The organism is Hydrogenophilus thermoluteolus (assembly GCF_003574215.1).
Classification (GTDB): domain Bacteria; phylum Pseudomonadota; class Gammaproteobacteria; order Burkholderiales; family Rhodocyclaceae; genus Hydrogenophilus; species Hydrogenophilus thermoluteolus.
On sequence record NZ_AP018558.1, the window covers coordinates 335,344 to 390,916 of the forward strand.

Annotated in this window: 54 protein-coding genes, 1 tRNA gene, 1 other RNA gene and 1 pseudogene (2 of these 57 running past the window's edge); 31 read left to right on the top strand and 26 right to left on the bottom strand. The window is 63.0% G+C overall.

Translation table 11 applies throughout. The annotated features are described in order from the left end of the window. From HPTL_RS01515 to HPTL_RS01565, 11 genes are all read left to right on the top strand, one after another. Positions 1-1,388, top strand: the 3' portion of a protein-coding gene (locus tag HPTL_RS01515; protein WP_170141238.1) for a uroporphyrinogen-III C-methyltransferase. The gene continues 31 nt to the left of window position 1, outside the view; only the last 1,388 of its 1,419 coding nucleotides appear in the window; its start codon lies beyond the left edge, outside the window; it ends in the stop codon at positions 1,386-1,388. Positions 1,389-1,392: 4 nt separating this feature from the next. Beyond that, entirely contained in the window at positions 1,393-2,688 is a 1,296-nt protein-coding gene (locus tag HPTL_RS01520) for a heme biosynthesis protein HemY (RefSeq protein ID WP_170141239.1), read from the top strand. A gap of 15 nt (positions 2,689-2,703) precedes the next feature. Continuing rightward, positions 2,704-2,801: signal recognition particle sRNA small type (ffs, locus tag HPTL_RS01525), an RNA gene on the top strand. A 17-nt stretch (positions 2,802-2,818) separates the two neighbouring features. Continuing rightward, positions 2,819-4,525: a DNA polymerase III subunit gamma/tau gene (gene dnaX / locus HPTL_RS01530; protein ID WP_119334394.1), complete on the top strand. Its 1,707-nt coding sequence runs from the start codon at positions 2,819-2,821 to the stop codon at positions 4,523-4,525. A 30-nt stretch (positions 4,526-4,555) separates the two neighbouring features. Further along, positions 4,556-4,882 (top strand): YbaB/EbfC family nucleoid-associated protein, encoded by a 327-nt coding sequence (locus HPTL_RS01535; RefSeq protein ID WP_119334395.1) that lies wholly within the window; start codon positions 4,556-4,558, stop codon positions 4,880-4,882. Positions 4,883-4,911: 29 nt separating this feature from the next. Continuing rightward, positions 4,912-5,523 carry a recombination mediator RecR gene (gene recR, locus HPTL_RS01540; protein ID WP_119334396.1) on the top strand — a complete coding sequence of 204 codons (612 nt, stop codon included), beginning with the start codon at positions 4,912-4,914 and terminating at the stop codon, positions 5,521-5,523. A gap of 88 nt (positions 5,524-5,611) precedes the next feature. Further along, positions 5,612-6,205, top strand: a complete 594-nt coding sequence (petA, locus tag HPTL_RS01545) for a ubiquinol-cytochrome c reductase iron-sulfur subunit (RefSeq protein WP_119334397.1) — start codon at positions 5,612-5,614, stop codon at positions 6,203-6,205. A 14-nt stretch (positions 6,206-6,219) separates the two neighbouring features. Next, positions 6,220-7,485, top strand: a complete 1,266-nt coding sequence (locus tag HPTL_RS01550; protein ID WP_119334398.1) for a cytochrome b — start codon at positions 6,220-6,222, stop codon at positions 7,483-7,485. Beyond that, positions 7,482-8,237 carry a cytochrome c1 gene (locus tag HPTL_RS01555; protein WP_119334399.1) on the top strand — a complete coding sequence of 252 codons (756 nt, stop codon included), beginning with the start codon at positions 7,482-7,484 and terminating at the stop codon, positions 8,235-8,237. The genes HPTL_RS01550 and HPTL_RS01555 overlap by 4 nt, the downstream gene beginning before the upstream one ends. 102 nt (positions 8,238-8,339) lie before the next feature. Then, entirely contained in the window at positions 8,340-8,942 is a 603-nt protein-coding gene (locus HPTL_RS01560) for a glutathione S-transferase family protein (protein WP_119334400.1), read from the top strand. 4 nt (positions 8,943-8,946) lie between these two features. Further along, complete coding sequence (locus HPTL_RS01565; RefSeq protein WP_119334401.1) at positions 8,947-9,345, top strand: stringent starvation protein B; 399 nt, start codon at positions 8,947-8,949, stop codon at positions 9,343-9,345. 37 nt (positions 9,346-9,382) lie between these two features. Here the strand turns inward: HPTL_RS01565 and HPTL_RS01570 are convergent, their stop codons facing one another. Further along, positions 9,383-10,645 carry an FAD-dependent oxidoreductase gene (locus HPTL_RS01570; RefSeq protein WP_119334402.1) on the bottom strand — a complete coding sequence of 421 codons (1,263 nt, stop codon included), beginning with the start codon at positions 10,643-10,645 and terminating at the stop codon, positions 9,383-9,385. A gap of 52 nt (positions 10,646-10,697) precedes the next feature. On the opposite strand from HPTL_RS01570, the gene HPTL_RS01575 reads away from it, so the two are divergent. From HPTL_RS01575 to HPTL_RS01590, 4 genes are all read left to right on the top strand, one after another. After that, positions 10,698-11,708, top strand: coding sequence for a class 1 fructose-bisphosphatase (locus tag HPTL_RS01575; protein WP_119334403.1), 1,011 nt, complete (start codon positions 10,698-10,700; stop codon positions 11,706-11,708). Positions 11,709-11,905: 197 nt separating this feature from the next. Beyond that, positions 11,906-12,196, top strand: a complete 291-nt coding sequence (gene groES, locus HPTL_RS01580; protein WP_119334404.1) for a co-chaperone GroES — start codon at positions 11,906-11,908, stop codon at positions 12,194-12,196. A 57-nt stretch (positions 12,197-12,253) separates the two neighbouring features. Next, entirely contained in the window at positions 12,254-13,894 is a 1,641-nt protein-coding gene (gene groL, locus HPTL_RS01585) for a chaperonin GroEL (RefSeq protein WP_119334405.1), read from the top strand. A gap of 156 nt (positions 13,895-14,050) precedes the next feature. Then, positions 14,051-14,239: a YjfB family protein gene (locus HPTL_RS01590; protein WP_119334406.1), complete on the top strand. Its 189-nt coding sequence runs from the start codon at positions 14,051-14,053 to the stop codon at positions 14,237-14,239. Positions 14,240-14,347: 108 nt separating this feature from the next. Here HPTL_RS01590 and tgt read toward each other — a convergent pair whose 3' ends face one another. Both tgt and queA read right to left on the bottom strand, forming a co-directional pair. Beyond that, positions 14,348-15,610 (bottom strand): tRNA guanosine(34) transglycosylase Tgt, encoded by a 1,263-nt coding sequence (gene tgt, locus HPTL_RS01595; RefSeq protein WP_119334407.1) that lies wholly within the window; start codon positions 15,608-15,610, stop codon positions 14,348-14,350. 75 nt (positions 15,611-15,685) lie between these two features. Continuing rightward, the gene (gene queA / locus HPTL_RS01600) at positions 15,686-16,762 is read right to left on the bottom strand and encodes a tRNA preQ1(34) S-adenosylmethionine ribosyltransferase-isomerase QueA (RefSeq protein WP_119334408.1); all 1,077 of its coding nucleotides are present in this window, start codon (positions 16,760-16,762) and stop codon (positions 15,686-15,688) included. 26 nt (positions 16,763-16,788) lie between these two features. Between queA and HPTL_RS01605 the strand changes: the two genes are divergently transcribed. Beyond that, positions 16,789-16,875, top strand: a tRNA-Leu gene (locus HPTL_RS01605). A 72-nt stretch (positions 16,876-16,947) separates the two neighbouring features. Here the strand turns inward: HPTL_RS01605 and HPTL_RS01610 are convergent. Next, the gene (locus HPTL_RS01610) at positions 16,948-17,985 is read right to left on the bottom strand and encodes a cation diffusion facilitator family transporter (RefSeq protein ID WP_119334409.1); all 1,038 of its coding nucleotides are present in this window, start codon (positions 17,983-17,985) and stop codon (positions 16,948-16,950) included. Continuing rightward, on the bottom strand, positions 17,985-18,896 hold the full coding sequence (locus HPTL_RS01615) for a LysR substrate-binding domain-containing protein (protein WP_170141240.1): 912 nt from the start codon (positions 18,894-18,896) through the stop codon (positions 17,985-17,987). Before HPTL_RS01615 ends, HPTL_RS01610 begins: the two co-directional genes overlap by 1 nt. Positions 18,897-19,007: 111 nt before the next feature. Between HPTL_RS01615 and HPTL_RS11245 the strand changes: the two genes are divergently transcribed. Together HPTL_RS11245 and HPTL_RS01620 are read left to right on the top strand one after the other, a co-directional pair. Beyond that, the gene (locus tag HPTL_RS11245) at positions 19,008-19,382 is read left to right on the top strand and encodes an HPF/RaiA family ribosome-associated protein (protein ID WP_170141241.1); all 375 of its coding nucleotides are present in this window, start codon (positions 19,008-19,010) and stop codon (positions 19,380-19,382) included. Between the two features lie 38 nt (positions 19,383-19,420). Continuing rightward, the gene (locus tag HPTL_RS01620; protein WP_231999999.1) at positions 19,421-20,188 is read left to right on the top strand and encodes a Bax inhibitor-1/YccA family protein; all 768 of its coding nucleotides are present in this window, start codon (positions 19,421-19,423) and stop codon (positions 20,186-20,188) included. A 118-nt stretch (positions 20,189-20,306) separates the two neighbouring features. On the opposite strand, the gene folE2 is transcribed toward HPTL_RS01620, so the two are convergent. From folE2 to tsaE, 11 genes are all read right to left on the bottom strand, one after another. Continuing rightward, entirely contained in the window at positions 20,307-21,125 is an 819-nt protein-coding gene (gene folE2, locus HPTL_RS01625) for a GTP cyclohydrolase FolE2 (protein ID WP_119334412.1), read from the bottom strand. A 69-nt stretch (positions 21,126-21,194) separates the two neighbouring features. Next, positions 21,195-23,087: a 1-deoxy-D-xylulose-5-phosphate synthase gene (gene dxs, locus HPTL_RS01630; protein WP_119334413.1), complete on the bottom strand. Its 1,893-nt coding sequence runs from the start codon at positions 23,085-23,087 to the stop codon at positions 21,195-21,197. Positions 23,088-23,098: 11 nt separating this feature from the next. Further along, entirely contained in the window at positions 23,099-24,001 is a 903-nt protein-coding gene (locus HPTL_RS01635; RefSeq protein WP_119334414.1) for a polyprenyl synthetase family protein, read from the bottom strand. Continuing rightward, positions 23,976-24,278: an exodeoxyribonuclease VII small subunit gene (gene xseB / locus HPTL_RS01640; RefSeq protein ID WP_119334415.1), complete on the bottom strand. Its 303-nt coding sequence runs from the start codon at positions 24,276-24,278 to the stop codon at positions 23,976-23,978. The genes HPTL_RS01635 and xseB overlap by 26 nt, the downstream gene beginning before the upstream one ends. After that, positions 24,271-25,218 carry a 4-hydroxy-3-methylbut-2-enyl diphosphate reductase gene (gene ispH, locus HPTL_RS01645; protein ID WP_119334416.1) on the bottom strand — a complete coding sequence of 316 codons (948 nt, stop codon included), beginning with the start codon at positions 25,216-25,218 and terminating at the stop codon, positions 24,271-24,273. Before ispH ends, xseB begins: the two co-directional genes overlap by 8 nt. Position 25,219: 1 nt before the next feature. Next, a complete protein-coding gene (locus HPTL_RS01650; RefSeq protein ID WP_119334417.1) occupies positions 25,220-25,702 on the bottom strand; it encodes an FKBP-type peptidyl-prolyl cis-trans isomerase in 483 nt (160 codons plus the stop codon). Further along, complete coding sequence (gene lspA, locus HPTL_RS01655; RefSeq protein ID WP_170141242.1) at positions 25,699-26,211, bottom strand: signal peptidase II; 513 nt, start codon at positions 26,209-26,211, stop codon at positions 25,699-25,701. Before lspA ends, HPTL_RS01650 begins: the two co-directional genes overlap by 4 nt. Further along, on the bottom strand, positions 26,208-29,045 hold the full coding sequence (ileS, locus tag HPTL_RS01660; protein ID WP_119334418.1) for an isoleucine--tRNA ligase: 2,838 nt from the start codon (positions 29,043-29,045) through the stop codon (positions 26,208-26,210). Before ileS ends, lspA begins: the two co-directional genes overlap by 4 nt. 10 nt (positions 29,046-29,055) lie before the next feature. Further along, on the bottom strand, positions 29,056-30,027 hold the full coding sequence (locus tag HPTL_RS01665) for a bifunctional riboflavin kinase/FAD synthetase (RefSeq protein ID WP_119334419.1): 972 nt from the start codon (positions 30,025-30,027) through the stop codon (positions 29,056-29,058). A gap of 53 nt (positions 30,028-30,080) precedes the next feature. Further along, on the bottom strand, positions 30,081-31,454 hold the full coding sequence (locus tag HPTL_RS01670) for an N-acetylmuramoyl-L-alanine amidase (protein WP_170141218.1): 1,374 nt from the start codon (positions 31,452-31,454) through the stop codon (positions 30,081-30,083). Next, entirely contained in the window at positions 31,436-31,915 is a 480-nt protein-coding gene (tsaE, locus tag HPTL_RS01675) for a tRNA (adenosine(37)-N6)-threonylcarbamoyltransferase complex ATPase subunit type 1 TsaE (RefSeq protein WP_119334421.1), read from the bottom strand. The genes HPTL_RS01670 and tsaE overlap by 19 nt, the downstream gene beginning before the upstream one ends. A 17-nt stretch (positions 31,916-31,932) precedes the next feature. Between tsaE and queG the strand changes: the two genes are divergently transcribed. Beyond that, the gene (gene queG, locus HPTL_RS01680) at positions 31,933-33,024 is read left to right on the top strand and encodes a tRNA epoxyqueuosine(34) reductase QueG (RefSeq protein ID WP_119334422.1); all 1,092 of its coding nucleotides are present in this window, start codon (positions 31,933-31,935) and stop codon (positions 33,022-33,024) included. A gap of 12 nt (positions 33,025-33,036) precedes the next feature. Further along, complete coding sequence (gene murI / locus HPTL_RS01685) at positions 33,037-33,870, top strand: glutamate racemase (RefSeq protein WP_232000000.1); 834 nt, start codon at positions 33,037-33,039, stop codon at positions 33,868-33,870. A gap of 4 nt (positions 33,871-33,874) precedes the next feature. Here the strand turns inward: murI and HPTL_RS11610 are convergent. From HPTL_RS11610 to HPTL_RS01725, 8 genes and pseudogenes are all read right to left on the bottom strand, one after another. Next, positions 33,875-34,006 (bottom strand): annotated as a pseudogene (locus HPTL_RS11610) (sulfurtransferase); the annotation flags it as partial. A gap of 66 nt (positions 34,007-34,072) precedes the next feature. Next, positions 34,073-34,438, bottom strand: coding sequence for a SpoIIAA family protein (locus tag HPTL_RS01695; protein ID WP_119334423.1), 366 nt, complete (start codon positions 34,436-34,438; stop codon positions 34,073-34,075). Between the two features lie 190 nt (positions 34,439-34,628). Then, positions 34,629-35,924 (bottom strand): isocitrate lyase, encoded by a 1,296-nt coding sequence (gene aceA, locus HPTL_RS01700; RefSeq protein WP_232000001.1) that lies wholly within the window; start codon positions 35,922-35,924, stop codon positions 34,629-34,631. Positions 35,925-36,059: 135 nt separating this feature from the next. Further along, positions 36,060-37,679: a Na/Pi cotransporter family protein gene (locus HPTL_RS01705; protein ID WP_119334424.1), complete on the bottom strand. Its 1,620-nt coding sequence runs from the start codon at positions 37,677-37,679 to the stop codon at positions 36,060-36,062. 27 nt (positions 37,680-37,706) lie between these two features. Then, positions 37,707-38,186 carry a ribonuclease E activity regulator RraA gene (gene rraA, locus HPTL_RS01710; RefSeq protein WP_119334425.1) on the bottom strand — a complete coding sequence of 160 codons (480 nt, stop codon included), beginning with the start codon at positions 38,184-38,186 and terminating at the stop codon, positions 37,707-37,709. A 7-nt stretch (positions 38,187-38,193) separates the two neighbouring features. After that, entirely contained in the window at positions 38,194-40,518 is a 2,325-nt protein-coding gene (clpA, locus tag HPTL_RS01715) for an ATP-dependent Clp protease ATP-binding subunit ClpA (RefSeq protein ID WP_119334426.1), read from the bottom strand. 2 nt (positions 40,519-40,520) lie between these two features. Then, complete coding sequence (clpS, locus tag HPTL_RS01720; protein ID WP_119334427.1) at positions 40,521-40,829, bottom strand: ATP-dependent Clp protease adapter ClpS; 309 nt, start codon at positions 40,827-40,829, stop codon at positions 40,521-40,523. Between the two features lie 24 nt (positions 40,830-40,853). Next, on the bottom strand, positions 40,854-42,056 hold the full coding sequence (locus HPTL_RS01725; RefSeq protein WP_119334428.1) for an amino acid aminotransferase: 1,203 nt from the start codon (positions 42,054-42,056) through the stop codon (positions 40,854-40,856). Positions 42,057-42,139: 83 nt separating this feature from the next. Here HPTL_RS01725 and uvrB point away from each other — a divergent pair, with 83 nt between their 5' ends. Both uvrB and HPTL_RS01735 read left to right on the top strand, forming a co-directional pair. After that, entirely contained in the window at positions 42,140-44,239 is a 2,100-nt protein-coding gene (gene uvrB, locus HPTL_RS01730; RefSeq protein ID WP_408610107.1) for an excinuclease ABC subunit UvrB, read from the top strand. Positions 44,240-44,269: 30 nt separating this feature from the next. Further along, the gene (locus HPTL_RS01735) at positions 44,270-44,764 is read left to right on the top strand and encodes a low molecular weight protein-tyrosine-phosphatase (protein ID WP_119334430.1); all 495 of its coding nucleotides are present in this window, start codon (positions 44,270-44,272) and stop codon (positions 44,762-44,764) included. Here HPTL_RS01735 and HPTL_RS01740 read toward each other — a convergent pair. After that, entirely contained in the window at positions 44,761-47,985 is a 3,225-nt protein-coding gene (locus HPTL_RS01740; RefSeq protein ID WP_119334431.1) for an Rne/Rng family ribonuclease, read from the bottom strand. The two genes, HPTL_RS01735 and HPTL_RS01740, sit on opposite strands and share 4 nt — an antisense overlap. 394 nt (positions 47,986-48,379) lie before the next feature. Between HPTL_RS01740 and HPTL_RS01745 the strand changes: the two genes are divergently transcribed. Beyond that, the gene (locus tag HPTL_RS01745) at positions 48,380-49,447 is read left to right on the top strand and encodes an RluA family pseudouridine synthase (protein WP_119334432.1); all 1,068 of its coding nucleotides are present in this window, start codon (positions 48,380-48,382) and stop codon (positions 49,445-49,447) included. Here the strand turns inward: HPTL_RS01745 and HPTL_RS01750 are convergent. Continuing rightward, positions 49,391-49,990 carry a Maf family protein gene (locus tag HPTL_RS01750; protein WP_119334433.1) on the bottom strand — a complete coding sequence of 200 codons (600 nt, stop codon included), beginning with the start codon at positions 49,988-49,990 and terminating at the stop codon, positions 49,391-49,393. The two genes, HPTL_RS01745 and HPTL_RS01750, sit on opposite strands and share 57 nt — an antisense overlap. Before the next feature lie 52 nt (positions 49,991-50,042). Between HPTL_RS01750 and HPTL_RS01755 the strand changes: the two genes are divergently transcribed. The 8 genes from HPTL_RS01755 to fabF form a co-directional block, all read left to right on the top strand. Next, a complete protein-coding gene (locus HPTL_RS01755) occupies positions 50,043-50,543 on the top strand; it encodes a YceD family protein (protein WP_119334434.1) in 501 nt (166 codons plus the stop codon). Between the two features lie 3 nt (positions 50,544-50,546). After that, positions 50,547-50,726 (top strand): 50S ribosomal protein L32, encoded by a 180-nt coding sequence (gene rpmF, locus HPTL_RS01760; RefSeq protein ID WP_119334435.1) that lies wholly within the window; start codon positions 50,547-50,549, stop codon positions 50,724-50,726. Continuing rightward, a complete protein-coding gene (plsX, locus tag HPTL_RS01765) occupies positions 50,723-51,769 on the top strand; it encodes a phosphate acyltransferase PlsX (protein ID WP_119334436.1) in 1,047 nt (348 codons plus the stop codon). The genes rpmF and plsX overlap by 4 nt, the downstream gene beginning before the upstream one ends. 11 nt (positions 51,770-51,780) lie before the next feature. Beyond that, entirely contained in the window at positions 51,781-52,749 is a 969-nt protein-coding gene (locus tag HPTL_RS01770; RefSeq protein WP_119334437.1) for a beta-ketoacyl-ACP synthase III, read from the top strand. Positions 52,750-52,774: 25 nt separating this feature from the next. Next, positions 52,775-53,722, top strand: coding sequence for an ACP S-malonyltransferase (fabD, locus tag HPTL_RS01775; protein WP_119334438.1), 948 nt, complete (start codon positions 52,775-52,777; stop codon positions 53,720-53,722). Between the two features lies 1 nt (position 53,723). After that, positions 53,724-54,503 (top strand): 3-oxoacyl-ACP reductase FabG, encoded by a 780-nt coding sequence (fabG, locus tag HPTL_RS01780; RefSeq protein WP_119334439.1) that lies wholly within the window; start codon positions 53,724-53,726, stop codon positions 54,501-54,503. An 80-nt stretch (positions 54,504-54,583) separates the two neighbouring features. Then, positions 54,584-54,823, top strand: a complete 240-nt coding sequence (gene acpP / locus HPTL_RS01785; protein ID WP_119336026.1) for an acyl carrier protein — start codon at positions 54,584-54,586, stop codon at positions 54,821-54,823. A 26-nt stretch (positions 54,824-54,849) separates the two neighbouring features. Beyond that, positions 54,850-55,573, top strand: the 5' portion of a protein-coding gene (gene fabF / locus HPTL_RS01790; protein ID WP_119334440.1) for a beta-ketoacyl-ACP synthase II. It continues 512 nt past the right edge of the window; only the first 724 of its 1,236 coding nucleotides appear in the window; its start codon is at positions 54,850-54,852; its stop codon lies beyond the right edge, outside the window.

Sequence of the window (55,573 nt, forward strand, 5' to 3'; positions counted from 1 at the left end):
CCGATAAGCGCGCAAGGACGGACGAGGCGGAAACGCTCAAAGACAAGGACAGCAAGGACAGTAAGGACAGCCAGCAGGAGTCCGTCAGCGAAAACGCCGCGGAGACGAATCGCACGGAGGTTGTCGAAGAACAATCCGCGTCACCCGGGGCGGGTGCGGTAACGGAATCGTCTGCCCCCGCGGACACCGCGCGTGCAGCGGCGTCCGATGGCGCAGTGCAACCGGAGCAGACACCCGTACAACCCGAAACGCGTTCGCCTCAGGCCAACAACGCGTCTCGGGCAGGCGTGTGGCTCGGTGCGGTGGCGCTCCTCGTTGCGTTGGGTGGGTATGGATACACCCAGTATGTCGTCAAACGGGCGCTCGATCAGGCGCTCGCCGAACGTGCCGAATGGGCGGCGCAAATCACCGCGGTCACCGATCAAGTCAAGACCCAGCAGGCCGTTTTGCAAACCGTCCAGCAGCAGGTTGCCGGACTCGTCGGTGTCGACGCCCAAATCACCGCACTCAAAGAGCAATTGAGCCAACTGGAGACGGCGTTCATCGAGACGCGCGAGCGGCTGGCACGCAACGAAGCGGCGCTCGATCGCCTGCAAGGTATCGCGAAAAGTGCGGCCGAAATGACCGAGGCGTTGGCGAAACTCGGGGATCGGCGCTGGGTCGTCGAAGCCGGCGAGGCACTGGCTTTCGCGCAACGGCAACTGGCGTGGGATGGCAATCTCGACGCCGCGCAAGCGGCGCTCGCGGCGCTCGCTGCCCGACTCAAAGAGGCCGACCGGCCGCTTTTGCGTGAACTGCGCAAAGCCGTCGAAGCCGACCTCCTGGCCGTTCAATCGGCGCCGCGCGTCGATGTCGACGGCATTTTGGCCAAGCTCGACGCGCTCGACGACGCGATCGCGAATGCGCCGTTCGCCTATCTTGCCGAGGTCGATGCCAAGCACAAAGTGGCGGATACCGCAGACGCCTCCGCGCCGTGGTACCAGCGGGCGTGGGCGGCAGTGGTCGCATTCGGCCGTGCCGTTGGTCAAGAGTGGGCCGATTGGCTGCGGTTGGAACGGCTGGACGCCACCGCGCCGGAACTGCTTTCGCCCGAAGCGGCGACTACGCTGCAGCTCAACATCAGCACCTGGATCGCCGCGGCGCGCGTTGCCGCGCAAAGGGGAGACGAAACGGCGTACCAAACGGCGTTGGCGAAACTGGAAAAGACCCTGGCGCGTTACTTCGACCCGAACGCGCCGGCCACCCAGGCCGCAAACGCGGCGATCGCCGCGCTCAAAGCCGAGCGCGTCCATGCCGAACGGCCCACGTTGGCGCGTTCGCTCAAAGCGCTCTCGGAAATCGAGACGCGCCTGGCAGCGCCTGACCTGCAACCCATGGGCAAGGAGTGATGCCATGCGAACCGTCCTTGCTGTCTTGATCGCCGCGGTTGCAGCGGTGGCGTTTGCACTTTGGTTCCAGACGTTGGATGGCTACGTCGTCGCGGTGTTTCCGCCCTACCGTTTTCAGCTCTCGAGCCAGCTGCTTGTCTTGCTGGCACTGCTGTTCCTCTTCGTGGGGTACGGCGTGCTCAGACTGGTGGCGCGGATCGTCGGCACGCCTGGCGCGGTACGCCAATGGCGGGAGCGCCGTCGCTTGCAGCGCGCGCTCGATGCGCTGGAGATGGCGGTCGTGGGGTGGGAGCTCGGTAAACCCAAAATGAGCTTCAAAGCCCTCGACCGTGCGTACCGGCTCAAGCATGGCGCCGCGGCGGCAGCGGCGGCAGCGTGCGAAGCGGCGTTGGCCGTACGTGACGAAGCGCGCGCCGAAAATGCGTTGGCGCGGATTCCGGACGTCGGCGACTGGATGGCCGTACGGCAGGTGTTGGAAGCCCGTTTCGGTTTGGTTTTTCGCCGCATCGATCGGTTGGAGGCTGCGCTGACGGCGCTCGAACGGGGCGGTAAAGTTGCGCCCACCGTCCGCGAGCGGTTGCGCTTGGAAGCGGGCGTACAGCTCGAGCGTTGGGAAATGGCGCTTGAGGCCGCGCGCAAACTGCGCCGTCATGATGCGTTGCCCGCGCCGGAATTCTTGGCGGTGGCGGTGAAAGCCTATCCGGCGTTGCTCGCGGACGCGTTGCGCCGCGGCCGCTCTTTCGACGCGTGGTGGGAAGCGCAACCCAAAGACGAACGGCAATTGCCCGCGATCGTTGCTGCGGTGATCCGCACGTTACGCAGCGAAGGGGAAGCAGCACAGGCGCTGCGGCTAGCCGAAACCTTCCTGCGTCGGCGCTATGCCACCGAAGTCGTTGCCGAGCTTTTGCCGTCGCTTCCTGCGGAACCCGTTTGGCTCGATCGCCTGGAGCGCTGGCTTGGTGACAACGAAAACGATCCCGTCCTGCACGAGGCGCTGCTGCGTTTGACCTTGGGGCTGCAGCTCTGGGGCAAAGCCAAAGGGCACTATGCGCAGTTGTTGCAACTCGATCCGGTGCGGGCGCGGGTCGTCGCCGCGGAAACCCTCCTCCCGCCGGACCGTCTGGCGTTGCCGTGGGATCGTACGCCGAACGCGACCTTCCCCGTTCCGAACAGCACGGAAAACGCTGCGGGGGCGGACGCTTCGGCGTCCGAAGCAGAGCGGGCGGCATCCCAACCTCCTGCCGCGGAAGCAGCGGCGGATACCGAAAGCGAACCGAACCCAACCGCGCGCAAGGCGTGATATGATTCACCCTGCGGCGGGTCGCCCCGCATGGCAGCGTGGGAACCGGGTCAGGGCCGGGAGGCAGCAGCCCTAACCACATCCTGCCAGTGCCGGGGGTCCGGCTCGCCGTCTGACTCGATGATCGCCTATGACCCAATTGGCCCTGGCGCGTAAATGGCGCCCCCGTGATTTCTCCAACCTCGTCGGTCAAGATCACGTCGTCCGTGCGCTCACCCACGCGCTGACCACCGGGCGCTTACATCACGCCTATCTCTTTACCGGTACGCGCGGTGTCGGGAAAACCACGATCAGTCGGATCCTGGCCAAAGCGCTCAACTGCGAACAGGGCGTGCGTGCCGAGCCGTGTAACGCGTGCGCGGCGTGCCAAGCGATCGACGCCGACCGCTTTCCCGATTACGTCGAAATGGACGCCGCCTCCAACCGCGGCGTCGACGAAATGGCGGCGCTCCTCGAGCAAGCCACCTACGCACCCGTTGCCGGGCGGTACAAAGTCTATATGATCGACGAAGTGCACATGCTCACGGGGCATGCGTTCAACGCGATGCTGAAAACGCTCGAAGAGCCGCCCGAGCATGTGAAGTTCGTGTTGGCGACCACCGACCCGCAAAAAATCCCGGTCACGGTGCTCTCGCGCTGTCTGCAGTTCAACTTGCGCGCCCTTTCTGCGGCCCAGATCGCAAGCCGAGCGGCCACCATCCTCACCGAGGAGGCGATTCCGTTCGAACCGGCGGCGCTGCAACGGATCGGCCAAGCGGCGCGCGGTTCGATGCGCGACGCGCTGTCGCTCCTCGACCAGGCGATCGCCTATGGCGCCGGTACCGTGAGCGAAGCCGCGGTGAGCGAAATGCTCGGCTTGGTGAGTGAAACGGTGTTGATCGAACTCCTTGCGGCGTTGGCCGCGCGCGCGAACGACCGCTACCTCACGCTCGTAGCGCAGCTTGCGGAAACAAGCGTCGCGGTGGATGCGGTGCTGGCGTCGCTGGCGCAACTCATCCACCGCGTCGCCCGTCGGCAATTCGGCGGCGCGCCCCTCGAAGACGCGCGTCTGGAAGCGCTCGCGCACGAATGGGATCCGGAGTTCGTGCAGTTGGCGTACCAGATCGTCGTGCATGGGCGTCGTGACGTGCCGCTTGCGCCAGACGAACGAACGGGGCTCGAGATGGTGCTGCTGCGTCTCTTCGCGTTCGCACCGCAATCGCAGCCAGCGGCGCAGCCCGTGCGCACAGGGCCAGCGCCAGAGCCGGTCGCGTCGCAGCCACTGTCGCCACCATCACCATCAGCATCGGCACGCGTTGCGGCGCCTGCCGTAGCCCGACAGGACGAGGAGCGCAGCGAACCCCCAAAGCCGTTTCGCCCGGCGCCGCCACCGCAGAAGACGGCGCCGCGGCAACATGACGATGCCAAACCGACAGCGACAAGCAGCGCGGCAAACCGCGCGTGGCTCGACCTGTTTCCGCGCCTCGAACTGGACGGGTTGGCTCAAACGTTGGCGTCGCATTGTGCCGTGGTCGCCGACGACGGCACAACCTGGACGATGGCGGTCGACGCACTCGCACACCACTGGTTGAAGGCGAAGCCGGAATTGACCCAGCGCGTCGCAACTGCGGTTGCTGCCGCAGCGCCCTGCAAATGGCAGCGTCGTTTGCGGTTCGAGGCCGCTACTGACGTCGCCGGCACTCCGGCGAAAGAAGAAGCGGCGCACTGGGCGGAACGCAAACGGCGGATACTCGACAAAGCATCCCAGCACCCCGGCGTTCAGGTGCTCTGCGAACGGCTGGGGTTGAGAATCGACCCCGACGCGGTGCACTGGCCAGAACGCTCCGCTGAGGGATAATCGCAGTTGTTGTGAAGAGAGGAAAAGACGATGTTCAACAAAGCGGCCATTTCGGGTCTGATGCGCCAAGCGCAGAAGATGCAGGAAAAAATCCAAAAGATCCAAGAGGAGCTCGCGCAGACCGAGGTCGAAGGGCAGTCGGGCGCCGGGTTGGTCAAGGTGGTGATGACCTGTAAGCACGACGTGCGACGCGTCACCATCGACCCTTCGGTGCTCGATGATCGCGAGATGCTCGAAGACCTCATTGCGGCAGCGTTCAACGACGCGGTTCGCCGTGCCGAAGCCACGGTGCAGGAGAAAATGGGGGAAGCCACCGCTGGGCTGCCCCTGCCGCCGGGCATGAATCTACCGTTTTGACACCGTAACGCCGTCGAGGTCGGTTGCGGATGAGCCAAGCACTCAATGAATTGATCGACGCGCTGAAGCACCTGCCCGGTTTAGGGCCGCGCAGCGCACAGCGGCTCGCGCACTATCTCCTCAACCACGACCGTGCTGCCGCAAAACGCCTCGCGCGCGCGCTGGCGCGCGCGGCAGAGGTATTGGTGCACTGCGCCGAATGCAACACCTTTTCCGAAACACCGGTCTGCGCGCGTTGCGCAGACCCCGCGCGCGACCGCAGCGTCGTCTGCGTGGTCGAAACCCCGGCGGACCTCGAGGCGCTCGATGCGGCGCACGTGTTTCAGGGGTGCTATTACGTGTTGATGGGGCGGTTGTCACCGCTCGATGGCATCGGACCGAAGGCGTTGGGTATCGAGAAACTGCTGGCGCGCATTGCGCGACCGGAGGTGCAAGAGGTGGTGCTCGCGACCAATTTCACCGCGGAAGGAGAGGCAACCGCTCAATGGTTGGCTGAACGGATCGCGGCCGCGGTACCCACGTGCAAAATCACCCGTTTGGCGCGCGGGGTGCCCGTCGGCGGCGAGCTGGAATACGCCGATCCGGCAACGATCGCCTACGCTTGGCACGATCGGCGCGCGCTCATCGATCAACAGAGTTGATCTATATCATCATTTCGTTTGGCGCTGGTTGGTTTCCGTTTCGAGCAGCGCTATAATCGGTTAGATTTGGGCATCCGAGGAGAAAACGATGACACATACTGCCGAGCCGATGGACGACAATCGCCGGCAACTGCTGGTCGCAACGTCGGTTGTCGGAGGCGCAGGCGCGGTCGCGCTCGCAGCGCCGTTCGTCGCCAGTTTTGCCCCTTCCGAGCGCGCGAAAGCGGCGGGAGCGCCGGTTGAGGTCGACATTTCCAAAGTGCCGCCGGGCGAGATGATCGTCGTCGAGTGGCGCGGGAAACCCATCTGGGTGTTGCACCGCACCCCTGAAATGCTCGAGTCGCTCAAAGCGGTGCGCGAAAAGCTCGCGGATCCGGACTCCGAAAAATCGATCCAGCCACCTTATGCGAAGAACGAGCACCGCTCGATCAAACCGGAATTCCTGATCGTCGAAGGGGTGTGCACCCACCTCGGATGTTCCCCGTCGCCAAAATTCCAAGTGGGTGAGGCGAGCGGGATCAGCGCCGACTGGGTTGGCGGATACCTCTGTCCGTGCCACGGCTCGATGTTCGATCTTGCCGGTCGTGTTTTCAAGCACATGCCGGCGCCCACCAACTTGCCCGTGCCGCCCCACAAGTACCTCACGGAAACGAAGGTGCTGATCGGCGAAGACAAAGCGTGAGGCAGGAGTGAACCATGACGAGTAAATCCGGCTTGCTGCAGTGGATCGACGAGCGTTTCCCGCTCTCGTCCACGATTGAGGGGCACCTCACTGGTTATTACGCCCCGAAAAACCTCAACTTCTGGTATTTTTTCGGTTCGTTGGCGCTGCTGGTGTTCGTGATCCAGATCGTCACCGGAATTTTCTTGGTGATGAACTACAAGCCCGACGGCACCTTGAACGCTGCTGGGGTTCCGGTGGCGTTTGCCAGCGTCGAATACATCATGCGGGAAGTGCCCGGTGGTTGGTTCATCCGCTACATGCACTCCACCGGCGCGTCGGCGTTTTTCATCGTCGTCTATCTCCACATGTTCCGCGGGCTGCTCTACGGCTCGTACCGCAAACCGCGTGAGCTCCTCTGGATCATCGGCGTACTCATCTTCTTGGCGCTGATGGCCGAAGCGTTCATGGGCTACCTGTTGCCGTGGGGTCAGATGTCCTTCTGGGGCGCGCAGGTGATCATCAACCTGGTCTCCGCGATTCCCGTGATCGGTCCAGACCTGGCGGTCTTCGTTCGCGGTGACTACGTGATTTCGGACGCGACGCTCAACCGCTTCTTCTCGCTCCATGTGATCGCGGTGCCCTTGGTGCTGCTGCTTCTGGTTGCGGCGCACATCGTCGCGCTTCATGAAGTGGGTTCGAACAACCCGGACGGCATCGAGATCAAGAAGAAGAAGGACGCTACGGGCAAGCCGCTCGACGGGATCCCGTTCCACCCCTACTATACGGTCAAAGACATGGTCGGGGTGGCGGGCTTCTTCATCGTCTTCTTCGCAGTGGTCTTCTTCGCGCCGGAAGGGGGCGGTTACTTCCTCGAAGCGAACAACTTCATTCCGGCCGATCCCTTGAAGACGCCGCCGCATATCGCGCCGGTGTGGTATTTCACGCCGTTCTATTCGATCCTGCGCGCCGTCACCTACCCGCTCTTTGGGTTGGACGCGAAGTTTTGGGGCGTGGTCGCAATGTTCGCCGCGGTGCTGATCATCGCGTTCTTGCCGTGGCTCGACCGGTCACCGGTGAAATCGATCCGCTACAAAGGCCCGATCTTCAAGATCGCGCTCACCCTCTTCGTGATCGCGTTCCTCATCCTCGGCTATCTGGGCGTGTTGCCGCCGAACCCGACGCGGACCCTGGTCGCGCAGATCTGCGCGGTGATCTATTTCGCGTTCTTCCTGTTGATGCCGTGGTATAGCAAGATCGACCCGTGCAAACCCGAACCGGAAAGGGTGACCTGGAAATGAAGACGAACTGGATTTCATGGCTCAAAAAAACGGCGGCAGTGCTCGCTGCCGCGCCAACGTTGCTCTTTGCCGCCGAGGCAAACGTCCACATCGACAAGGCGCCGGTTTCCACCAATCCGGTCGACTTGCAACATGGGGCGAAGCTCTTCGTCAATTACTGTCTCAACTGCCATGCGGCGAGCATGATGCGCTACAACCGCCTCACCGAAATCGGGCTCACCGAACAGCAGATCAAGGACTATCTGCTCTTTACCGGTGAGAAGGTCGGGGACCTGATGACGATCGCGATGCGTCCTAAAGACGCGAAGAAGTGGTTTGGCGCGACGCCGCCGGACCTTACCCTCATCGCGCGTCAGAAGGAGACGCTTTCCTATTCGGGTGCCGACTGGCTCTACACCTACCTGCGCACGTTCTACCGCGACGACAGCCGTCCTACCGGATGGAACAACGTCGTCTTCCCCAACGTCGGGATGCCACACGTGCTCTGGGAGTTGCAAGGTATCCAGGTTGCGGAGAGGAGCAAGGACGAACACGGTAACGAGCACATCAAACTGTCGCTCGCCAAACCCGGATTGCTTTCGCCCGCGGAATACGACAAGGCCGTTGCCGATCTCGTCTCGTTCTTGCAGTGGATGGGCGAACCGGTTGCCGAGAAACGCAAAACGATCGGCATCTGGGTGATGCTCTACCTGGTGGTCTTCTTCGTCCTCACCTATCTCCTGAAGAAGGCGTACTGGAAAGACGTCCACTGATTTCCATGCCGGGGAACGTTCCCTGCGGAACTTCCTCGCCAAGTGTTGGTCGCACCGCCGAACCGTTTCGGCGGTGCGTTTTCTATTGGAGGAAAGCTGACGATGATGAACCTCTATTCGAGCGCAACCGATCCCTTCAGCCATCGTTGCCGCATCGTGCTCTTCGAAAAAGGCATGGACTTCGAGGTAACCGATGTCGATCTGCTCGACAAACGCGAAGAGGTGCAGCGCATCAACCCCTACGGTCGCGTCCCAGTCCTGGTCGACCGTGAATTGATCCTGTTCGAGCCCAATATCATCAACGAATACATCGACGAGCGTTTTCCGCACCCGCAATTGATGCCCGCAGACCCCGTTGGTCGCGCGCGCGCGCGGCAATTGTTGGCGACGCTGGAACACGAAATGTTCCGCCATATGCGGGTGCTGGAGGAGAGCGAAGACGAAAGCGAAAAAGAGCGGGTGCGCAAATACCTGGCGGAGCAGCTCGAACAGCTCGCGCCGCTCCTCGAGCGGCAAAAGTTCCTTTTCGGTGAAGAGTATTCGATGATCGACGTCGCGATGGCGCCACTCTTGTGGCGACTCGAACATTACCAGATCAGCCTGCCCAAAGGGGCTGCAGTGATCCACAAGTACGCGGAGCGGATTTTCAGCCGCCAGGGATTCATCGACGCGCTCTCGCCAGCCGAAAAATTGATGCGGAGTTGAGCCGATGCTGCCGCCCTCCAGTAAGCCCTATCTGGCGAAAGGGATGTGGTCGTGGTGTGTCGACCACGGGCTCACCCCGTACCTCAGTGCCAAAGTGGCGGGTGCAACCGTTCCCAAAGGGTACGACCGAGACGGTGAAATCGTCCTGAACCTCAGCCCGGAGGCGATCAACGGCCTCACGTTCGAACCCGAAGGGATCGGTTTTCAGGCCCGTTTTTCGGGTCAGATCTTCGACGTCTGGATTCCGGCGGAAAACATCATCGCGCTCTTTGCCAAAGAGACGGGGCACGGGATCGCGCTGCCCAACGAAATGTTTACCGCCGACGAGCCGGGTGGCGAGAAACACACGCCGCCCGAATCGCCCGGAAAAGGGGGCAGCCCCGGTTTCAAACGGGTCAAATGACCATCAACTGAGAGTGACACGCCTGAACATGCCGAGGTCAGGTGAGGAAAGGAAAGGCGACGCTGGGTGGGTCGCCCGCAATCAACCCGGCAATCGCTTCGGCGGAACCGCAGGCGAGCGTCCACCCAAGCGACCCGTGGCCGCTGTTGATCCAGACGTTGCGGTAACGCGTCTTACCGATCAGCGGCACACCGCTGGGCGTCATCGGCCGTAACCCAGCCCATTCTTCGGCTTGCGACCAATCGACGGCATCGCCGCCCCACTGTCGTCCCCAACGGTAGAGGGAAACAAGCCGCGCCGGATCGGGACGGTCGTCCATTCCCGCCAATTCGGCAGTCCCCGCGATGCGCCAACGATTCCCCAGGCGCGACGCGACGATGCGATGGGACTCATCGGTAAGTGAAACCGTTGGGATGCGCTCCGGGTCGCGGATCGGAAGGGTCAGCGAATACCCTTTCACGGGGTGGATCGGAACGTCGCCAAGCAGTGGACGGGCCAGGGCGCGGCTTCCGACACCCGCGCACAGGATATACTCGTCTGCTTCGAGTACCGTTTCGGATGCTGCGGCGGTAGCGTTTTCCCGAACCAGCAGTACTGCTCGGCCGTCGGCACGAAACTGCCAGCCGATCGCGGCGGTGTGGGTGCGGATCGTGACGCCCGCCGCCGCGCACCGTTCCGCGAGAGCGAGGGTAAAGGCGTGCGCGTCACCACTCTCGTCGTCTGGGGCGTGGAGCGCTCCGTACAGTCGATCCCGGTGGGGCGCGAGTGCCGGTTCGATTGCGATCGCTTCGTCTGGCGTGCAGGGCACCGCGCAAATACCAAGTTCGGCCAACTCGGCGGCGTGCGCTTGGCCGTGCTGCCACGCTTTTTCGTCGAAAAAGAGGTGGAGGATTCCGCGGGTCACCGCGTCGTACTGCAGATCCAGCTCGGAGCGCCAGCGGCGCAGTACCGACAGACTGAATGTGCCCAGCGCGGCGATCGCACGCGTATTGCGCCGGTGCCGCTCGGGGAGACACTCGCGCAAAAAGAGCGCGAGCCACCGTGCCTCGGCACAATCCCATTTGGGTTTCCAGTGAAACGGAGCGTCCGGGTTGAAGAGGGATTCCATTGCGATGCGCGGTGCTTGCGGGCTCGACCACGGGTGGGGGTGGCTCACCGAGATCTGCGCCCCGTTCGCGTAACAGGCGCCGCGCGCCAGCGTCTCGTTGGCTTCGATCACGGTGACGTCCCAGCCGCGCAGGCGACACGCCCATGCGGTCGTGATCCCGATCACGCCGCCGCCGATGATGACGAGGTGCATGGTTTGGCGTCCTCTGACGGATAATAACGTTTTACCCACGAAGGGGGGCAAAATGTTAGAGCGCATCAGTCTATCGCAGTTCCTGATCGAAGCGCAACGGGAAGGCAAGCTCGACGCGAACTTGCGCCTGTTGATCGAAGTGGTCGCACGCGCCGCGAAAGCGCTCGCGGTAACGATCGGCAAAGGGAGCTTTGCGGGAATCCACGGCGAAGCAGGAAGTCACAACATTCAAGGCGAAGCGCAGAAAAAGCTCGACGTGATCGCGAACGAGCTGCTGCTTCAGGCCAATGCCTGGGGCGGTCACCTTGCGGCGATGGCCTCTGAGGAAGAGGAGACCATCTGCCTGATACCGGAGCGTTACCCGCGCGGTGGCTATCTCCTGCTCTTCGACCCTCTGGATGGGTCGTCCAATATCGACGTCAATATCTCGGTGGGAACCATCTTCAGCGTGTTGCAGAATCCCCGTCCAGAAGGGTGCCCCACCGAAGCCGATTTCCTTCAGCCTGGCAAGCAACAGGTAGCGGCCGGGTACGCGATCTACGGGCCGACGGCGCAACTGGTGCTCTCTTTTGGGCACGGGGTGCACGAATTCACCCTGGATCGCGAGTTTGGCGCGTGGTTTTTGAGCAAACCAACGATCACGATCCCCGAAGAGACGGCCGAATTCGCGATCAACGCCAGCAACCGCCGTCACTGGTTTCCGCCGGTAACCCGCTATATCGACGAACTCCTCGCGGGTAAAGAGGGGCCGCGGGGGCGCGACTTCAACATGCGCTGGGTGGGTTCGATGGTGGCCGACATGCACCGCATCCTCACGCGCGGTGGCATCTTCCTCTACCCGGTGGATCGCAAGACCCAGGCGAAGGGGGGAAAATTGCGGCTGCTCTATGAGGCCAACCCCATGGCGTTTCTGGTCGAGCAGGCAGGGGGTATGGGTACCGACGGCGAACGGCGGTTGCTCGAGATCGTGCCTGAACGACTACATCAACGGGTCGGTGTCGTGCTCGGTTCCAAAGCCGAGGTCGAACGCGTCGCGCAATACCATCGCGAAATGCGTTCCTGAAAGCCGTCGCATGCGGCTGACGGGCCCGCTAGAGCAGGTCGTTGCGCCAGCCGATCCCGATCGATACGCAAAGGGGGCGATTGCCCCCTTGATTTTTTTGAGCACCTACCCTATCATTAGCACTCGTTAGGTGCGAGTGCTAACAACACTCCACCCGCTGGGAAAACTGTGTCACAAGGAAAAAGGAGAGGTCTGTCATGAAACTGCGTCCGTTGCATGACCGTGTCGTCGTCAAACGTATCGAAGCTGAACGCAAAACCGCCAGTGGGATCGTGATCCCCGATACCGCTGGGGAGAAACCGGATCAGGGCGAAGTGCTCGCCGTGGGGGACGGCAAGATTCTCGACGATGGCAGCAAACGCCCGATGGCGGTGAAAGTGGGCGACAAAGTGCTCTTCGGCAAATACGCGGGCCAGACCGTGAAGGTCGAGGGCGAAGAGCTCCTGGTGTTGCGTGAAGACGACATCATGGCAGTGATCGAAGCGTAATCCGTTGGGCAACGCATCAAAACGCGAAACCAACCCAATCACGAAGGAGCAGAAACAATGGCAGCCAAAGAAGTCAAATTCCACGACAGTGCGCGTGAACGCCTGGTTGCAGGGGTCAACCTCCTTGCCAATGCGGTGAAAACCACGTTGGGGCCGAAAGGGCGTAACGTCGTGATCGAGCGCAGCTTCGGCGCGCCGATCGTCACCAAGGACGGCGTCACCGTCGCCAAAGAGATCGAACTCAAAGACAAGTTCGAAAACATGGGCGCGCAGATGGTCAAAGAGGTGGCCTCGAAGACCGCTGACGTCGCCGGTGACGGGACGACCACCGCTACCGTGCTTGCACAAGCGATCGTGCGCGAAGGGATGAAGTACGTCGCCGCCGGGATGAACCCGATGGACCTCAAGCGCGGGATCGACAAGGCGGTGACCGCGATCGTCGAAGAGCTGAAAGCGATCTCCAAACCCTGCTCGACCACCAAAGAGATCGCGCAAGTGGGTACGATCTCGGCGAACGCCGACAGCTCGATCGGCGAGATCATCGCACAAGCGATGGACAAAGTGGGCAAAGAGGGGGTGATCACCGTCGAAGACGGCAAGAGCCTCGAAAACGAGCTCGAAGTGGTCGAAGGGATGCAGTTCGACCGCGGCTACCTCTCGCCCTACTTCATCAACAACCCCGACAAGCAAGTCGCGGTGCTCGACAACCCCTACATCCTCTTGCACGACAAGAAGATCAGCAACATCCGCGACCTCTTGCCGGTGCTCGAACAAGTGGCGAAAGCGGGCCGGCCGCTCCTGATCATCGCGGAAGACGTCGAAGGCGAAGCCCTTGCCACGCTCGTGGTGAACAACCTGCGCGGCATCCTCAAGACCTGCGCGGTCAAAGCGCCGGGCTTCGGTGATCGTCGCAAAGCGATGCTGCAAGACATCGCGATCCTCACCGGCGGTACCGTGATCTCCGAAGAGGTCGGTCTTTCGCTCGAAAAGGCGACCCTCGAAGATCTGGGTCAAGCCAAGCGTGTCGAAGTGGCGAAAGAGCACACCACGATCATCGACGGTGCGGGCGACCCGGCGAAGATCCAAGCGCGCGTCAAAGAGATCCGCGTGCAGATCGAAGAAGCCACGAGCGACTACGACCGCGAAAAACTGCAAGAGCGTGTCGCGAAGCTCGCGGGTGGCGTTGCGGTGATCAAAGTCGGTGCCGCCACCGAAGTCGAAATGAAAGAGAAAAAAGCGCGCGTCGAAGACGCGCTGCATGCAACCCGCGCCGCGGTCGAAGAAGGGATCGTGCCGGGTGGTGGCGTGGCGCTCCTGCGTGCCCGTGAAGCGGCGGTCGCGAAAGGGCTCAAGGGCGACAACCCCGACCAGGAAGCCGGGATCAAGATCGTGCTTCGCGCGGTCGAGCAGCCGCTGCGCGAGATCGTCGCGAACGCGGGTGAAGAGCCGAGCGTGATCGTCGCGAAGGTGCTCGAAGGCAAGGGCAACTATGGCTACAACGCCGCAACCGGCGAATTCGGTGACATGATCGAAATGGGTGTGCTCGACCCGACCAAAGTCACCCGCTCGGCGCTGCAAAACGCCGCGTCGGTCGCTGGCCTCATGCTCACCACCGAGTGCATGATCGCTGAAGCGCCGAAAGATGAAAAAGCCGCTGCGCCGGGCGCGGGCGCTGGTATGGGTGACATGGACTTCTGATCGGTTCCTGTTTCCTCAAAACAGCATCACGATCCCACCCCCAATGGGGGTGGGATTTTTTTGTTTTCGCGAGCATGTCTTCAAATAGCTCAAGTAATTGGCATTTCTGCCGTTAACCCAATAGAATGAAAAGCGCCAAGGGCGCCGGAGCAGACGATGGATACCATGGATGTAACCCAGATCGCGAACGTGCTGCAGCAGAATCAGGTGACCACGGCGATTCAAACCGCCGTCTTGAAGAAAATCAACGACGTACAAGAGCAGACGGCGCTATCGCTTTTGGCCGCGTTGCCGCAACCGAGCAACCCGCCCCATTTGGGCAACACCGTCGACGTGAAAGCGTAATCGGTGCGTTTCGGCGCGGTAACGGTCTGCGTTCGTGCGCTCCCGCCTGCAAACCGAAGCGGGCAGCGGTAAGCGGTACGCTCCGTAGCCCGATCGGCTGCGGAGCGTTCACGCGCGGTTTCCCTCCTGCCGGTCACGCAGCAAGCGCGCAGCGGTTTCGGCAAAGGTGTCGTGTTCGATCGCCGTGCGCAATTCCGCCATCAGATTCTGGTAGTAGCGGAGATTGTGGATGGTGTTGAGGATGCTACCCAAAATCTCGCCGGCGCGGAAGAGGTGGTGCAGGTAGGCGCGGCTGAAATGGCGGCAGGTGTAGCAGTCACAGGTTGGGTCGAGGGGTTCGGTGTCGTGGCGGTAGCGTGCCTGTTTGATCTTGATGTCCCCGTATCGGGTAAAGAGGTGGCCGTTGCGCGCGTTGCGGGTGGGCATCACGCAGTCGAAGAGGTCGATCCCATGCTGTACGCCCACGATGAGGTCTTCGGGCGTGCCCACGCCCATCAGATAGCGCGCCTGGTTTTCCGGTAGCTGCGGTGCCGTATGGGCCAGGATGCGGACCATCTCCGCTTTGGGTTCGCCCACCGAAAGACCGCCAATGGCGTAGCCGTGAAAGCCAATCTCCAGCAATCCGGCCAGTGACGCGTCGCGTAACGGCTCGTACATGCCCCCTTGCACGATCCCGAAAAGCGCATTGGGGTTTCCCTGCTGGTCGAACGCGGTTCGGCACCGCTGGGCCCAGCGTAGCGACCGCTGCATCGACGCCGCCGCTTCGTCGAAGGTCGCGGGGTAGGGCGTGCATTCGTCGAAGACCATCGCGATGTCCGAATCGAGCACCGTCTGAATTTCGATCGCGCCTTCAGGGGTGAGGAACCGCTTGCTGCCGTCGATCGGGGAGGCGAAACGAACCCCTTCTTCGCTGATTTTACGCAGCGCGCCCAAAGAAAAAACCTGAAAGCCGCCCGAATCGGTGAGGATGGGGCGGTTCCAACCGATGAAACGGTGGAGTCCCTGAAAGCGCTGGATCACCTCCAGACCCGGGCGCAACCAGAGGTGGAAAGTATTGCCCAGGATGATCTGCGCACCGATCGCTTCGAGCATCGCTGGGGTCATCGCTTTGACGGTGCCGTAGGTGCCCACCGGCATGAACGCGGGGGTTTCGACGGTTCCGCGCCGTAGGCGCAACCGCCCGCGCCGCGCCGCCCCCGAGCGGGCAAGCAGCGTGAAAGCGGCGCGCGGTGGCGGAGTTGGCGCGTCCGTTGCGTCTGGCGCATCCGGTAGGTCTTGGGGTTGCGCAGCGTTTGGGAGGGTGGGTACGCGTTGCAAGGGCACCGGTTCGCATGGTGTGCCAACGTCAGGGTAAGGGGGTCGATCGTTCATCGGTGCGCTTTCCAGTGTGTCTCGCGGCAGGGAACGCCAGCGATCGGACCGTGCTTCTGCTGTTTGCTTCTGGGGTCAATGGGTTTCATGCGGCGCCCAATCCGTGTCGTAGCGTTGCGGCAGGAACATCGCGTCGCCGTAGCTGAAGAAGCGGTAGTCGCCTGCGAGTGCGTGCCGGTACGCGGCCATCGTTCGCTGGTAGCCGGCAAACGCTGCGACCAGCATGATGAGGGTCGAACGCGGGAGGTGAAAGTTGGTGATGAGGGCGTCGACCACCTGAAAGCGGAAGCCCGGTCGGATGAAGAGGTCGGTTTCGCCCTGTCCAGCGCGCAGCCTGCCCCAGTGGTGTGCGGCGCCTTCCAGCGTGCGCATCGCGGTGGTGCCTACCGCGATCACCCGTTTGCCGGCAGCTTTCGTGCGCGCGATCGCTTCGACAGTGGCTTCGGGTATGACGAAGCGTTCGGCATGCATGCGGTGTTCGTTCACCCGCTCGGTGCGAACCGGTTGAAAAGTGCCCGCACCGACGTGCAAGGTGACCCACGCCAGCCCCACCCCCTGGTTTTGCAATTGCGCAAGAAGTGGCTCGGTGAAATGGAGCCCCGCGGTGGGGGCAGCCACCGAACCGGGGTGACGCGCAAAGACGGTTTGGTAGCGGGTTTCGTCGGTCTCTTCCGGCTGACGCTCGAGATAGGGGGGGATCGGCAGTTGCCCGAAGCGTTCGATCCAGTCGAACAAGGTGCCGTCGTCGCGCAGTCGCACGTGAAAGAGGTCGCCATGGCGATCGACCACTTCGACGGTAAAAGCCTTCGCCAGGTGTAACGTCGTTCCGGGTTTCGGCGACTTGCTGGCGCGCACCAGCGCGAGCGCCTCTTTTTCCCCGATCAGCCGCTCGAAGAGCACTTCGACTTCGCCCCCCGTCGCTTTGTGGCCAAAGAGGCGGGCATGGATCACGCGGCTGTCGTTGAGCACCAGGAGGTCGCCGGGTACGAGCAGCGCAGGAAGATCGCGGAACGTTCGGTCGTCGAAACGTTCTTCGCCGACGACGAGCAGACGGCTCGCGTCACGTTCGGGTTGTGGGTACCGGGCAATCCGCTCGGGCGGAAGCGGAAAATCGTAGGCATCGAGCCGATCGAGCTCTTGGCAAAGTCTCATTTCTTTCCTATAATAGTTGCTCTCAAGCCGAGATGGCGGAATAGGTAGACGCAGCGGACTCAAAATCCGCCGGTGGTGACACCGTGAGGGTTCGACTCCCTCTCTCGGCACCAATAGAAGCGCTATTTTAGCAGCGCAAACCGCTTGAGAGAGCCGCGCGCTCGTTTCCCTTCACGGTATCTTCCTCATTTCTGCGCCGTTTCCGTGCGATAGCTCTGGGTAACGCATGTGTTGCGGGTAGCGTCTGCCGCGCATGGGTCGCGTTCCGGTTGGAAAGTGGTGTGGTGGATTCCTGCCGAACGGGCTTTCGCTTCGAGTTGCGCCAGCGTTTCCGGCCACGCGGTGAGTGTCTCGACCGTGACGTGCGCGGTCAGCGCAAACCGTTCCCCCGAAAGGGACCAGACGTGCAGGTCGTGGATTTCGCGCACGTTGGGGGTTTCGGCAAGCGACTGCCCCAAGGTGGTGAGCGCCACCGTCGGCGGCACGCCGTCGAGTAGCCGGGTCAGCGCCTCTTTGAGCAGGCGCAAGCTGGCGTGCGCAACCAGCGCTGCAATGAGGAGCGACAGCAGTGGGTCGATCGGGGTCCAGCCGGTGGCCCAAACGACGATTCCTGAGAGAATCGCAGCAACCGAGCCGAGCAGATCGCCGATCACGTGCAACAGCGCTCCTTTGAGGTTGAGGTTTGCTTCGCCGAGTGCGGCGGAGTGCTCGGGTTCGTGGTCGGTTTTGCGTGCCGATTCAGGTTCGTGCTGGTGTTCCGGTGCGTGACTGTGGTCGTGACCGGGATCATGATCGTGATCATGGGAATGGGCGTGGCTATGTGCGTGCCCGCCGAGTAGCCAGACGACCAGACCATTGACCGCGAGCCCAATCACGGCAACACCCACTACCAACGGTCCGTCGATCGGCGTTGGGTTGCGCCAGCGCTGCCACGCTTCCCAGACGATTCCGGCAACGATTACCAGCATGGTGGCGGCATTCACGAGCGCGGTGAGGAGTTCGGCACGGCCCCATCCGTACGAAAAGCGCGGGCTGGCGGGACGGTTGGCAAGCCACGCGGCAAAGAGCGCGAGCGCAAGTGCCGCCCCGTCGGTCACCATGTGGCTCGCGTCGGCAAGGAGCGCGAGCGATCCGGCGAACCAGCCGCCGAGCGCTTCGATGAGGGCGAAACCGAAGGTGACGGTGACCGCAAGGGTGAGCCGTTGTTGTGTCGTCCGATTCATCAGGGGGTTTCCTTTGTCGGCTGGGCGGATGACGGCACGGATGCGGCGCGAAACGTCTGGCTCAATTGTACGACGGCCGGATGGTGGCGTTTGCGGCGGTGGCTGATCAGCCAGTAGCGCTCGTGCAGTTCGGCGATGTTGCCGAGCGGCACCAGCCGCCCATCTTGACAGAGTGCGTCGCTCAGGAGTTCCGGCGCGGTGAAGATGCCATCGCCCAACCGGGCCATTTCGACGAGAAGTGCCGTATCGGCGAATTCGCCCGCGATCGTCGGGGTGACGCCATGTGCCTGGAGTTGCGCAAGTAGGGTGACGCGCGCATGCGTCGGCGCGGCGGGCAGCAGCAGCGGGATGTGCGTGAGGTCCGACCACGTGATGGGGCCGGGGCCCCAACGCGGGGCGCCGTACCACGCGACCGGGGTATCGAGCAGGCACTGACTGAAGAGCGGCAATGCCGGGTCGGCCGTGGGCGGGATGTCGCTCAAGATCAGGTCGAGCGCTCCTGTTGCCAACGCCCCCAGGAGTTGCGCAAAGCGTTCTTCGCTCACGTGTAGGGTGACCGGCTGCTCGAGTGCGCGAAGTGGCGCCAACAGGTAGGCGGCGATGGCCTTGGGCACGCTGTCGAGCAGGCCCACTTTGAGCCGCAGGGTAGGACGGTCGCTGGCAAGCGCCTGTTCGAGTGCCTCGGTGAGGCGCAAGATTTCGTCGGCGTATTGCAGCGTGAGTTCTCCTGCGGGGGTGAGGACGAGGCGGCGTCCTTGGCGCTCGAAGAGCGGTCGTCCTAAATGGTTTTCCAGCGCAGCGATCTGCGCGCTGATGGTCTGTGGCGCCAGGCCACTTGCTTCGGCCGCGCGTTGGATGCCACCGCGGTGCGCGGTGAGCCAGAAGTGGTGGAGTTGTTTGAGACTGATCATCCGATTTTTTCGAACAAAAGGTCTAATAAAATCTGATTGTATCGGGTTTTGAGTGATGCTATAAAAGTAATGTGCCACAGAGCCGTGGCAGGACGGAAGGAGATACGCGTAATGGAACAACCCAAAGAGAAAAAAGGGTGGTTTGGTCTGCGGCGGACGAAAAGTGCGCTGAAACGGCTTCCGATAGAAGTCGTGTGCTCTGAGAGCAACGCGCCATTGCAGCCGGAGGTCGAGGGGCGTTTTCGCCGCTTGATCGCGCAGGTGAAAGGGCGCGTGGCGTGGACGCGGATCAAGCTCCTCGATGTGCGCGACGAAACCGGAGTGTTGATGAAACGGTGCGTCGTGCAGATGCGGTTGCGCCATTCGCCGCAAGTGGTGTTCGCGGTCACCGCCCATTCGGCACGTGAGGCGCTTGCCGAAGCCTCTGCGCGACTCGAGCGGGTGCTGGCGCGCCGATTGCAACAGAGTGTCCCGGTGGGTGTCTGAACCATAGTGGGTTTTGGGTTTGACCAATGAAAGGAGGTATGATGAACGTTCCTTCTGAGCAAAACCGTTCGGCAACGGGCCGGACGCTGACGTGGGAAGAGTTGGAAGCGCTGCGTCAAGCACGCGACGGGACGACGCCGAGCGAACCGACGTTTTCGTCGGAGGCGCCGACAGTCGATACCGTGCGGGCACAGAAGGTATTGCGCAACACCTTCATGTTGCTGGCGCTGACGCTGGGCTTTTCTGCGCTGACCGCCGGCGCGGCGATGATGCTGGGGTTGCCTCATCCCGGGATCATCGTGACGCTGATCGGCTATTTCGGGTTGCTCTTCCTGGTCCATAAACTGGCAAACCGCCCGGCCGGGATTGCTGCGGTCTTTGCGCTCACGGGCTTCATGGGGTACACCTTGGGGCCGATCCTTTCGGCCTACTTGAAGTTACCCAATGGACCGGAGATCATCTTCCAGGCGTTTGCGGCAACGGCGGTGATCTTCTTGGCGCTAGCGGCCTATGCGTCGACGACGAAGCGGGACCTTTCGTTCCTGGGCGGCTTTCTCTTCGTCGGGATCCTGGTCGCGTTCCTGGCCGGATTGGCGGCGATTTTCTTCGAAATCCCGGCGCTGTCGCTCACCGTTTCGGCCGCGTTCGTCCTGTTGATGGCGGGATTCATCCTCTTCGAGGTGAATCAGATCGTCCGCGGAGGAGAGACGAACTATATCTTGGCCACGGTCGCCCTCTTCGTCAGTATCTACAACCTCTTTACGAGCCTGCTGCACTTGTTGGGGGTGCTGAATAGCGACGAGTGACGAAACGACCACCGATTGCCAAAAAGCGAAAGGCCACCGGTTGGCGGTGGCCTTTTTCATGGGTTCATTCAGAAAAACCTGCCACGGCGGGTGTGGCTGGTCTTTGCCCCGCGGTGCGTTATTTCGGCCCTTCGATGAGCGCGTAGGCCGAGTGGTTGTGGATCGATTCGAAGTTTTCCGATTCGACCACGTAGCGGACGATTCGCGGATCACGATTGAGGCGCGCAGCGACGTCGCGCACCAGATCTTCGACGAATTTGGGGTGGTCGTACGCGTACTCGGTGACATATTTTTCGTCGGGCCGTTTGAGGAGTCCGTAGAGCTGGCAGCTGGCTTCGGTTTCGGCGATGTCGATCAGTTCTTCGATCCAGACATGATCCGCGAGCGTTGCGGTGATCGTGATGTGGCTGCGCTGGTTGTGGGCGCCGCGCTCTGAGATTCGCTTCGAGCAGGGGCAGAGTGAGGTGACCGGTACGACCACCGTCAGGGTGAAGCGGTACCGGTTGCTTTCGTCGATCTCGCCGATGAAGGTGACGTCGTAATCCATCAGACTTTCGACGCCGGAGACCGGCGCTTTTTTGAGGACGAAGTAGGGGAAGGTCATCTCGACGCGCCCGGTGGCGGCTTCGAGCCGTTCGACCATGTGGCGGAGCATCGGCTCGAACGATTCCACCGACAGTTCGCGCTCTTGCTGGTTGAGGATCTCGACGAAGCGCGACATGTGGGTGCCTTTGAAGTGGCGCGGCAACCCGACATACATGTTGAAGGTGGCCACGGTGTGTTGCACGCCGCCGCTGCGGTCGGAGACGCGTATCGGGTGGCGGATGCTTTTGATGCCAACCCGGTCGATGTCGAGGTTGCGGTGGTCGGCCGAACCTTGAACGTCCGGCATTTCGTGGGCGACGTCGGCAAGTGGCGGTTGGGCGATCTCTGTCATGGGCCGTTCCTTGTGGGTTGATTTGTTGACTGTTTTCGTAGGATTTTTTACCTGTTTCCGACCGCGAAGTCAAGGCGAAGTTCGATAGAAATCGTCAATCGCCCGGTGCAGGCTTTCGCTATCGAGTCCTGCGCATGCCAGCAGTTTCTGCGGGTCGCCGTGGGGGTAGAATCGGTCGGCAAGTCCCAAGCGCAAGAGGCGCGGGGGGGTGGGGCGCGATTCGAGCAGGCGCGCCACTTCGCTGCCAGCACCCCCGATCACCGCGTTCTCTTCGACGGTGACGAACAGATCGTGGGTTTCGCAGAGCGCATCGAGCAGTTCCGCGTCGAGCGGTTTGACGAAGCGCATATCGACGAGCGTCGCGTCGAGTGCTTCCGCAACGGGCCGCGCTGCGGCGAGCGGGGCGCCGAACGCGAGGATCGCCAGGCGCTTGCCTTCGCGGACCACCCGCGCTTTGCCGATGGGCAGCGGTTCGAGTGCGGTCGGTAGCGGCGCGCCGGGGCCGGTACCGCGTGGGTAACGCACCGCTGCGGGGCCCTCGTAGGTGTAGGCGGTGGTGAGCAGGCGCCAACACTCCGCTTCGTCGGAGGGGGCCATCACGATCAGGTTGGGGATGCAAGAGAGGTAGGAGAGGTCGAACGCGCCGTGGTGGGTGGGGCCGTCGGCACCCACCAGACCGCCACGGTCGATCGCGAAGGTGACGTTGAGGTTTTGTAACGCGACGTCGTGGATGAGTTGGTCGTAGGCGCGTTGCAGGAAGGTGGAGTAGATCGCGACCACGGGGTGGAAGCCTTCGCAGGCGAGCCCCGCGGCGAAGGTGACCGCATGCTGTTCGGCGATGCCGACGTCGAAATAGCGGTCGGGAAAGCGCTCGGAGAACGCGACCAGCCCGGAGCCCTCGCGCATCGCGGGGGTGATGCCGATGAGAAGGGGATCGCGTTCGGCCATCGCGCAGAGCCACTGGCCGAAGACTTCGGTGTAGGTAGGTGGCTTGGTGGGGGCTGGTTGGGGGGCAGGTTCGGGAAGCCCCGCTTTCGGGTCGAAGCGGCTGACACCGTGGTAGCGGATCGGGTCGGCTTCGGCCAGTTTGTAGCCTTGCCCTTTTTTGGTGACGACGTGGACGAACTGCAGTCCGCCCGTTTCCCGCAGGTTTTCGAGCGTCGGGACGAGCGTGGTGAGATCGTGGCCGTCGATCGGCCCGATGTAACGAAAGCCGAACTCTTCGAACAGGGTGCCCGGGGTGAGCATACCGATCATGTGCTCTTCGACCCGCCGCGCGAACGCTTTGAGAGGCGGGGCGGCAGAAAGGAGCGACGAGCCGATCTCGCGTGCGGTGCGGTACGGTTCGCCCGTGAGGAGCCGTGCCAAGATCTTGGTGAGTGCGCCAACCGGCGGCGAGATCGACATCTCGTTGTCGTTGAGGATCACGGTGAGGTCGATGCCTTCCATGTCCCCAGCGTTGTTGAGCGCTTCGAATGCCATGCCCGCCGACATCGCGCCGTCACCGATCACCGCGACTACGTGACGCGATTCACCGCGCGCTTTCGCAGCGACCGCCATGCCGAGCGCTGCGGAGATCGAGGTCGAGGAGTGGCCAACACCGAAGGTGTCGTACGGGCTTTCGTCCCGCTTGGGAAAGCCGGCGATCCCGCCCCATTGGCGAAGGGTATGAAAACGGTCGCGCCGTCCTGTGAGGATCTTGTGCGGGTAGCATTGGTGGCCGACGTCCCAGACCAGGCGGTCGAACGGCGTGTCATAGACGTAATGGAGCGCGATCGTGAGTTCGACCGCGCCGAGGTTGGAGGCGAGGTGCCCGCCGGTCTTCGCGACCGATTCCAAAATGAAGGTGCGCAATTCCGCGGCCAATTCCGGCAGCCGCTCTTTGGGCAGTTTGCGCAAATCCTCCGGCGTGTCGATACGGGCAAGAAGCGGGAAGCGGATGGCAAGCGTTGCGGGTTCCATGGGGTTAGGCCTCATCGGTCGCGTTCGATCACCTGCCGTGCGACTGTGGCGAGCGGCGCCGCATCACGGCCGAGCGTGGCAATCGCTGCGTCGATCTGTCGTTGGAGGGTGCGGAGTCTTTCGCGTGCCACGCGTTCACCGAGCAGGGTGACGAAGGTCTGTTTGCCCTGCCGCGCGTCTTTGCCGGGCGTTTTGCCGAGCGTGGCGGCGTCGCTCGTGGCGTCGAGGAGATCGTCGACGATCTGGAACGCCAGCCCCAGTTGCGCGGCGAGCGGCGCCAGGGTTTCCAGTAGGGTGCGTTTGACTTTGGGGCCGCAGAGCGCACCGCCGATCACCGCCGCTTCGATGAGCGCGCCGGTTTTGCCGCGGTGGAGTTGCTCGAGCGCGGTCAACGCGTCGCTTTCGGGCGCAGCTGTGGACGGGAAGCGCTCCGCTTCGATATCGAGTGCCTGTCCGCCGACCATGCCGCCCGCGCCGGCGGCGTGCGCAAGGAGCCCGACGAGCCGCATCCGCTGTTCGAGCGTGAGTTCCGGTGTGATGGCGAGCGTTTCGAACGCGAGCGCTTGCAGCGCGTCCCCGGCAAGGATCGCAGTGGCTTCGTCGAACGCGACGTGAACGGTGGGGCGGCCGCGGCGCAGCGCGTCGTCGTCCATCGCGGGGAGGTCGTCGTGAATGAGCGAGTAGGTGTGGATGAGTTCGACCGCAACAGCAAAGGGGGTGAGCGCTTCGACGGGCGCTTGGCTGAGCGCACCAGCGGCGAAGACGAGCTGCGGGCGCAACCGTTTGCCCGGCGCCAGGAGCGCATGGCGCATCGCGGCAAAAAGCCGCGGGCTGAGACTCGCGCTGGCCGTGAGTGCGTCCTCGAGCGCGGCTTCGAAGCGGGCCGGGTCAAAAAGGGATGTCGTCGCTGTCATCGGTGGATTCGTTCGCGGGACGCGTCGCGCCGTTCTCAGCGGCTGCCGTTTGGCGGTGGAGCGATTCGATGCGCACCAACCGCTCTTCGGCGGCTTGCAGCAGCGTTCGGGCGTGGTGCACGAGGCGCACGCCCGTCTCATATTGGGTGAGCGCCTGCTCGAGCGGCAGATGGCCGCTTTCCAATGCGGCGACGATGCCTTCCAGCTGTTTGAGTGCGGTTTCGAAATCGAGTCGGTCGATCGCTTCAGGGGTGCGCGCGGCGGTGTCGTCACGCATCGACGAGCTCCTTCGGTAAGGGAAAATGGACCGTTTCGCGAATGCCGTCGCTTTCTTGGACCGCGGTGACGCCCAACGCGCGCAGACGGTCGGCCACCGCGGTGACGAGCGCCTCAGGGGCCGAGGCGCCCGCGGTGATGCCGATGCGTGTTGCGCCGTTTAGCCACGTCGGGTCGATGTCGTCTGGGCCGTCGATCAGGTAGGCGGGGACGCCACAGCTTGCGGCGACTTCGCGCAGACGGTTGGAGTTGGAACTGTTCTTCGAGCCGATCACGAGCACGAGGTCGGTTGCGGTTGCGAGCGTGCGCACGGCGTCTTGCCGGTTTTGCGTCGCGTAGCAGATGTCGTCTTTCTTGGGGCCGACGATGTGGGGAAAGCGTGCGGTGAGGGCGGCGACGATGCGGCGGGCGTCGTCGACCGAAAGGGTGGTTTGGGTGACGAAGGCGACCCGGTCGCCCAATTCCGGGAGGTTGGCGACGTCACGTTCGTTTTCGACCAGCCAGACGCGGTCTGGGACTTGCCCCATCGTCCCTTCGACTTCGGGGTGACCGGCATGGCCGATCATCACGATCTGGTAACCGGCGCGGTAAAGGCGCTGGACTTCGAGGTGGACTTTGGTGACGAGCGGACAGGTGGCATCGAGAACCTTGAGCCCGCGCGCCGCTGCCTCTTCGCGCACCGCTTGCGAGACGCCGTGGGCGCTGAAGATCACCACCGCATCGTCCGGAACGTCGGCAAGGGTTTCGACGAAGACCGCGCCGCGGGCTTTGAGCCCGTCGACGACGTGACGGTTGTGCACGACCTCGTGGCGGACATAAACCGGGGGGCCGAAACGCTTCAGCGCTTCTTCGACGATCGCGATCGCCCGGTCGACACCGGCACAGAAGCCGCGTGGATTGGCAAGGAGCGCAATGGTGGGTCGATGGGTCGGTGCGGTCACGTCAGCAGACTCCGATGATTTCGACTTCGAAACGAATGGTCTTGCCCGCCAGCGGGTGGTTGAAATCGACGACCCCCCATTCGTCGTCGAGTTCCACGACGACACCCGCGTAACGGGAACCGTCGGGTGCCGCGAACGAGAGGATCGTGCCCACTTCGGCGGTGTCGTCGGGAAAATCGGCGCGACGAACCCGTTCGATCAGGTCGTCGCGGCGCGGCCCGAACGCCGCTTCTGGCGGTAGGGTAAAGGTGTGGCGGCTACCCACGGGAAGACCGACGAGGAGCCGTTCGAATTGCGGCGCTAGGGTGCCGTCGCCCAGTTGCAGCGTTGCTGGCGTCGCTTCGAAGGTACTCACCATCGGGACGCCGTTCTCTAACGTGATGCGGTAGTGGAGCGTCACCAGATGGTGCGGTGCGACACATGCCGGGGCGTCGGTGTCGGGTTTTGAGTGCGGCGCGTTCGCCGGAGTAAGGGATTCGTTCATCGGTCTTTCCTGAGGTGCCAGAGGAGCAGCGCGACGCCAAGGGTGATCGCGCTGTCGGCAAGGTTGAAGGCGGGCCAGTGCCAGGTTCGGTAGTGAAAGAGCAGGAAGTCATGGACGGCGCCGTGGGCGACGCGATCCCAAGCGTTGCCGAGCGCGCCGCCCACGATCATACCGTACGCGGTCAAGAGGGTTTTGCGGGTGGCGGTGCCCGCTTCCCACAGCAGCCAAAGCGTGACGGCTAGCGCGATCGCCAAAAAGAACCACCGCTGCCAGCCAGAGGCGCCAGCCAGGAAACTGAACGCCGCGCCCGGGTTGTAGACGGAGACGAGTTGGAAGAAGGGGGTGACAACAAGCGCTTCGCCCGTGGGTATGGTTGCCGCGATGATCCATTTGCTCAGTTGGTCGAGCGCAAAGACCAGCGCAGCGATGCCCATCACCCAAAGGCGGCGGCGCGTTGCGACGGCCCTCGATGGCGCGGTCGGTGCCAGTTCGGGAAGCGCGTGGTTCATGCCCACTGCCGAGTTTCTCCGGAGCCGGTGAGGTTGGAGCGGCAACGACCGCACAGGTCGGGATGCGCCGGTTCGCTGCCGACGTCGGGTTCGTAATGCCAGCAGCGTGCGCATTTCCCGTGCGGCGATTTGCGTGCTTCGACCCGCTCTTCCTCCGCGGTTGCTACTTCGACCACTTCGGCGCGCGAGACGATGTACGGGAAGTGGAGTTCGTTTCCAAGCGCTGCCAAGGCTTGGTAGCGCGCCCCGGCGGCAAAGAGGGTGATTTCGGCTTCGAGGTTGGCGCCGATTTCACCCGCTTCGCGTTTTGCTTCGATCGCTTTGGTGACCCGTTCGCGGGTATCGAGGACCCAGTGCCAGCGTTCGCGCACCGCGTCGGCGTCGGGGATTGCGGGCAGTTCGTACCAGGTGTGGAACATCACACTCTCTTCGGGGTTGCCGGTGAGGTGTTCCCAGACCTCTTCCGCGGTGAATGGCAAAATTGGCGCCATCCAGCGGACGAACGCATGCAGGATGTGGGTGATCGCGGTCTGGGCGCTTTTGCGCGGGTGTCCTTGCGCGGGGGTGGTGTAGAGGCGGTCTTTGAGGACGTCGAGGTAGAACGCCCCAAGCGTTTCCGAGGCAAAGTGCATCATCGTCTGGACGACGCGGTGAAACTCCATCGCCTCGTACGCGTCGGTGATCTGCTGTTGCGCCGTTGCGGTTGCCAGGATCGCCCAGCGGTCGAGGTCGACGAGCGCCTCTGGCGCGACCGCTTCGCGCGTCGGGTCGAAGTCGGCGATGTTCGCGAGCATGAAGCGCAAAGTGTTGCGCAACCGGCGGTAGACTTCGACGACCCGTTGCAGGATCTCTTTCGAGATGGTGAGCTCACCGGAATAGTCGGTGCTGGCGACCCAGAGGCGCAAGATGTCGGCGCCGAGGGTGTCACACACCTCTTGCGGCGCGACGACGTTGCCGCGCGATTTGCTCATCTTGCGCCCTTGCCCGTCGACGACGAAGCCGTGGGTGAGGAGCGCGTCGTAAGGGGGGCGACCGTCGATCGCACAACCGGTGAGGAGCGACGAGTGGAACCACCCGCGGTGCTGGTCGGACCCTTCGAGGTACATCGCCGCAGGGTGGCCGAGCTCGGGATGGGAGCCACGCAAGACGTGCAGGTGCGTGGTGCCGGAGTCGAACCAGACGTCGAGGGTGTCGGTGACTTTTTCGTAGTCGCGCGCTTCGTCTCCCAGAAGCTCTGCAGGGTCGAGTGCAAACCACGCTTCGATGCCCTCCTGTTCCACGCGTTGCGCAACCGCTTCCATGAGTTCGACGGTGCGCGGGTGAAGCGCTCCGGTCTGCTTGTGGACGAAGAAGGGGATCGGGACGCCCCAGTGGCGCTGTCGTGAGATGCACCAGTCGGGACGGTTCGCGATCATCGCGTGCAGCCGTTGTTTACCCCAAGCGGGGTAGAAGCGGGTGGCATCGACGCCGGCAAGCGCCCGGTCGCGCAACGTGGTGGGGTGGTTGTCGCGCAGGGGATCGGGGCGAGGCAGGTCCATCGCGACGAACCACTGGTTGGTGGCACGGAAGATCGTCGGCGTTTTGTGGCGCCAACAGTGTGGGTAACTGTGGCGGATCGGCGCGTGCGCAAGCAGCGCCCCGGCGGCTTCGAGCGCGGCGACGATCTTCGGGTTTGCTTCCCAGACGGAAAGGCCGCCGAATTCCGGCAGATCAGGGGCGAAGCGCCCGTCGCCTTGAACCGGAGTGAGGATCGCCTCTTGGGGGAACCCCGCGGCGATCCAGACGCGGAAATCGTCTTCCCCATAGGCGGGGGCCGAATGGACGATGCCGGTACCGGTGGCGAGCTCGACGTAGGTGTCGGGCAGGACGGGCGAAGCGCGATCATAGAGCGGATGGCGGAACGTGACGCGCGCAAGCGCCGCCCCCTGACACGCGCCGAGCGTTTCGACTTCTGAGGCGGCAAAGCCGAAGCGCGCGAGCGCCGCATCCTTCAGTTCGGCGGCCAGGATCAGGCACCCTTTCGGGGTGGCGACGAGTTCGTACCGGTATTCGGGATGGACGTTGAGTGCCTGGTTCGCCGGGATCGTCCAGGGGGTGGTGGTCCAGATCACGGCAAAGATCGGCTGCTGCGGCGCTTCGGCAAGGCCAAACGCTTGCGCCACACGCGCCTGTTCCGCCGGGTCGAGGGGGAACGCGACGTCGATTGCCGGAGAGGTGCGCTCTTCGTACTCGATCTCCGCTTCCGCGAGCGCCGACCCGCAGTCGAAGCACCAATGCACCGGTTTGAGACCGCGCACGACGAAACCGGCGTCGACCAGGCGGGCGAGCGCGCGAATTTCGTTCGCTTCGTTGGCGTAGTTCATGGTGAGGTAGGGGTTGTCCCAGTCCCCGAGTACGCCCAAGCGGATGAAGTCGCGCTTTTGCCGTTCGACCTGTTCTGCTGCGAATTCGCGGCACAGCCGCCGCACTTCGCTGCCGGGTAGGCCGCGCCCGTACCGTTTTTCGATCTGGTGTTCGATGGGCAGCCCATGGCAGTCCCACCCGGGAACGTAGGGGGCGTCGTATCCAGCAAGCGTTTTCGAGCGGACGATGATGTCTTTGAGGATTTTATTGACCGCGTGGCCGATATGGATATCCCCGTTCGCGTACGGCGGGCCGTCGTGAAGGACGAACTTTTTCGTGCGGCCGCGACACCGTTCGCGGATCTGCTCGTAGCGTTTTTGCTTTTGCCACGCCGCGACCCAACCCGGTTCACGTTTCGCGAGGTCGCCGCGCATGGGGAACGGCGTGTCGGGGAGGTTGAGGGTTTGGCGGTAGCCCTTTCCGTTAGCCATCGATCGACTCCTAATCCAATGGGTATTGCGTGGGGTGCGTTGCGTGCCAGCGTCGCGCCGCGGCGATGTCGTCGTGGATTTGTGTCGTGAGCGCGGCAAGCGACGGGAAGCGCTGTTCGTTCCGCAGTTTGGCGGCGAAATGGACGGTGATCCGCTTGCCGTATGCGTCACCGTGCCAATCGAGGAGGTGCGCCTCCAGTGTGGGGGAGAGCAGAGGGCAGGATGCGCGATCGGCTGGGTGGCGCTGCGTGACGGTCGGGCGTACGCCGACGTTGATCACCGCCGGTTCAGGCCGATTGCCCAGACCGGTGACCCAGCCGACGAAAACGCCCGAAGGAAGCGCTTGCCGTGGTGCGATCCGTAGGTTCATCGTCGGAACACCGATTTGGCGGCCGAGTTGGGCGCCCGGGTGGACGCGTCCGGTGACCGCGTACCAACGCCCAAGCAGCAGCGCGGCGTGTTCGACGTTGCCCGCATCGAGCGCGGTGCGCACGGCGCTCGAGCTGATGCGTTCGGGGCCTAACGTAAGGGTCGACATCGCTTCGACGGTAAAGCCGAAGCGCTCTCCGGCGTCGAGCAAGGTTTCCAACGTGCCGGCGCGATGGGCGCCGAAGCGAAAATCGTCGCCGACGATCAAATGGCGAACCATGAGACGTTCGACCATGAACGCGATGAACGCCTCTGGCGACCACTGTGCGATACGGCGGGTAAAGGGGAGGATGTGCAGCTGCGCGATCCCTTCCCGCGCAAGCAGCGCTGCTTTGTCGCGCAGCGGGGTGAGACGCGGGGGGGCACTGGTCGGTGCCAACCGCTCGCGCGGGTGGGGTTCGAAGGTGAGCACCGCAGGGGTGAGTTGTCGTGCTACCGCACGGTCGCAGACCAGGCGCAACAACGCCTGGTGTCCGCGATGGACGCCATCGAAATTGCCGACGGTGAGCGCGGTCGGTGCAAGGCTGGGCGCATGGCCCCGCAGGATGCGCATCGTCCTCTGAGTCTGCTTTCGGAAAACGCCCAATTATACCGGTATTCCGCAGATCAACTTGCGGGGTCGCGGCTCTTGGCGGCGAGCATCAACGCACGAGGACGCGGCGCGTGGCGTTCGAGGTAGCGCTTCACGCCGCGGTAGATCGCTTCAGCGAGCTGTTCTTGGTAGTCTGCACTCTTTAGTCGCCGTTCTTCGGTGGGATTGGAGATGAACGCCAGCTCGACGAGTACCGACGGGACGTCGGGGTTACGCAGGACTGCGAAATTCGCGGTTTCGACCTCGGGGCGGTGGGGGGGGCTTACGCGCGCGAGCTCGGCGAGCACCGCTTGCGCGAGGCGCAACGAGTCGGTGCGGGTTGCGGTGATCGAGAGGTCGAGGAGCGTAGCGGCGACATGGTCGCTGCGCGCTGCCAATTGGACGCCGCCGATGAGGTCGGATTGGTTCTCTTTTTGCGCGAGCCACTTCGCTGCGGTGCTCGAGGCACCGCGGTCGCTGAGGGCATAGACCGAGCTCCCGGCGACGTCGGGGCGCACGAAGGCGTCGGCGTGGATCGAGACGAAGAGGTCGGCTTGGGCGCGCCGGGCGCGGTTCACCCTTTCCCCCAACGCGATGAAGTAGTCACCGCTGCGCGTGAGCACCGCGCGCGTTTTCGGGTCGTCGTCGAACCGCTTCTTGGCGCGCCGCGCCACCGCCAACACCACGTCCTTTTCCCGGGTACCGTGACGACCGATCGCGCCGGGGTCTTCGCCGCCGTGCCCGGGGTCGAGGACGATCACGTATGGGGCGTCCTGTTCCGGTGGTTTCGGTTGTGGCTTACGCGGGTTGGTTGCCCGGTTCGCTTGGGTTTCGGCGGGTCGCCGCGGGGGCGTTTCGCTGAGGACCGGCGTGTCACTTTCCGTCCGCTGCCGTTTGTCGAGTTCGGCCAAGAGCCGCGCGACGGGGTCTTGCGGTTTTTCGGGATAGAGGTCGATTACCAGGCGGTATTGATAGGGATCGATGGGGTCGAGAAGGAAGATCTGCGGGACGACTGCTTGCTTCAGGTCGAAGACGATGCGGGTGGTCTCTGGGGTGAACTGCCCGACGCGGACCGCGGCGATATAGGGGTCGTCGGGTGCGATATGTTCTGCAAGGGCACGCAAAATCGTTTGGACGACCACCCCTTTGAGGTCGATCACGAGGCGCAGTGGATTTTCTAGTAAGAATGCTTCGTGTTCGAGTGCGGCGCTGGCTTCGAGCGTGACGCGTGTGTATTCCTCTGCGGGCCAAGCGCGAACGGCGACGATACGGGGTGGCGACGCGGCGATGAGGCGTGTCGGCAGCCAAGTGAATGCCGCAAGGAGCGTGGCGCGGGAGAGAAAGGCGCGGCGTGCCGCTTGGACGCGGGACAACGCGGCTGCGGGGGTGGCTAGCCGAGCGCTGGCCACTGCCGCTTCGCCGCAGTCGAGCAGGCGCCCAGGGTCAGCAGCCGACTGCCCGTCGCTTCGATCGCGATCCGAACCTGCCAGTCGGGGCTCGGTAGGTAGGGGTGCGCTTTTTCGGGCCATTCCACTAAGCAGAGGTTTTCCGGTTGAAAGTATTCGTCGAAGCCGCCCCAGCGGAACTCTTCGGGGTCGGCGAACCGGTAGTAGTCGAAATGATAAACTGGAACAGCGAGATCTGGGTAGGGTTCGACCAAGGTATAGGTGGGACTTTTGACCGGTCCGTGATGGCCGAGCGCGTTGAGGAGTGCCCGTACGAAGGTGGTCTTGCCGGCACCCAGCGGCCCGGTCAGCGTGACGATGCCGCGGGTCGCGACGAAGCAGGGGGCAACGCGTCGCGCGAACGCGCCGGTTTCGGCTTCGTTTTCGAGGTGCGCGGTTGTGGTAAAAGAGGCGTCGGTATTCATGGGGGCGATGGGTGTCGATGGCAGGAACGGTTCGCGATTGGGCACAGATCAAAGCAGCGTTGTGGCGCGCGGCGGAGTCGCTCGGGTTTGCCGCGATGGCGGTGAGCGACGTCGACCTCTCCGCGGAAGAGCCGAAACTCCTTGCGTGGTTGCGCGAAGGGTACCACGGCGAGATGGATTATATGGCAAAGTGGGGGACGCTGCGCGCGCGCCCCGCCGCGCTCGTTCCAGGCGCGCAGCGCGTCGTCTCGTTGCGTTTTCCCTACTGGCCCGAGCAGGCGGCGCCGGCCGAAGCGGTGCTCTCCGACCCGTCGCGCGCCTATATTTCGCGGTATGCGCTGGGCCGAGATTACCACAAGGTGGTGCGCGCCCGCTTGGCGAAACTGGAAAACGTCCTGAAAACGTTGGCGCCAGAACACCAAGGGCGGGTCTTCGTCGATTCGGCGCCGATATGGGAGGTGGCGCTCGCCGCGCGCGCGGGTTTGGGGTGGCGCGGAAAGCATACGCTGTTGCTGACACGCGAAGGGTCCTACTTTTTTCTGGGCGAACTGGTCACCAACCTGCCGTTGCCGGTCGACGCGCCGCAACGTGCGCATTGTGGGCGATGCGTGCGTTGTCTCACCGCGTGTCCAACGCAGGCGATCGTCGCGCCCTACACGGTGGATGCGCGGCGCTGCATTTCGTACCTGACGATCGAACATCCTGGATCGATTCCGGAGTCACTGCGGCCGCTCGTTGGCAACCGAATCTATGGCTGCGACGATTGCCAATTGGTCTGTCCGTGGAATCGTTTCGCGACGCCGTCACAATGCTCCGACTTTCAGCCGCGGCATGGGCTCGATGCGCCGCGGTTGGTCGAACTGTTTGCTTGGCGCGAACACGAATTCCTGGATCGTTTCGCGGGTTCTCCGATTCGGCGCATCGGCTATCCGCGTTGGTTGCGCAATTTGGCCGTGGCGTTGGGTAACGCCCCGACGACCCCAGATGTGGTGGCGGCGCTCAGGCAGCGCGCCGACGACCCGTCGCCGCTGGTGCGCGAACACGTCCAGTGGGCGCTGGCGCGCCATCGCGGCCAGGGTGGTACGGTACAATCCGTTCCATTTGCTTAGTGACGCGGGGCGATGGCGCAGACGATGGGCAGGCAACCGGTGAGCAATGCACCGATCGGTATCTTCGATTCGGGGGTTGGGGGGCTAACGGTGGCGCGGGCGGTGATGGAGCGGCTGCCTAATGAAGCGATCGTCTATTTCGGTGACACCGCGCGCGTGCCCTATGGGGTGAAGTCGGCGCAGACCATCCGGCGGTATGCTGCGGAAATCACCCGCTTTTTGTTGCAGCAAGAGGTGAAGCTCCTCATCATCGCGTGCAATTCGATGGCCGCGGTCGCTGCGGACACAGTAGCGGGTTTGGCGGCCGGCGTGCCGGTGCTCGACGTGATCGACGCCGGGGCACGGGCGGCTGCGGAGATGACGCGGCGCCGGGCTGTTGCGGTGATCGGCACGATGGCGACTGTGGATAGCGGCGCGTACGCGCGACGGATCCATGCGTACGCACCCGACGTGCGGGTGCATGCGTGGGCGTGCCCGCTCTTCGTTCCGTTGGTCGAGGAGGGGTGGGTCGATCATCCGGTTACCGAACAGGTGGCACGGGAATATTTGGCGCCGCTCGCCTCCGAATCAGTGGATACCCTGGTTTTGGGATGTACGCACTACCCGTTGCTCAAACCGCTGTTGCGCCGCGTTGCCGGGCCGGAGGTGGCGTTGATCGATTCGGCCGTGGCCGTTGCCGAAGCCGCTGCGCAGGTGCTGGCGGAACAGGCGCTCCTGCGCCGTGAAGCGGCTGCGCCACAGCATCGCTTCTATGTTTCGGACAAGCCGCCGCGGTTTCATACACTTGCCGAGCGCTTCTTGGCACGGTCGCTGCCGGAAGTCTCGCGCGTGGTGTTGGAAGGGTGAGGGATCAGGATGGGGTTCGTGCGACGGGGCGCGCAGGGTCGGCGCACCATTCGCTCCACGAACCGGCGTACAACTGGCCGAATGGCAACCCGGCATGCGTCATTGCCAGCAGGTTGTGGCACGCGGTGACGCTAGAGCGAGCGCTCGCCGCTATCGATCACGGTAGCGGGAAAAAGGTTCATCGCGGTCATGTGCGTTTCGGTCAATCCGCAGCGTTTGTCGCGGGTTCGTCGAGCCAGGCGCGCGCGGCGTCTTCATCGGTGAAGGTGCGGATCTCGGCATGGACGAAGAAGCGCTCGATCCAGGCGATCCACATGAGCCAATCGTCGTCGGTGAGAATCGCGATGCGGTCGAACGCGTCGGGGTGTGCGCGGGTGAATTTGAGCTCTTCCCACGCCACATCGATGGTGTAGGAGATCATCTGGCGCAGGTCGAGAAGGAGCCGAACCGGGCCGTGGAAGCGGTTCGCGTATTCGATCTGCTCTTCGAATGCACGAAAGTCGGCAAGGGTAAATTCGCCAAAGACAGTGGCTTCGACGCGATTGTCTCGGGTTTCGAGGGTGATCATTGGGGTAAGGTCTCCTTGGTGTGGCCGTACTTGGTGGAAGGATACTGAGTTCGTGTCGATTTGTCCATCTGCGGCGCGCATTTCGCGCGGACAAGAAAAAGGGTAGCCACTTGGGCTACCCAACCGTTTTTGTCTCCCTCTGGCATGGGCGATGCAGGGATCGCGCCATGCCGTGCCTCTCACGGGCTGATCAGTGGAACTGCTCTTCTTCGGTGGAACCGGTGAGCGCGGTGACGCTCGACTGACCCCCTTGAATGACCGTGGTGACGTCGTCGAAGTAACCGGTACCCACTTCGGCTTGGTGGGCGACAAAGGTGTAACCGCGTTCGCGGGCAGCGAATTCGGGTTCTTGCACTTTTTCGACGTAAGCGCTCATGCCGCGACGGGCGTAGTCGTACGCCAGGTCGAACATGTTGTACCACATGCTGTGGACGCCGGCGAGCGTGATGAACTGGAACTTGTACCCCATCGCGCCGAGTTCGCGTTGGAATTTGGCGATCGTGGTGTCGTCGAGGTTCTTCTTCCAGTTGAACGACGGCGAGCAGTTGTACGCGAGCATCTTGCCCGGGAACTTGGCATGCACCGCTTCGGCGAATTGCTTCGCGAATTCGAGGTCGGGCGTACCGGTTTCGCACCAGACGAGGTCGGCGTACGGCGCGTAAGCGAGTGCGCGCGCCACTGCTTGCTCAAGCCCCTTCTTGGTGCGGTAGAACCCTTCGGCGGTGCGCTCGCCGGTGAGGAACGGTTTGTCGTATTCGTCGTGGTCCGAGGTGAGCAGGTCGGCGGCTTCGGCGTCGGTACGCGCAATCACCAGCGTGGGCACGCCGCAGACGTCCGCAGCGAGCCGCGCGGCGATCAGTTTCTGCACCGCTTCGGAGGTGGGGACGAGCACTTTCCCGCCCATGTGGCCGCACTTCTTGACGCTGGCGAGCTGGTCTTCGAAGTGTACACCGGCAGCACCTGCACGGATCATGGCTTTCATCAGTTCGAAGGCGTTGAGCACGCCACCGAAGCCCGCTTCGGCGTCGGCGACGATCGGGGCAAAATAGTCGATCCACCCTTCGTCACCTGGGTTGAGCCCTTTGGCCCATTGGATCTCGTCGGCACGTTTGAACGCGTTGTTGATGCGTTCGACGACCACCGGCACCGAGTTCACCGGGTAGAGCGACTGGTCGGGGTACATCGCGCGGTATTCGTTGTTGTCCGCGGCAACTTGCCAGCCGGAGAGGTAAATCGCTTTGATCCCGGCTTTGACCTGTTGCATGGCTTGGCCGCCGGTGAGCGCCCCGAGCGCGTTGATGTAGGGCTCAGTGTGGAGCAATTTCCAGAGTTTTTCTGCGCCCATGCGCGCGAAGGTGTATTCCGGTGTCACCGAACCGCGCAGACGCACGACGTCTTCGGCGGTGTAGGTGCGGGTGATCCCTTTCCAGCGCGGGTTTTCGGCCCAATCTTTTTTGATCGCTTCGATCTGCTGTTGACGGTCCATGATTGCGTCCTTTCGGTTACGAATGTGCCAAGTGGCGACGGGATTGATGATACCGTGCTTGCTGCGCCGCGTCAAGTATCTTATATAAGACATAAGAGACAAAAACGCGCGAAGTCGAGAACGTGTGCGGCTGGGTCAGGTATGTGGCGTTTTTTGCGGTGTGAGGGGTGGGGGTGTGCGCGTGATGCCTTTGCGTAGTTGTTGCAGACCACGGTGGATCGCGCTTGCTGCGCGCAGTTGCGCGTCCATTGCGGCGATGGAGAGTGCACCACGGCTTCCGGCGGCAAGGAGCGCCGCTTTGAGGTCTTGGTAGGCCGCTTCCATCGTGTCGTCGTCGGATTTCCCCACAGTGGCTGCATCGTGGGGGGCATTGCGGGCGGTGGGGAGCAGCGCCAGCGCCGCGGTGCGAAAGCGTTCCCATGCGGCCATCACGGACGGGTCGCGTTCGTCGTATTCGCCCCAAGCGTGCGCACCCTCTTCGGCAAACCGCGCCGCGCTTTCATAGTAGCGAGCCACACGCAAGAGCCGTTCGCTGGTGTCGATCAATTGCGGTGTGAGCGTTCCTTGGTTCATTGCGGCGATGAAGCGGGCGATTGCGTGGGTGAGGGTTCGCACCGCATGGACCGCGGTTGGGTCGGGTACGGTTCCGACGATCGCCCGTTCGAGGATCGCTGAGGCCATGTCGCGCAGACGCACCAGTTCGTGTTGGAGCGCAGAGAGTGCCAGGTCAGGGATGGTGACGAGCGTGTGGTCGAGGTAGCGGGGTTGCGCTTCGTCTTCTTCGCGCGTACGGAAGTGACGTTGCAGCCAAGCGGCCATCGGGTTGGCGAGTGGCCAGATCAGAACGACACCCAGGACGTTGAACAGGGTGTGGAATAGCGCGATCGCGATCGCAGGGTCGCGTTCGGCTCCGCTCCACGCAGTGAGCGCGGTGGTCACGGTAACCAGGGCAGGGAGGATGAGGAATGCGACTACTGCGGTAAGGGTGTTGAAGAGGATGTGGGCGGCTGCGGCGCGTTTGGCGTTCGCCGTTGCGCCGATTGCGGCCAGGAAGGCTTTGACGCTGGTGCCGAGGTTCGCGCCGATCACCATCGCCGCTGCGCTCGAGAGGTCGATGAGGCCGCTGTGGATTGCAGTGAGGATGAGCGCCGTAGCAGCGCTCGAGGAGAAGAGCAGGACGGTGAGCAGAAACCCAGCGCCGGTTTGCGCCAACCGCAGGAGCGGCCCGTCGCCGATGGGAAGGGTCACGTGCGCAGCGGCACCCCCCAAACCGCTCTTGAGAAGATCGATCGCGGTGATCAGCAGACCGAAGCCGGCCAATGCCAACCCAAGCGCGCCGCGGCGGGTGTTCTTGCCGGTCAGGTGGAAAAACGCGCCGATTGCAACAAGCGGCAACGCCCACGATTCGAGCGCCCACTCGAAGCCGACCAAGGTGACGAGCCAGCCGGTGACGGTCGTTCCGATGTTGGCGCCAAAGATGACCCACAGGGATTGGTGGAGGGTGAGCAGGCCAGCATTGACGAAACCGATCGTGGCAAAAGTAACGAGTGACGACGATTGGACGAGCGCGGTGATGAGGATGCCGGTACCAAGCCCACGCCACCGGGTATCGGTTGCACGACTGAGCAGGCGCTGGAGGTTGGGACCTGCGGCCAGGCGAAGGCCGTCGGTGAGGAGCTCGAGACCCAGCAAGAAAAAGCCCAACCCGCCAGCAAGCGCGAGCCAAGGGGCGGAGGGGGTCGCCAGTTCGGTCAAGGGCGGCTGTGCCCCGTTTTTCTGGGATCAGAGGAGCGGGCGCGGCGCGACGATCACGCCGTCTTCGTCGGCATAGACAAAGTGTCCGGGCGTGAAGGTGACCCCGCCAAAGGTGACGGGAATGTCGCGTTGTCCCTCGCCCCGTTTCACGGTTTTGAGGGGAATCGTGCCCATGGCCCAGACGCCGAGGGGCAGCTGTCCGATGGCGCGGGAATCGCGGATCGCGCCATAGACGATCACGCCTGCCCAGCCATTTTGGACCGCCAGTTCCGCGAGCTGATCGCCCAGGAGCGCGCGGCGCAGGCTGCCGCCGCCGTCGATCACGAGCACTGCCCCTTCGCCCGGGGTTGCCAGCGTTTCCCGCACGAGCGCGTTGTCTTCGAAGATTTTGAGGGTACGGATCGGGCCGCCCGCGCAGCGCGCGCCGCCGTAGGAGCGCAGGATTGGCGCAAGTACCTGGAGTTCGCTTTCGAAGGCGTCACAGAGGTCGGTGGTTTGAAAGGTCATCGCTGCGTCATCCTTCGGCTTCGACGACAGGGAGGTGATCGGAAGTTTCGCCGTCTTCCGGGAAGCGAAGCACCACCTTTTCGTGGTCGTCGATGTCGATCGTCACTTCGCCACCGTGAGCCAGACGGCCAAAGAGGAGTTCGTCTGCGAGCGCTGCGCGGATCGTCTCTTGAATGAGGCGCGCCATCGGGCGTGCGCCCATCACCGGATCGAACCCTTTTGCAGCCAGCCACGCTTTGAGTTCGTCGGTGAAGTGGGCTTCGACCCGTTTTTCTTGGAGTTGCGCTTCGAGCTGCAGGAGGAATTTGTCGACGACGCGCGCGATCACGTCGGGTGTGAGCGGTTTGAACGAGACGATCGCGTCGAGCCGGTTGCGGAACTCAGGGGTGAAGACGCGCTTGAGTTCGGCCATCTCGTCGCCCGCTTCGCGCTTCGCGGTGAAGCCAATCGCGCTTCTTTGCATCGTTTCCGCGCCCGCGTTGGTGGTCATGATGAGGATCGTGTGGCGGAAATCGGTGCTACGGCCGTTGGCGTCGGTGAGCGTTCCGTGGTCCATCACCTGCAAAAGGAGGTTGAAGACGTCCGGGTGCGCTTTTTCGATTTCGTCAAGCAGGAGCACACAGTGGGGTTTTTTCATCACCGCTTCGGTCAAAAGCCCCCCTTCTTCGTAGCCGACGTAACCCGGTGGCGCACCGATGAGGCGGCTTACGGTGTGGCGCTCCATGTATTCGGACATGTCGAAGCGCACGAGGTCGATCCCGAGGGTAAAGGCGAGCTGGCGCGCCACTTCGGTTTTGCCGACACCCGTTGGCCCGGAGAAGAGGAACGAGCCGATGGGTTTGTTGGGGTTGCCGAGTCCGGCGCGGTTGAGTTTGATCGCGCGTACGAGCTGTTCGATCGCTTCGTCCTGCCCGAACACCACCTGTTTGAGGTCGCGTTCGAGGGTGGCGAGCTTTTGCCGGTCGTCGCGCGCCACGGCGCGGGGTGCGATGCGCGCGAGTTTGGCGACCACCGCTTCGATTTCCGCTTTACCGATCGTCTTTTTCTGTTTGCCTTTGGGGAGCACTTTTTGCGCGGCACCTGCTTCGTCGATCACGTCGATCGCTTTGTCGGGGAGTTGCCGGTCGGTGATGTAGCGCGCGGAAAGTTCCGCAGCGGCTTGCAGTGCAGCGGCGGTGTATTTGACGCCGTGGTGCGCTTCGAAGCGTTCTTTGAGCCCTTTGAGGATCGCGACCGTGTCGGCAACCGACGGTTCGGTGACGTCGATTTTTTGGAAGCGGCGCGAGAGCGCGTGGTCTTTGGCGAAGATCTGACGGTATTCGTTGTAGGTGGTAGCGCCGATACAGCGCAGTTGCCCCTTCGCAAGCGCCGGTTTCAAGAGGTTCGACGCGTCGAGGTTGCCGCCCGATGCGGCACCGGCACCGATCAGCGTATGGATTTCGTCGATGAAGAGGATTGCCCCCTCTTGTTCCTGCAATGCTTTGAGGACGTTTTTCAGCCGCTGTTCGAAGTCGCCGCGGTATTTGGTCCCCGCAAGCAGGGTTCCGAGGTCGAGCGCATAGACGGTGGCGTTCGCGAGCACTTCGGGGACTTCGCCGTCGACGATCCGTTTCGCGAGCCCTTCGGCGATCGCGGTCTTGCCAACGCCCGCTTCGCCCACGAGCAGCGGGTTGTTCTTGCGGCGGCGGCAGAGGGTTTGTACGACCCGTTCGAGTTCCGCGTCGCGACCGATGAGGGGGTCGATCTTGCCCTCTTTTGCGAGTTGGTTGAGGTTGAGGGTGAATTGTTCGAGCGCCGCGGCACCATTTGCGGGACGCTGTTCGTCGTCGTCGTCGCTCGCGGCCGGGTTGTTCCTTTGCGCACCCGCTTTGTTGCGGAGGTTCTGCTGTTGCGCGACCCGTTCGGGGGCGACGCCATGCGCGAGGTAATTGGTGATGTCGAGGCGGGTGATTTTGTGCCGCTGCAACAAGAAGAGCGCGTGCGAATCTTTTTCGCCGAAGATCGCAACGAGCACCGCTGCGCCGGTGACGTCCGATTTTCCGGCCGACTGGACGCTGAGGATCGCCCGCTGGACGACGCGTTGGAAACCCAGGGTGGGTTGGGTGTCGAAATCGCCCTCACCGGGAACGCGCGGGACGTGGGTGTCGATGAATTGCTGCAGATCGCGGCGCAGCCCGTCGATGTTGGCGCCGACCGCGCGCAGCGCGTCCGAAGCCGAGGGGTTGTCGAGCAGCCCAAGCAACAGGTGCTCTACGGTCACATATTCGTGGCGCATCTGCCGCGCTTGGGCAAAGATCATGTGCAGAGTGACTTCGAGCTCCGGGGCGATCATCGCTAGGCTTCCTCCATGGTGCAGGCCAATGGATGGCCGTTCTTGCGGGCGAACTCGGTGACTTGCGCCACTTTGGTGGCGGCGATGTCTTTCGGGTAGACCCCGCAGACGGCCATCCCTTCATGGTGGACTTTGAGCATGATTGCGACTGCGCGTTCCGTGTTCATGTGAAAAAAACGCTGCAGCACTTCCACCACGAAGTCCATTGGCGTGAAATCGTCGTTGAGCAGCAGCACCTTGAAGAGCGGCGGCGGCTTGAGTTCGGTTTCCGCCGCCTGCGGTTCAATGTGCTCGACCGGTTGCACGCTCATGGAGGTCATTCTAGCGAGTCGCGATCAGCCGCGCAACACCGCTGCGATCGCATCGGCAACGGTATCGAGGTTGTGGCTGTTGAGCGCAGCGACACAGATCCGCCCCGAGCGCACCGCATAGATGCCGAAGTCGCGCTGGAGCCGTTCGACCTGTTCCGGCGTGAGGCCGGTGTAGGAGAACATCCCGCGCTGCGCGGTGACGAAGGTGAAGTCGCGCCCAGGAACCGCGGCTTCGAGGCGCGCGCGCAGCCCTTGCCGCATCGCTCGGATGCGGTCGCGCATGCCCGCGAGTTCCGTCTCCCACTGCTGGCGCAGCGCAGAGTCGGCGAGCACCGTGGCGACCAACGCGGCCCCATGGGTCGGCGGGTTGGAGTAGTTGGTGCGGATCACCCGTTTGAGTTGCGAAAGGACCCGCGCGGCTTCGTCGGCGGTGGTGGTGACGATCGAAAGGGCGCCCACCCGTTCGCCGTAGAGCGAGAAGTTCTTCGAAAACGAGCTCGAAATCAAGACAGGAATCCCGGCATCGCAGAAGCGGCGCACGGCAACCGCGTCGGCGTCGATCCCTTCGGCGAAGCCTTGGTAGGCCATGTCGAGGAAGGGAACGAGCGCTTTGGCTCGACAGACTTCGACGACCGTTTGCCATTGCGCTTCGGTGAGATCGGCGCCGGTGGGGTTGTGGCAGCAGGCATGGAGCACGATGATGCTGTGGGCCGGTGCGGCTTCGAGATCGGCAATCATGCCCGCGAAATCGACGCCGCCTGTTTGGGCATCGAAATAGCGGTACTCACGAACAGAGAAACCCGCTGCTTCGAAGATGCCGCGGTGGTTTTCCCACGACGGGGCGGAGATATAGACCGAAGCGTCGGGGACGATCCGCTTGAGAAGGTCGGCGCCGATACGCAGCGCCCCGGTGCCGCCAAGCCCTTGCGCGGTGACGACCCGTTTTTCTGCCAAGAGGGGGGATTGGGGGCCGAAGAGCAGGTGCTGCACCGCAGTGGTGTAGTGCGCTGGCCCTTCGATCGGCTGGTAGCCGCGTGGTTTCGGGTTTGCCGCCATCGCGGTTTCCGCTTCGCGCACGCACGCCAACAACGGAATTTTCCCGTTGTCGTCGTAGTAGACCCCAACGCCCAAGTTCACTTTGTTCGAGCGCGGGTCGGCAGCGTAGGCTTCGTTGAGACCCAGGATCGGGTCGCGCGGCGCAAGCGGGACATTGGCAAAGAGTGACATCGCGGTTCTCCAACTTTTGCGATAATGAGGGAATGAAGCGTGTGACGACGAACGATTCTACCACGGCACCTCAGGGCGATTCGGTGCCGAATCCTGGGGTCGCAACGGACCCAAACGGCGCGGATCACGGGACGTGGCACCGTTTCCCCGGTAGCCCTTTCGTGCTCTACGCCCCTTATCCGCCAGCAGGGGATCAGCCTCAGGCGGTTGCGCAGTTGGTCGATGGGTTCGAGGCTGGTCTGGCACGCCAGGTGTTGTTGGGGGTGACCGGTTCCGGCAAGACGTTCACGATGGCCAACGTCATCGCGCGCCTTGGGCGCCCGGCGTTGGTGATTGCGCCGAACAAGACCTTGGCGGCGCAGCTCTACAGCGAGTTTCGCGAATTTTTTCCCAAGAACGCGGTTGAATACTTCGTTTCGTATTACGACTACTACCAACCCGAAGCCTACGTGCCGAGCCGTGATCTCTACATCGAAAAGGATTCGAGCATCAACGCGCACATCGAGCAGATGCGCTTGTCGGCGACGAAGAGCCTGTTGGAACGGCGTGACGTGGTGATTGTTGCCACCGTCTCGTGCATCTACGGGATCGGGGATCCGGTGGACTACCACGCGATGATCCTCCACTTGCGGGTGGGGGAGCAGCTTTCGCGCCGGGCGGCGATCGAGCGTCTGGTGGCGATGCAGTACGAGCGCACCGAGACCGATTTCGTGCGCGGGACGTTCCGAGTGCGCGGTGAGGCGATCGATATCTTTCCGGCCGAACACGCCGAATGGGCGCTGCGGGTGGCGTGGTTCGACGACGAGATCGAGGCGTTGAAGCTCTTCGATCCGCTCACCGGTGCGGTGGTGCAGCAGCTTTCCCGGTTCACGGTCTATCCGTCGAGCCACTTCGTCACACCGCGCGCAACCGTGTTGCGCGCGATCGACGCGATCAAGGCCGAGCTGCGGGAGCGGCGCGAAGCGCTGCTTGCTGCGGGGAAGGTGGTCGAAGCGCAGCGGCTCGAGCAGCGCACACTCTTCGATCTGGAAATGCTCGAAGAGGTGGGGTTTTGCAAAGGGATCGAAAACTATTCGCGCCACCTTTCGGGCCGTGCGCCCGGGGAGCCGCCGCCGACGTTGATGGACTATTTGCCTCCCGACGCGGTGTTGTTCATCGACGAGTCGCACGTCACGGTGGGACAGATCGGGGGAATGTACCGCGGCGATCGCGCGCGCAAGGCCAATCTGGTCGAGTACGGCTTTCGCCTGCCGAGTGCGATGGACAATCGGCCGCTCACTTGGGTGGAGTTCGAAGCACGGATGCCGCAGACGGTTTTCGTTTCGGCAACGCCAGGGGATTATGAACGGGAAACGAGCGACGCGGTGGTCGAACTGGTGGTGCGCCCCACCGGTCTCGTCGATCCGGAGGTGTGGGTGCGTCCCGCGTCGCAGCAGGTCGATGATCTGCTCCATGAAGCGAAACAGCGCATCGCGCGCGGTGAGCGGGTATTGGTGACGGTGCTCACCAAGCGGATGGCCGAAGACCTCACCGAGTTTCTCAACGAAAACGGCGTCCGGGCGCGGCACCTCCATTCCGACATCGACACGGTGGAGCGCGCCGAGATCATCCGCGACCTACGCTTGGGGGCGTTCGACCTTCTGGTCGGGATCAACCTGTTGCGCGAAGGGCTCGATATTCCCGAGGTTTCGTTGGTGGCGATCTTCGACGCCGACAAAGAGGGGTTTTTACGTTCCGAGCGGTCGTTGATTCAGACGATTGGTCGCGCGGCGCGCCACGTTCATGGAACTGCGATCCTTTACGCGGATACGGTCACCGATTCGATGCGCCGCGCGATCGAGGAGACCGAGCGGCGGCGGGCGAAACAGATCGCTTACAACACGGCGCACGGAATTACCCCCCGTTCGGTGGTCAAAGCGGTCAAAGAGTTGATCGATGGGCTGCCTGCAAGCGGTGAGGGCGCGGCGGCCCGTACAAGCGGTCGCGCGGCGTCGCGTGCGGACGGGGATTGGTTGGCGCAGCTCGACCGCAGTGATCCGCAGGCGGTGGCGAAAGCGATTCAGAAGCTGGAGCGCGAGATGAAACGCCACGCCGAGGCGCTCGAATTCGAAAAGGCGGCGGCGGTGCGCGATCAATTGCTGGCGTTGCGGCAGTCGGTGTTCGGGTTCGAGACGGTGGCGTGACGCCTTGCCGATTCCGCTTCAGGAGGGAGTATGACGACGCCGATTCGTTTGTTGTGTGTGTGCACGGGCAATATCTGCCGGTCGCCGACCGCAGAAGGGGTATTGCGCCATCTGGCGCAGCAGCGCGGATGGACATGGGTTACGGTCGATTCGGCAGGCACGCACGACTATCATGTGGGCGAACCACCGGACCCGCGGACGCTTCGGGCCGCGCGCGCCCGTGGCTATGATTTGTCGACGCTGCGTGCGCGGCAAATCTGCCGCGACGATTTTAGGCGCTTCGATTGGATTCTGGCAATGGATCGCGGCCACCTGGCGCTGCTCGAACGGATGCGTCCGCTCGAGGCACACGCGCAGTTGGCGCTTTTCATGGCGCAAAGCCGCGCGTTTCCGAATTACGAAGTGCCAGACCCTTACTATGGTGGGCGAGAAGGGTTCGAGCAGGTGCTCGACCTCATCGAAGATGGGGCGATGGCGTGGCTCGATTGGCTGGAAGAGACCAATCGAGCCACGCAAAGCGGTTAGTTGCGCCGCGTCTCCACCTGGATGAGCGGCCCTTCGTCGCGCTTTGGGGCGCGCGGGATCACGCGCCCCAAGCCTTCAGGCTGCGGGAAAACCGGTCGATAAGTGACGCGGCTGGGGTCGGTTTCGATCCAGACGAGGCCCGCTTGCGCGACCATTTCCCGCAGCGCCGCGGTATCGGTTTCGCGGCGCGGGGCAGGCTCGTCCGTAACCTCGTGCGACTCGTTGCCCTTCGGCGTCTCTGCGTTGCGGGACGATGGCGCAGCGGTTGCAGAAGGCGCCGCGTTGGCGGGCGGCACGCCCGGTTCGGACATTGTCGGCGGGGTTTCGTGGGGCGCGTCCTCTACCGCGCCCGCTGGTAGGTCCGTTGTCGACGCAGGGGTGCCAAGAGCGGCTTCCGTTGCCGTGTTGCCGTCACGCGGGTCGCCTTCACTCAGGTTTTGCGAAACCGCTGGACGCCCCGGGGGGATGGCGGCCAGCGAACCGTCGAGCCGTTCCGGGACTGGAAGCGGCGCAAGCAGTACTGGCACTTCTTCGGAGCCTTCGGCATTCGCAGGCGACGCACCGGATTGGGGTTCGGCTGCTTCGGGTGCCGTGGCTTCTGGTGCAGCCGGTTGCGATTCGGCACCGGGCTTTTCGTCAGCGGGTGTCTGCTCGGCTGTTTCGCCGTCTTGCGGCACGACTGCCGCGGTTGCGCCAGGCTCTGCCTCCGGACGTTGGGTGGTGTCAAGAGCCGTTTCGTCCGCTGCAGTTGGAGTATCTGTCGTTTCGCCAGCAGCGCTTACTGCCCCTACTTCCGTGACTGCTGGCGTAACCGGTACCGGGAGCTGCCGTTCTGGAAGGATGCCGTCGTCAGGTACGCGCTCCTTCTCGGCGTGCTCGGGTGCTGGTGTTGCTATTTCTTCTGCCGCATCGGTGGATGCCGTCACGGCAGGTTCGGTGGCCTCGGGTTGTGCGGTTTCAGCCCCTTTGGCTGCTTCGCGCGCGGTTTCGGCCGGTTGTGCCGATGCTGCTGACGGTGCGGTCGGGGTCGGTTCTTCAGCCGGAAGCTCCTCGGTTGTGTCCGCTACCGCCGAAGTGGTTTCGGTGGTTGCTGCGTCGTAGGTTTCGGTCGGAGCAGTGGTCTCGCTTTCGGCAGCCGACTCTTTGCGCCGCCCCCGGCTGCGGCGGCGACGCCGTTTGGCCGGCGATTCGCTGCCGCTCTCCGGCGTGAGTACGAGTTCCAACGGTTCGGCGCTCGTTTCCGATTCAGCCGATGACGCGAGGGAGGAGTCGGCAGATTCGGCCAAGGCGCTTAAGGTTTGCGGCTGTGGGGTTCTCGTTTCGCTGGTCAACGCGTCGCGCGGCGATTCGTCGCTCCGTTTGCGGCGCGGTGGGCGACGTCTGTTGCCGTTGCGGCGACCGTTGCCATTTCGCACCGGTGGCGCGGACGGGCTCGCGGTTTCGGTTTCCGATGAGGTAGCGCTGGTGTCGCCCGGTCCCATCAAGCTTTTGAGCCACGCGAAAAGGCGCTGAAGCAGCGGAGCTTGCTGGGGTGCCTCGGTGGTTTGGGCCGTCGGCGCCGTGTCTGCCGTCGCGTCTTCCGGTGCGTCCGTTGCTCGCGTGACCGGGGGCGGGGCGTCGGGGGCGATCCCTTTCACCGCGGCTTCTTGCTTGGGCGCTTTGCGCTCGGACAGGAGGTTCGTCGGCGCGGTTTCCGGCGCTGGCGGCGTGACCAGTTCGTAGCTCACCAAGCGCACGTCCAGGTTGTCGATCTGGTCGTGGCGCAGCCGCACCACTTCGTGCGCTGGCGTTTCCATGTGCCGGTTGGGGATGATCACGACGCGGACCTGGTGGCGCGCCTCGATACGGGCGACGTCGAACCGTTTTTCGTTGAGCAAAAAGGTGCCGACGTCGACCGGAACTTGAACATAAACCGCGGCGGTATGCTCTTTGATCGCTTCTTCTTCGATGATGCGCAGGATATGCAGCGCGGCCGATTCGGTGCTGCGGATATGACCGGTGCCACTGCAGCGCGGGCAGGGGACATAGGTGCCTTCGGCGAGCGCCGGGCGGAGCCGTTGCCGTGAGAGCTCGAGGAGCCCAAATTTGCTGATGCGCCCCATCTGGACCCGTGCCCGGTCGAAGTGCAGCGCCTCTTTGAGTTTCTGTTCGACTTCCCGCTGGTTTTTCGGGTTTTCCATGTCGATGAAGTCGATCACGATCAGGCCGCCTAGGTCGCGTAGCCGCAGCTGTCGCGCGATCTCTTCCGCGGCTTCGAGGTTGGTCTTGAGCGCGGTCTCTTCGATGTCGGCACCTTTGGTCGCTTTGCCGGAGTTGACGTCGATCGCGACAAGCGCTTCGGTGTGGTCGATCACGATCGCACCGCCAGAGGGCAGGGTTACTTGGCGCGCGTACGCGGTTTCGATCTGATGTTCGATCTGAAAGCGGGAAAAAAGCGGGACATCATCGGCGTACCGTTTGACACGGCGCACACAGTCGGGCATCACGTGCTGCATGAACTGGCGCGCCTGCTCGTAAATTTCGTCGGTGTCGCAGAGGATTTCGCTGATGTCGGGCTGGAAGTAGTCGCGGATCGCGCGGATGACGAGCGCGCTCTCTTGATAGATGAGGAAAGGGGCTTTTTGGGCGTTTGCCGCTTCTTCGATCGCGCGCCAGAGTTTCAACAGGTAGTCGAGGTCCCATTGGAGCTCTTCGAGCGAATGGCCGATCGCTGCGGTGCGTGCGATCAGGCTCATGCCCTCCGGGACGTTGAGCAGCTCCAGCATCTGTTTGAGTTCGGCGCGCTCTTCACCGTCGATGCGGCGAGAAACGCCGCCGCCGCGCGGGTTGTTGGGCATCAGGACCAGATAACGCCCTGCGAGCGAAACATACGTGGTGAGTGCCGCGCCTTTGTTGCCGCGCTCCTCTTTTTCGACTTGAACGATCAGCTCTTGACCGACTTCGAGCGCGTCTTGGACACGGGTGCGACCGTTCTGTTCGGTGCTCCGCCAGTAGCTGCGCGCAACCTCCTTGAAGGGAAGGAAACCATGCCGCTCTTCGCCGTAGTCGACGAAGACCGCTTCCAGACTGGGTTCGATGCGGGTGATGACCGCTTTATAGATGTTGCCCTTACGTTGTTCGCGGTGGGCGGATTCGATGTCGATATCGATCAGTTTCTGGCCATCTACGATCGCCACGCGCAATTCTTCGGCTTGCGTGGCATTGAAGAGCATGCGTTTCATCGGATTCGGGTCTCCACGAGTCGATGGGCGGGACCCGACGGGAAAGGGGAGGGATGAGCCGTGCGGACCGCACCGCTTCGCGATGCGCACAGAGGGTTGGCTTAGACCGAAAAGCAGCCAGCACAACGCTCTTACGCCTAAAGGTACAGGCGAGCGCAATGAGAAGAAGCGGGAAGAAGGCCAAAAAAATCGTGTTCACGGATTCCTCGATGGAGCGCTCGAAACCCAATGAGCGCTTCACTTGCTTTCCTTACGTCAGGCACCGCCGGGGTAGGTTGGTCGGGTTCAGTGCGTAACGAAAAAACCGGTCAAGACCCTTTTGGGAGCGGAGATAAATGGCTCGACCAAAGGAGTAAGATCGGGTCTTGGTCAAGGGTGAAGTATAGTACTGATTATGGGAAAAGCGCAAGATCTCGAAACCGCGCCGGTCAAGACCGCGGTGCGTTTTTTGCAGGTGACCGAGGGGCCGCAGCGGTTGGACAATTTCTTGCGTCGCCATCTGAAGGGGGCGCCGAAAGCGTTGATCTATCGCATCATCCGTAGCGGTGAAGTGCGGGTCGATGGTTGCCGTGCGCAACCCGACAGTCGGTTGCACGCGGGCCAGACGGTGCGGGTGCCGCCGCTGCGTTTGCCCGAACCCACCATTGCGGTGGTGCCGCCCGCGCGGGCGCTCGCTTCGCTTTCGGTGGTTTATGAGGATGAGGCGCTGCTCGTCGTCGACAAACCCTCTGGAGTCGCGGTCCATGGCGGGTCGGGTCTCTCCTGGGGATTGATCGAGTGGGTGCGTGCCCATTGGCCAGGAGCGCAGCGTTGGGAGCTCGTCCATCGGCTCGACCGGGATACGTCCGGGTTGCTCGTGATCGCAAAAACGCGCCGCGCTTTGAAAGGGCTGCAAGCGGCTTGGCGTGCTGGCGAGGTGGCGAAAACCTACCTCGCTCTGACAGTCGGGATGCTCACAGAATCGCGTCTGCGCATTCGCGCGCCACTTGAGCGCTATTTGACCGCGGCGGGTGAGCGACGGGTTCGCATTGCCGAGACGGGCAAACCTTCGGATTCGGAGGTGGTTCGTCTTGCGGCGTGGGGCGCGCCCGCGCCGGGATTTTCGCTGGTCGAAGTGCGGATCCATACGGGAAGGACCCATCAAATTCGCGCCCATTTGGCGCACGTCGGGCACCCGATCGCCGGAGACGAAAAGTACGGCGATTTTTCGCTCAATAAGGTGGTAGCGCGTCGACTCGATCTGCCGCGGTTGTTTCTTCACGCCAGCCGCCTAGCGTTTCGTCATCCCGAATCAGGTCGGCGTGTCGTGTGCGATGCGCCGCTACCTGGGGCGCTTGCGCAGTGCGTCAAACGGCTGGGGCGGCCGACCGAAGGTGGGGTGCCCCAGCGGGCACTGGACAGTGTGTTACGGGATTTGCCAGCCGAAATGGCGCAGCAGCCGAACGGTGGCGATCAACGGTAGTCCAATGAGCGCCGTTGGGTCGTCGCTGACCACTTTTTCGACCAGCGCGATGCCGAGTGCTTCGATTTTGGCGGCGCCAGCGCAATCGAGCGGTTGTTCGGTGCGTACGTACCGTTCGATCGCGTCGTCACTGAGGTCGGCGCGAAAAGTCACCGCGGTGGGAACCTCGGTTACCCGGCTCTGTTGCGTCACGGTGTCGAAAACGGCGACTGCCGTATAAAAATAGACGGTTTCCCCGCGCATGCGCTTGAGTTGCGCGATCGCGCGCTCCGGCGTGCCCGGTTTGCCGAAGCGTTCGTTGCCCAGCGCGGCCACTTGGTCGCTGCCGATGATGAGGGCAGGTTGCGCGAATTGACGGGCCGCAGCGCGCGCCTTGGCTTTGGCAAGACGCAAGGCAAGGTCGCGCGGCGATTCGTTGGGTTGCGGGGTTTCGTCGGTTTCGGGGTTTGCGGTGACGAAATCGAGGTTGAGTCGTGCCAGCAACGCACGGCGGTAAGGGGAGGTAGATGCGAGCACCAAAAGCGCAGAATCGGGTCTGTTCATCGGGACGCAAGGCTTTGACAAAAAGTGGCGAACATTTTATCATTCCGCTCTTATGTCCGAACATCCTGATCTCCTCGCTCAGGTATTCGATCCGGTTGCTTTCGTTCGAGGCGACGCGCCGTGGTCCGGAAAAGTGGCCGCAGCGCGGTTTGCGCGTGCAGCGGAGCAGATCGGTGACCTTGCCGCGACGCTCGATTGGCGGGTCGAGCCCGAACGAACGCCGGAAGGGCGTGCCGCGAGTCGGCTGCGCCTCGAAGGCGTGCTGCCCGTGGTCTGCCCGCATTGTCTCGCGGTGGCGCCTTGGACGGTGGCGATCGAACGTCTGGTCGTTTGGTACCGGTCTGCGGCGGCGATTCCGGAAGAGGAGCTCGAGGAGGAGAACTGGGATGCGCGCGTGATGGACGAACCGATCACGCTGCTCGAGTTGTTGGAAGAAGAACTGTTGTTGGCGTGGCCTCAAGGTGCGGTGCACGATGGGTGCGCGTTGCCGGGGCCAGCGCAAGTGGGTGAACCGCTTTCCCCTTTTTCCGTGTTACTTCAAATGGAGCGCTAAATCATGGCTGTTCAGCAGAACAAAAAATCACCGTCGAAGCGTGGCATGCATCGGTCGCACGACCGTTTGAAAAACCCGCCGATCGCGGTCGATGCCACTACGGGTGAAGTCCATCTTCGTCACCATGTGACGCCGAGCGGTTTTTATCGCGGCCGTAAAGTGATCGATACCGCTGGCGAATGAACAGCGCGCTCGCTGTCGATTGTATGGGCGGAGACCATGGGGTCTCCGTCACGATCCCCGCGATCCAAACCTTTTTGACCAAGAACACCGTCGCACGCGTCATTGCGGTGGGTATGCCGGATCGGTTGGCGCCCGAAGTCGAGCGTCTTGCGCGCCGTTTTCCGGACCGAATCACCTTGGAGCCGGCGTCTCAGGTCGTCGCGATGGACGAGTTGCCTCAGTCGGCGTTGCGCACCAAGCGCGACTCGTCGATGCGCCGTGCGATCGAGTTGGTGCGAGATGGTCGGGCGGTGGCAGCCGTCTCTGCCGGCAATACCGGTGCGCTGATGGCGATTGCCCGTTTCGTCCTCAAAACCTTGCCTGGGATCGATCGCCCGGCGATCGCGACGGTGTTGCCGGCGCGCACGGGTCGGGTTTGGGTGCTCGATCTGGGCGCGAACGTCGACTGCACCGCAGAACACCTCCTCCAATTCGGTGTGATGGGGGCAGCCTTGGTGCGCGCGGTCGAAGGGGTCTCTGAACCGCGGGTGGGGTTGCTCAATATCGGCGAAGAGGCGATCAAAGGCAACCAGGTCGTTCGCGAAGCCGCGGAATTTCTTGCTGCGTCACCGCTCAATTTCGTCGGCAACGTGGAAGATATCTACGCAGGTGCGGCCGACGTGGTCGTTTGTGACGGGTTCGTCGGCAACGTGGCGTTGAAGACGACCGAGGGACTGGCGCAGATGTTGGCCACGTTCCTGCGGGAAGAGTTTTCTCGTGCGTGGTGGACGAAACTGGCCGCGATGGTCGCATTGCCGGTGTTGCGCCGCTTCAAGGATCGTGTCGATCCGCGGCGGTACAACGGGGCGGTTTTGGTCGGCTTGCGCGGCGCCGTCGTGAAGAGTCATGGCGGGGTCGATGCGTATGCGTTCGGTTGGGCGCTCGAGCGGGCCTGGGAGGCCGGCACCCATCGCTTGGTCGATCGCGTCGCAGAGCAATTGGCAGCACTCAACGGGGGTTCCGCCGCAGAAAATACGGCTGCCCCGGCGCCTTCCGCGGGATGAAAGGGGAGACGATGGCCCGCTATTCTCGGCTCGTCGCGGTAGGTGGGTACCTTCCAGGGCGCCCCGTTACCAACGAAGATCTCGTCGCGCGCGGGGTTGATACTTCGGATGAGTGGATCCGCACGCGTTCCGGTATCGCGACACGCCACTTTGCCGCCGACGACGAACAGACGAGTGATCTTGCGGTCGCTGCGGCGCAGCAGGCGCTCGCAAGCGCAGGTTGGCAGCCGAACGACGTGGATCTGATCGTTCTGGCCACGTCGACGCCCGACATGATTTTTCCCAGCACTGCGACGATCGTGCAGGACAAACTGGGGATCACCAACGGTTCGCCGGCGTTCGACGTCCAAGCCGTGTGCACCGGTTTCGTCTATGCGTTGACGCTGGCCGACCAATTCATACGGTTGGGCGCCGCGCAGCGGGCGCTGGTGATCGGTGCCGAAATCTTCTCCCGCATCCTGGATTGGCGCGACCGCACCACATGCGTGCTCTTCGGCGATGGGGCGGGTGCGGTGCTGCTCGAAGCGAGCGACGCGCCCGGTATTTTGGCGACGAAATTGCACGCCGACGGACGCCACCGGCATCTTCTCTGTGTTCCGGGCCAGACTGCGAATGGCCAGGTGACCGGAGATCCGTTCGTCCGGATGCAGGGTCAAGCGGTATTCAAATTTGCCGTGCAGTCGCTTGCCGACGTTGCACGAGAAGTGCTCGAGGTGGCTCAGATGACCCCAGATCAACTCGACTGGTTGGTGCCGCATCAAGCCAACATACGCATTTTGGATGCGACGGCCAAGCGTTTGGGGGTTCCTTTTTCGCGGGTACTAACTTCCGTGCAGCAGCACGGTAATACCTCGGCGGCGTCGATACCGCTTGCGTTGTGCGATGCGGTGCAGGCGGGGCAGATTCTGCCCGGTCAAATGGTGCTGCTCGAAGGGATCGGTGGCGGTTTTACCTGGGGCGCTGCGCTGTTGCGTTGGTGACCTGAACCAAAAAGCGAGGAGACGCATGACGACGATGTTTGTCTTTCCCGGTCAGGGGTCACAGAGTGTCGGCATGATGCGCGCCTACGAAGGATTGCCGGAAATTCGGGAAACCTTTCGGGAGGCGAGCGACGCCCTGGGGATCGATCTGTGGCGTCTGGTCGATCAGGGGCCGGAGGCGGAACTGACGCGTACGCGCAATACCCAGCCGGTGATGCTCACCGCTGGCGTCGCGGTCTGGCGGGCATGGAAAGCGCTCGGTGGCCATGATCCTGCGTTCGTCGCAGGACACAGCCTGGGCGAATACAGTGCGCTGGTTGCTGCCGAAGCGCTCGCTTTTTCCGATGCCGTCCGGTTGGTTCGCTTGCGTGGGGAGGCGATGCAAGAAGCGGTGCCGGAGGGCGTGGGTGCGATGGCCGCGATCCTGGGGATCGACGCTGCGGCGGTCTCCGACGTGTGTGCTCAGGCCGCATCAGCAGAGGAGATCGTTGCGCCCGCGAACCTCAACGCCCCCGGACAGATTGTGGTTGCGGGGCATCGGGACGCGGTCTTGCTGGCTGCGGAGCTCGCGAAAGCGCGCGGTGCCAAACGCGCGGTGCTCTTGCCCGTGAGTGCGCCTTTTCACTGTGCGCTGATGCGCCCCGCTGCGGAGCGGCTCGCGGCAGCGCTCGCCGAGGTCGAGGTGCATTCGCCCCGCATTCCGGTGATCCACAACGTCGACGTGGCGACCCACGCCGAGCCGGAAGCGATTCGTGCCGCGCTCGTTGCGCAAGCCTATTCCCCTGTTCGCTGGATCGAAACGATCGAACACGCAGCGGCTTCGGGTGTCACGCGCGTGGTCGAGTGTGGTCCTGGGAAAGTGCTCGCAGCGCTCACGAAGCGGATCGTCAAGTCACTCGAAAGCGTCGCGTTGAGCGACGCGCAAGCCGTGCAGTCGCTGCTCGAGACAGAACGCGATGACGGAAAGGATTGAGATGGAAACGACGGTGCAGGAAACGGTTGCGCGCGCGTTTCGGTTGGATGGGCAAACGGCGCTCGTTACCGGTGCGTCGCGAGGGATCGGCGCGGCGGTGGCTGACTGGCTGGCTGCGGCGGGCGCCTATGTGATCGGAACGGCAACGAGCGAACAGGGGGCAGCGGCGATCAGCGCCCGTTTTGCTGCGGCAGGGCTTGATGGCGAAGGGCATGTGCTCGATGTCACCGACGGCGCGGCGGCCGAGCACTTGGTGCGCGCGATCGAGAAAGAGCGCGGTGCGATCGCCATTCTGGTCAATAACGCGGGCATTACCAAAGACAACCTGGCGATGCGGATGAAGGACGACGAATGGCAGGCGGTGATCGATACCAACCTCACCGCAGTCTTTCGTCTGTCGCGGCTCGTGCTCAAAGGGATGATGAAAGCGCGGTACGGGCGGATCATCAATATCACCTCCGTGGTCGGCAGCATGGGGAACGCCGGGCAGGCCAATTACGCTGCGGCGAAAGCGGGCGTTGCGGGGATGAGCCGGGCGTTGGCACGCGAATTGGGCAGCCGCAACATCACCGTGAACTGCGTCGCGCCGGGCTTCATCGAAACCAATATGACCGAAGCGTTGCCCGAAGCCCAACGCGAGGTGCTCGCAAACCAGATCGCATTGGGACGCCTGGGGTCGGTGGCGGAAGTTGCCGGGTGTGTGCTCTTCTTGGCGTCACCCGCGGCATCCTATGTCACCGGCGCCACACTCCACGTCAATGGGGGTATGTACATGGCGTGAAAAAGGCTTCAATTGCTTTTTGCTTTGGTAGAATAACTCCGCTTTTCATCCCGTTCAAGGAGTCATCCGAAATGGAAAACATCGAGCAAATCGAGCAGCGTGTGAAAAAGGTCGTGGCCGAACAACTCGGCGTGAATGAGGCCGACATCAAGAACGAGTCGTCTTTCGTCGAGGATCTGGGGGCCGATTCGCTCGATACCGTTGAGCTCGTCATGGCGCTCGAGGAGGAGTTTGAGTGCGAAATCCCGGACGAGGAGGCTGAGAAGATCACCACGGTGCAACAGGCGATCGATTACATCGTCGCGCACCTCAACAAATAATATCCGTTTATCCGAAGGAGTACGGCATGCGTCGGCGCGTGGTCGTGACCGGCCTAGGGATCGTTTCTCCCGTAGGCAATAGTGTCGAAGAGGCGTGGAAGAACATCGTCGAGGGGCGCTCAGGCATTGGGCCCATCACGCGTTTCGACGCAAGCACGTTTCCGGTGCGCATCGCTGGGGAAGTCAAGGAGTTCGACGTTACAGCGTACCTGCCGAAGAAAGAGGCGCGCCGAATGGATCTCTTCATCCATTACGGCATGGCGGCAGGCATTCAGGCAGTTCGCGACGCCGGATTGGAAATCACCGAAGCCAACGCCGAACGGGTGGGGATCAATATCGGCTCGGGGATCGGCGGTCTGCCGATGATCGAGTCTACCCACCACGATTTCCTCAACGGCGGGGCGCGTAAGATTTCGCCCTTCTTCATCCCCAGTTCGATCATCAACATGATCTCGGGCAACCTCTCGATCTTGCTCGGGGCGAAAGGGCCCAACCTCTCCGTCGTTTCCGCGTGTGCTACCGGAACCCACTCGATCGGTGAATCGGCACGGCTGATCCAGTACGGCGATGCCGACGTGATGATCGCCGGGGGTGCCGAATCGACCGTGACGCCGCTGGCGATCGGTGGTTTTGCTTCCGCAAAGGCGCTTTCGACCCGTAACGACGAGCCCGAAAAGGCGTCTCGCCCGTGGGACAAAGCGCGCGACGGTTTCGTGTTGGGTGAAGGTGCCGGCGTGGTCGTCTTGGAAG

Bases quoted from the DNA above. Each gene is read 5' to 3' on its own strand.
- HPTL_RS01535 (WP_119334395.1), top strand. From the start codon at position 4,556: ATGTTCAACAAAGCGGCCATTTCGGGTCTGATGCGCCAAGCGCAGAAG.
- HPTL_RS11245 (WP_170141241.1), top strand. From the start codon at position 19,008: ATGGAACAACCCAAAGAGAAAAAAGGGTGGTTTGGTCTGCGGCGGACG.
- dnaX (WP_119334394.1), top strand. From the start codon at position 2,819: ATGACCCAATTGGCCCTGGCGCGTAAATGGCGCCCCCGTGATTTCTCC.
- fabG (WP_119334439.1), top strand. From the start codon at position 53,724: ATGGAAACGACGGTGCAGGAAACGGTTGCGCGCGCGTTTCGGTTGGAT.
- HPTL_RS01770 (WP_119334437.1), top strand. From the start codon at position 51,781: ATGGCCCGCTATTCTCGGCTCGTCGCGGTAGGTGGGTACCTTCCAGGG.
- HPTL_RS01575 (WP_119334403.1), top strand. From the start codon at position 10,698: ATGTTAGAGCGCATCAGTCTATCGCAGTTCCTGATCGAAGCGCAACGG.
- queG (WP_119334422.1), top strand. From the start codon at position 31,933: ATGGCAGGAACGGTTCGCGATTGGGCACAGATCAAAGCAGCGTTGTGG.
- HPTL_RS01570 (WP_119334402.1), bottom strand. From the start codon at position 10,645: ATGCACCTCGTCATCATCGGCGGCGGCGTGATCGGGATCACGACCGCA.
- petA (WP_119334397.1), top strand. From the start codon at position 5,612: ATGACACATACTGCCGAGCCGATGGACGACAATCGCCGGCAACTGCTG.
- HPTL_RS01750 (WP_119334433.1), bottom strand. From the start codon at position 49,990: ATGAACAGACCCGATTCTGCGCTTTTGGTGCTCGCATCTACCTCCCCT.
- HPTL_RS01745 (WP_119334432.1), top strand. From the start codon at position 48,380: ATGGGAAAAGCGCAAGATCTCGAAACCGCGCCGGTCAAGACCGCGGTG.
- HPTL_RS01555 (WP_119334399.1), top strand. From the start codon at position 7,482: ATGAAGACGAACTGGATTTCATGGCTCAAAAAAACGGCGGCAGTGCTC.
- aceA (WP_232000001.1), bottom strand. From the start codon at position 35,924: ATGGACCGTCAACAGCAGATCGAAGCGATCAAAAAAGATTGGGCCGAA.
- HPTL_RS01620 (WP_231999999.1), top strand. From the start codon at position 19,421: ATGATGAACGTTCCTTCTGAGCAAAACCGTTCGGCAACGGGCCGGACG.
- tgt (WP_119334407.1), bottom strand. From the start codon at position 15,610: ATGAACGATCGACCCCCTTACCCTGACGTTGGCACACCATGCGAACCG.
- HPTL_RS01590 (WP_119334406.1), top strand. From the start codon at position 14,051: ATGGATACCATGGATGTAACCCAGATCGCGAACGTGCTGCAGCAGAAT.
- tsaE (WP_119334421.1), bottom strand. From the start codon at position 31,915: ATGAATACCGACGCCTCTTTTACCACAACCGCGCACCTCGAAAACGAA.
- groES (WP_119334404.1), top strand. From the start codon at position 11,906: ATGAAACTGCGTCCGTTGCATGACCGTGTCGTCGTCAAACGTATCGAA.
- HPTL_RS01665 (WP_119334419.1), bottom strand. From the start codon at position 30,027: ATGCGCATCCTGCGGGGCCATGCGCCCAGCCTTGCACCGACCGCGCTC.
- HPTL_RS01615 (WP_170141240.1), bottom strand. From the start codon at position 18,896: ATGATCAGTCTCAAACAACTCCACCACTTCTGGCTCACCGCGCACCGC.
- ileS (WP_119334418.1), bottom strand. From the start codon at position 29,045: ATGGCTAACGGAAAGGGCTACCGCCAAACCCTCAACCTCCCCGACACG.
- HPTL_RS01650 (WP_119334417.1), bottom strand. From the start codon at position 25,702: ATGAACGAATCCCTTACTCCGGCGAACGCGCCGCACTCAAAACCCGAC.
- rraA (WP_119334425.1), bottom strand. From the start codon at position 38,186: ATGACCTTTCAAACCACCGACCTCTGTGACGCCTTCGAAAGCGAACTC.
- plsX (WP_119334436.1), top strand. From the start codon at position 50,723: ATGAACAGCGCGCTCGCTGTCGATTGTATGGGCGGAGACCATGGGGTC.
- recR (WP_119334396.1), top strand. From the start codon at position 4,912: ATGAGCCAAGCACTCAATGAATTGATCGACGCGCTGAAGCACCTGCCC.
- fabD (WP_119334438.1), top strand. From the start codon at position 52,775: ATGACGACGATGTTTGTCTTTCCCGGTCAGGGGTCACAGAGTGTCGGC.
- clpS (WP_119334427.1), bottom strand. From the start codon at position 40,829: ATGAGCGTGCAACCGGTCGAGCACATTGAACCGCAGGCGGCGGAAACC.
- HPTL_RS01695 (WP_119334423.1), bottom strand. From the start codon at position 34,438: ATGATCACCCTCGAAACCCGAGACAATCGCGTCGAAGCCACTGTCTTT.
- HPTL_RS01610 (WP_119334409.1), bottom strand. From the start codon at position 17,985: ATGAATCGGACGACACAACAACGGCTCACCCTTGCGGTCACCGTCACC.
- HPTL_RS01550 (WP_119334398.1), top strand. From the start codon at position 6,220: ATGACGAGTAAATCCGGCTTGCTGCAGTGGATCGACGAGCGTTTCCCG.
- HPTL_RS01755 (WP_119334434.1), top strand. From the start codon at position 50,043: ATGTCCGAACATCCTGATCTCCTCGCTCAGGTATTCGATCCGGTTGCT.
- folE2 (WP_119334412.1), bottom strand. From the start codon at position 21,125: ATGACAGAGATCGCCCAACCGCCACTTGCCGACGTCGCCCACGAAATG.
- groL (WP_119334405.1), top strand. From the start codon at position 12,254: ATGGCAGCCAAAGAAGTCAAATTCCACGACAGTGCGCGTGAACGCCTG.
- HPTL_RS01520 (WP_170141239.1), top strand. From the start codon at position 1,393: ATGCGAACCGTCCTTGCTGTCTTGATCGCCGCGGTTGCAGCGGTGGCG.
- HPTL_RS01635 (WP_119334414.1), bottom strand. From the start codon at position 24,001: ATGACAGCGACGACATCCCTTTTTGACCCGGCCCGCTTCGAAGCCGCG.
- xseB (WP_119334415.1), bottom strand. From the start codon at position 24,278: ATGCGTGACGACACCGCCGCGCGCACCCCTGAAGCGATCGACCGACTC.
- HPTL_RS01560 (WP_119334400.1), top strand. From the start codon at position 8,340: ATGATGAACCTCTATTCGAGCGCAACCGATCCCTTCAGCCATCGTTGC.
- lspA (WP_170141242.1), bottom strand. From the start codon at position 26,211: ATGAACCACGCGCTTCCCGAACTGGCACCGACCGCGCCATCGAGGGCC.
- HPTL_RS01740 (WP_119334431.1), bottom strand. From the start codon at position 47,985: ATGAAACGCATGCTCTTCAATGCCACGCAAGCCGAAGAATTGCGCGTG.
- HPTL_RS01735 (WP_119334430.1), top strand. From the start codon at position 44,270: ATGACGACGCCGATTCGTTTGTTGTGTGTGTGCACGGGCAATATCTGC.
- HPTL_RS01565 (WP_119334401.1), top strand. From the start codon at position 8,947: ATGCTGCCGCCCTCCAGTAAGCCCTATCTGGCGAAAGGGATGTGGTCG.
- queA (WP_119334408.1), bottom strand. From the start codon at position 16,762: ATGAGACTTTGCCAAGAGCTCGATCGGCTCGATGCCTACGATTTTCCG.
- HPTL_RS01725 (WP_119334428.1), bottom strand. From the start codon at position 42,056: ATGTCACTCTTTGCCAATGTCCCGCTTGCGCCGCGCGACCCGATCCTG.
- dxs (WP_119334413.1), bottom strand. From the start codon at position 23,087: ATGGAACCCGCAACGCTTGCCATCCGCTTCCCGCTTCTTGCCCGTATC.
- rpmF (WP_119334435.1), top strand. From the start codon at position 50,547: ATGGCTGTTCAGCAGAACAAAAAATCACCGTCGAAGCGTGGCATGCAT.
- clpA (WP_119334426.1), bottom strand. From the start codon at position 40,518: ATGATCGCCCCGGAGCTCGAAGTCACTCTGCACATGATCTTTGCCCAA.
- murI (WP_232000000.1), top strand. From the start codon at position 33,037: ATGGCGCAGACGATGGGCAGGCAACCGGTGAGCAATGCACCGATCGGT.